This is a genomic window from Streptomyces sp. NPDC051173 (assembly GCF_040689515.1).
Lineage (GTDB): Bacteria > Actinomycetota > Actinomycetes > Streptomycetales > Streptomycetaceae > Streptomyces.
Genome location: NZ_JBFBBD010000046.1, coordinates 1 through 54,722, shown reverse-complemented (window position 1 = coordinate 54,722; position 54,722 = coordinate 1). Strand labels below are relative to the sequence as shown.

Annotated in this window: 47 protein-coding genes and 1 tRNA gene; 34 read left to right on the top strand and 14 right to left on the bottom strand. The window is 72.9% G+C overall.

Annotated elements, in window-relative coordinates:
* Window positions 1-440 precede the first annotated feature (440 nt).
* Window positions 441-1,448, bottom strand: a complete 1,008-nt coding sequence (locus AB0435_RS22760) for a sigma-70 family RNA polymerase sigma factor (RefSeq protein ID WP_366008541.1) — start codon at window positions 1,446-1,448, stop codon at window positions 441-443.
* Window positions 1,449-1,999: 551 nt separating this feature from the next.
* On the opposite strand from AB0435_RS22760, the gene AB0435_RS22755 reads away from it, so the two are divergent.
* On the top strand, window positions 2,000-2,437 hold the full coding sequence (locus AB0435_RS22755) for a hypothetical protein (protein ID WP_366008542.1): 438 nt from the start codon (window positions 2,000-2,002) through the stop codon (window positions 2,435-2,437).
* A 23-nt stretch (window positions 2,438-2,460) separates the two neighbouring features.
* Here AB0435_RS22755 and AB0435_RS22750 read toward each other — a convergent pair whose 3' ends face one another.
* Entirely contained in the window at window positions 2,461-3,243 is a 783-nt protein-coding gene (locus AB0435_RS22750) for a class III extradiol ring-cleavage dioxygenase (RefSeq protein WP_366008544.1), read from the bottom strand.
* Between the two features lie 131 nt (window positions 3,244-3,374).
* Here AB0435_RS22750 and AB0435_RS22745 point away from each other — a divergent pair, with 131 nt between their 5' ends.
* Window positions 3,375-3,884 (top strand): MarR family transcriptional regulator, encoded by a 510-nt coding sequence (locus tag AB0435_RS22745; protein WP_366427824.1) that lies wholly within the window; start codon window positions 3,375-3,377, stop codon window positions 3,882-3,884.
* 429 nt (window positions 3,885-4,313) lie between these two features.
* On the opposite strand, the gene AB0435_RS22740 is transcribed toward AB0435_RS22745, so the two are convergent.
* Window positions 4,314-5,828, bottom strand: a complete 1,515-nt coding sequence (locus AB0435_RS22740) for an MFS transporter (protein ID WP_366005921.1) — start codon at window positions 5,826-5,828, stop codon at window positions 4,314-4,316.
* 83 nt (window positions 5,829-5,911) lie between these two features.
* The gene (locus AB0435_RS22735; RefSeq protein WP_366427823.1) at window positions 5,912-6,550 is read right to left on the bottom strand and encodes a helix-turn-helix domain-containing protein; all 639 of its coding nucleotides are present in this window, start codon (window positions 6,548-6,550) and stop codon (window positions 5,912-5,914) included.
* Window positions 6,551-6,852: 302 nt separating this feature from the next.
* On the opposite strand from AB0435_RS22735, the gene AB0435_RS22730 reads away from it, so the two are divergent.
* Window positions 6,853-8,127, top strand: coding sequence for a M6 family metalloprotease domain-containing protein (locus tag AB0435_RS22730; RefSeq protein ID WP_366005923.1), 1,275 nt, complete (start codon window positions 6,853-6,855; stop codon window positions 8,125-8,127).
* A 19-nt stretch (window positions 8,128-8,146) separates the two neighbouring features.
* Here the strand turns inward: AB0435_RS22730 and AB0435_RS22725 are convergent, their stop codons facing one another.
* Complete coding sequence (locus tag AB0435_RS22725) at window positions 8,147-8,770, bottom strand: TetR family transcriptional regulator (RefSeq protein ID WP_366427822.1); 624 nt, start codon at window positions 8,768-8,770, stop codon at window positions 8,147-8,149.
* 108 nt (window positions 8,771-8,878) lie between these two features.
* On the opposite strand from AB0435_RS22725, the gene AB0435_RS22720 reads away from it, so the two are divergent.
* The 3 genes from AB0435_RS22720 (at window position 8,879) to AB0435_RS22710 (ending at window position 10,730) form a co-directional block, all read left to right on the top strand.
* Window positions 8,879-9,028, top strand: coding sequence for a hypothetical protein (locus AB0435_RS22720; RefSeq protein ID WP_366005925.1), 150 nt, complete (start codon window positions 8,879-8,881; stop codon window positions 9,026-9,028).
* A 2-nt stretch (window positions 9,029-9,030) separates the two neighbouring features.
* Entirely contained in the window at window positions 9,031-9,363 is a 333-nt protein-coding gene (locus tag AB0435_RS22715) for a hypothetical protein (RefSeq protein ID WP_366005926.1), read from the top strand.
* A gap of 128 nt (window positions 9,364-9,491) precedes the next feature.
* Entirely contained in the window at window positions 9,492-10,730 is a 1,239-nt protein-coding gene (locus AB0435_RS22710; RefSeq protein ID WP_366005927.1) for a transposase, read from the top strand.
* A gap of 151 nt (window positions 10,731-10,881) precedes the next feature.
* Here AB0435_RS22710 and AB0435_RS22705 read toward each other — a convergent pair whose 3' ends face one another.
* Window positions 10,882-12,831, bottom strand: coding sequence for a helix-turn-helix domain-containing protein (locus AB0435_RS22705; protein ID WP_366427821.1), 1,950 nt, complete (start codon window positions 12,829-12,831; stop codon window positions 10,882-10,884).
* A 278-nt stretch (window positions 12,832-13,109) separates the two neighbouring features.
* Here AB0435_RS22705 and AB0435_RS22700 point away from each other — a divergent pair, with 278 nt between their 5' ends.
* Together AB0435_RS22700 and pabB are read left to right on the top strand one after the other, a co-directional pair.
* Window positions 13,110-13,853 carry a methyltransferase domain-containing protein gene (locus AB0435_RS22700; protein WP_366005929.1) on the top strand — a complete coding sequence of 248 codons (744 nt, stop codon included), beginning with the start codon at window positions 13,110-13,112 and terminating at the stop codon, window positions 13,851-13,853.
* Window positions 13,841-16,006, top strand: a complete 2,166-nt coding sequence (pabB, locus tag AB0435_RS22695) for an aminodeoxychorismate synthase component I (RefSeq protein WP_366005930.1) — start codon at window positions 13,841-13,843, stop codon at window positions 16,004-16,006. Before AB0435_RS22700 ends, pabB begins: the two co-directional genes overlap by 13 nt.
* Here the strand turns inward: pabB and AB0435_RS22690 are convergent.
* Window positions 15,907-16,851 (bottom strand): transaldolase family protein, encoded by a 945-nt coding sequence (locus AB0435_RS22690; RefSeq protein ID WP_366427820.1) that lies wholly within the window; start codon window positions 16,849-16,851, stop codon window positions 15,907-15,909. The two genes, pabB and AB0435_RS22690, sit on opposite strands and share 100 nt — an antisense overlap.
* A gap of 574 nt (window positions 16,852-17,425) precedes the next feature.
* Here AB0435_RS22690 and AB0435_RS22685 point away from each other — a divergent pair.
* The 5 genes from AB0435_RS22685 to AB0435_RS22665 are packed head-to-tail and all read left to right on the top strand — an operon-like array spanning window position 17,426 to window position 22,337.
* Window positions 17,426-18,598, top strand: a complete 1,173-nt coding sequence (locus tag AB0435_RS22685) for a 3-deoxy-7-phosphoheptulonate synthase (RefSeq protein WP_366427819.1) — start codon at window positions 17,426-17,428, stop codon at window positions 18,596-18,598.
* A 53-nt stretch (window positions 18,599-18,651) separates the two neighbouring features.
* Window positions 18,652-19,422 (top strand): 2,3-dihydro-2,3-dihydroxybenzoate dehydrogenase, encoded by a 771-nt coding sequence (locus AB0435_RS22680; RefSeq protein ID WP_366427818.1) that lies wholly within the window; start codon window positions 18,652-18,654, stop codon window positions 19,420-19,422.
* A 34-nt stretch (window positions 19,423-19,456) separates the two neighbouring features.
* The gene (locus AB0435_RS22675) at window positions 19,457-20,113 is read left to right on the top strand and encodes an isochorismatase family protein (RefSeq protein WP_366005934.1); all 657 of its coding nucleotides are present in this window, start codon (window positions 19,457-19,459) and stop codon (window positions 20,111-20,113) included.
* 17 nt (window positions 20,114-20,130) lie between these two features.
* Entirely contained in the window at window positions 20,131-22,032 is a 1,902-nt protein-coding gene (locus tag AB0435_RS22670; RefSeq protein WP_366427817.1) for an anthranilate synthase family protein, read from the top strand.
* On the top strand, window positions 22,002-22,337 hold the full coding sequence (locus AB0435_RS22665; protein ID WP_366427816.1) for a hypothetical protein: 336 nt from the start codon (window positions 22,002-22,004) through the stop codon (window positions 22,335-22,337). Before AB0435_RS22670 ends, AB0435_RS22665 begins: the two co-directional genes overlap by 31 nt.
* Window positions 22,338-22,404: 67 nt before the next feature.
* Here the strand turns inward: AB0435_RS22665 and AB0435_RS22660 are convergent, their stop codons facing one another.
* Both AB0435_RS22660 and AB0435_RS22655 read right to left on the bottom strand, forming a co-directional pair.
* A complete protein-coding gene (locus AB0435_RS22660; RefSeq protein ID WP_366005937.1) occupies window positions 22,405-22,992 on the bottom strand; it encodes a TetR/AcrR family transcriptional regulator in 588 nt (195 codons plus the stop codon).
* A 77-nt stretch (window positions 22,993-23,069) separates the two neighbouring features.
* Window positions 23,070-24,032 carry an alpha/beta hydrolase gene (locus AB0435_RS22655; protein WP_366427815.1) on the bottom strand — a complete coding sequence of 321 codons (963 nt, stop codon included), beginning with the start codon at window positions 24,030-24,032 and terminating at the stop codon, window positions 23,070-23,072.
* A 145-nt stretch (window positions 24,033-24,177) separates the two neighbouring features.
* On the opposite strand from AB0435_RS22655, the gene AB0435_RS22650 reads away from it, so the two are divergent.
* Both AB0435_RS22650 and AB0435_RS22645 read left to right on the top strand, forming a co-directional pair.
* Window positions 24,178-25,338 (top strand): helix-turn-helix domain-containing protein, encoded by a 1,161-nt coding sequence (locus AB0435_RS22650; RefSeq protein ID WP_366005939.1) that lies wholly within the window; start codon window positions 24,178-24,180, stop codon window positions 25,336-25,338.
* A 160-nt stretch (window positions 25,339-25,498) separates the two neighbouring features.
* The gene (locus AB0435_RS22645) at window positions 25,499-26,707 is read left to right on the top strand and encodes a Cmx/CmrA family chloramphenicol efflux MFS transporter (protein WP_366005940.1); all 1,209 of its coding nucleotides are present in this window, start codon (window positions 25,499-25,501) and stop codon (window positions 26,705-26,707) included.
* Window positions 26,708-26,794: 87 nt separating this feature from the next.
* Here the strand turns inward: AB0435_RS22645 and AB0435_RS22640 are convergent, their stop codons facing one another.
* A complete protein-coding gene (locus AB0435_RS22640; protein WP_366005941.1) occupies window positions 26,795-27,556 on the bottom strand; it encodes a glucose 1-dehydrogenase in 762 nt (253 codons plus the stop codon).
* 192 nt (window positions 27,557-27,748) lie between these two features.
* Here AB0435_RS22640 and AB0435_RS22635 point away from each other — a divergent pair, with 192 nt between their 5' ends.
* The 12 genes from AB0435_RS22635 (at window position 27,749) to AB0435_RS22580 (ending at window position 37,097) form a co-directional block, all read left to right on the top strand.
* A complete protein-coding gene (locus tag AB0435_RS22635; protein ID WP_366005943.1) occupies window positions 27,749-28,231 on the top strand; it encodes a cupin domain-containing protein in 483 nt (160 codons plus the stop codon).
* The gene (locus AB0435_RS22630) at window positions 28,224-29,102 is read left to right on the top strand and encodes an arylamine N-acetyltransferase (protein ID WP_366427814.1); all 879 of its coding nucleotides are present in this window, start codon (window positions 28,224-28,226) and stop codon (window positions 29,100-29,102) included. Before AB0435_RS22635 ends, AB0435_RS22630 begins: the two co-directional genes overlap by 8 nt.
* A 30-nt stretch (window positions 29,103-29,132) precedes the next feature.
* Window positions 29,133-30,083 (top strand): amidohydrolase family protein, encoded by a 951-nt coding sequence (locus tag AB0435_RS22625; RefSeq protein WP_366005945.1) that lies wholly within the window; start codon window positions 29,133-29,135, stop codon window positions 30,081-30,083.
* A gap of 279 nt (window positions 30,084-30,362) precedes the next feature.
* Entirely contained in the window at window positions 30,363-30,599 is a 237-nt protein-coding gene (locus AB0435_RS22620) for a helix-turn-helix transcriptional regulator (protein ID WP_366005946.1), read from the top strand.
* Window positions 30,596-31,042 carry a type II 3-dehydroquinate dehydratase gene (gene aroQ / locus AB0435_RS22615; RefSeq protein ID WP_366005947.1) on the top strand — a complete coding sequence of 149 codons (447 nt, stop codon included), beginning with the start codon at window positions 30,596-30,598 and terminating at the stop codon, window positions 31,040-31,042. Before AB0435_RS22620 ends, aroQ begins: the two co-directional genes overlap by 4 nt.
* A 138-nt stretch (window positions 31,043-31,180) precedes the next feature.
* Window positions 31,181-31,384: a hypothetical protein gene (locus tag AB0435_RS22610; protein ID WP_366005948.1), complete on the top strand. Its 204-nt coding sequence runs from the start codon at window positions 31,181-31,183 to the stop codon at window positions 31,382-31,384.
* Window positions 31,381-32,502, top strand: coding sequence for a transaldolase (tal, locus tag AB0435_RS22605; RefSeq protein ID WP_366427813.1), 1,122 nt, complete (start codon window positions 31,381-31,383; stop codon window positions 32,500-32,502). The genes AB0435_RS22610 and tal overlap by 4 nt, the downstream gene beginning before the upstream one ends.
* A complete protein-coding gene (aroA, locus tag AB0435_RS22600; RefSeq protein ID WP_366005950.1) occupies window positions 32,499-33,800 on the top strand; it encodes a 3-phosphoshikimate 1-carboxyvinyltransferase in 1,302 nt (433 codons plus the stop codon). Before tal ends, aroA begins: the two co-directional genes overlap by 4 nt.
* A 44-nt stretch (window positions 33,801-33,844) precedes the next feature.
* Entirely contained in the window at window positions 33,845-35,026 is a 1,182-nt protein-coding gene (locus AB0435_RS22595; RefSeq protein ID WP_366005951.1) for a 3-hydroxybenzoate 6-monooxygenase, read from the top strand.
* A 108-nt stretch (window positions 35,027-35,134) separates the two neighbouring features.
* Window positions 35,135-35,207 (top strand) — tRNA-Arg (locus AB0435_RS22590).
* 461 nt (window positions 35,208-35,668) lie between these two features.
* Window positions 35,669-36,235, top strand: a complete 567-nt coding sequence (locus AB0435_RS22585) for a Uma2 family endonuclease (RefSeq protein WP_366005952.1) — start codon at window positions 35,669-35,671, stop codon at window positions 36,233-36,235.
* 424 nt (window positions 36,236-36,659) lie between these two features.
* Complete coding sequence (locus AB0435_RS22580) at window positions 36,660-37,097, top strand: hypothetical protein (protein ID WP_366427812.1); 438 nt, start codon at window positions 36,660-36,662, stop codon at window positions 37,095-37,097.
* A gap of 138 nt (window positions 37,098-37,235) precedes the next feature.
* Here the strand turns inward: AB0435_RS22580 and AB0435_RS22575 are convergent, their stop codons facing one another.
* Entirely contained in the window at window positions 37,236-37,703 is a 468-nt protein-coding gene (locus AB0435_RS22575; RefSeq protein WP_366427811.1) for a hypothetical protein, read from the bottom strand.
* Window positions 37,704-37,913: 210 nt separating this feature from the next.
* Between AB0435_RS22575 and AB0435_RS22570 the strand changes: the two genes are divergently transcribed.
* Window positions 37,914-39,968 carry a restriction endonuclease gene (locus tag AB0435_RS22570; protein ID WP_366005955.1) on the top strand — a complete coding sequence of 685 codons (2,055 nt, stop codon included), beginning with the start codon at window positions 37,914-37,916 and terminating at the stop codon, window positions 39,966-39,968.
* A 672-nt stretch (window positions 39,969-40,640) separates the two neighbouring features.
* A complete protein-coding gene (gene recQ, locus AB0435_RS22565; protein ID WP_366427810.1) occupies window positions 40,641-42,509 on the top strand; it encodes a DNA helicase RecQ in 1,869 nt (622 codons plus the stop codon).
* Between the two features lie 406 nt (window positions 42,510-42,915).
* Here recQ and AB0435_RS22560 read toward each other — a convergent pair whose 3' ends face one another.
* A complete protein-coding gene (locus AB0435_RS22560; protein ID WP_366005957.1) occupies window positions 42,916-44,016 on the bottom strand; it encodes a hypothetical protein in 1,101 nt (366 codons plus the stop codon).
* 70 nt (window positions 44,017-44,086) lie between these two features.
* Between AB0435_RS22560 and AB0435_RS22555 the strand changes: the two genes are divergently transcribed.
* Window positions 44,087-44,608, top strand: a complete 522-nt coding sequence (locus AB0435_RS22555; RefSeq protein WP_366005958.1) for a MarR family transcriptional regulator — start codon at window positions 44,087-44,089, stop codon at window positions 44,606-44,608.
* Here AB0435_RS22555 and AB0435_RS22550 read toward each other — a convergent pair.
* Entirely contained in the window at window positions 44,526-45,353 is an 828-nt protein-coding gene (locus tag AB0435_RS22550; RefSeq protein ID WP_366427809.1) for a class F sortase, read from the bottom strand. The genes AB0435_RS22555 and AB0435_RS22550 overlap by 83 nt on opposite strands.
* A 364-nt stretch (window positions 45,354-45,717) precedes the next feature.
* Window positions 45,718-46,284, bottom strand: coding sequence for a hypothetical protein (locus tag AB0435_RS22545; protein ID WP_366427808.1), 567 nt, complete (start codon window positions 46,282-46,284; stop codon window positions 45,718-45,720).
* 417 nt (window positions 46,285-46,701) lie between these two features.
* Here AB0435_RS22545 and AB0435_RS22540 point away from each other — a divergent pair, with 417 nt between their 5' ends.
* From AB0435_RS22540 to AB0435_RS22525, 4 genes are read left to right on the top strand one after another with little or no spacing between them, the layout of a single operon-like run.
* Complete coding sequence (locus AB0435_RS22540; RefSeq protein WP_366005961.1) at window positions 46,702-48,513, top strand: serine protease; 1,812 nt, start codon at window positions 46,702-46,704, stop codon at window positions 48,511-48,513.
* A complete protein-coding gene (locus tag AB0435_RS22535) occupies window positions 48,510-50,801 on the top strand; it encodes a tetratricopeptide repeat protein (RefSeq protein ID WP_366427807.1) in 2,292 nt (763 codons plus the stop codon). The genes AB0435_RS22540 and AB0435_RS22535 overlap by 4 nt, the downstream gene beginning before the upstream one ends.
* 14 nt (window positions 50,802-50,815) lie before the next feature.
* The gene (locus AB0435_RS22530; RefSeq protein WP_366427806.1) at window positions 50,816-52,291 is read left to right on the top strand and encodes a vWA domain-containing protein; all 1,476 of its coding nucleotides are present in this window, start codon (window positions 50,816-50,818) and stop codon (window positions 52,289-52,291) included.
* Window positions 52,195-54,558, top strand: coding sequence for an ABC transporter substrate-binding protein (locus AB0435_RS22525; protein WP_366427805.1), 2,364 nt, complete (start codon window positions 52,195-52,197; stop codon window positions 54,556-54,558). Before AB0435_RS22530 ends, AB0435_RS22525 begins: the two co-directional genes overlap by 97 nt.
* Window positions 54,559-54,722: the final 164 nt, after the last annotated feature.

Below are 54,722 nucleotides of genomic sequence, written 5' to 3'. Positions count from 1 at the left end.
CGCCCCTTCCCGAAACTGGGGCTGCGCCCCAGACCCCGCAACACGCTTCGCGCGTTGTCCTCAAACTCCCCCAGCTACCGCTGGGAGGTGCCCCCGACGGGCTGAAAAGAAAAGAACGGCGCACCCGACTGAAAAGAACCGGCGCACCCACCGGCCTTCATGTTGCCCTCCGGCGGAGGGGGTGGGGCCGGAGGGTGAGGTTCTGGAACGCGGTGCGTCGTCACAGCACCCAACACGTAAGACGGCGCCACGCACCGCGTTCCAGGTCCTCAGCCCGGAGGTCACACCCCCGGTCCAGCCACAAACCAGCCCGGCCGGCGCTTGAGGCCACGCCCGAAGGGCGTCCCGCCGCAGGCGCACACAACCCGCACCCACAAACAAGAAGGACCCCGACGCAGGGGGGGGTGGCGCCGGGGTCCGGTCTATGAGGATATGCCCTTTTAGGCCGCCGCGTCGAAACCTGTGTCGTGAGCCATCTTCTTCAGTTCCAGAAGCGCATGCTTCTCGATCTGCCGAATCCGCTCACGCGTAAGCCCATGCTGCTTGCCCACCTCCGTGAGCGTCCGCTCCCGGCCGTCCTCGATGCCGTAGCGCGCCTTGATGATCGAGGCGGTGCGCTGGTCGAGGCGGCCGATCAGATCCTCGAGCTCCTCGCTGCGGAGCAGGGCGATCACGGACTGCTCGGGCGAGACGGCGGAGGTGTCCTCAAGGAGGTCACCGAACTGGGTCTCGCCCTGGTCGTCCACGGACATGTTGAGGCTGACCGGGTCGCGGGCCCAGTCGAGGACGTCGCTGACGCGGCCGGGCGTGGTGTCCAGCTCGGCGGCGATCTCGGCGGGCTCGGGGTCGCGGCCGTTCTCCCGGTTGAACTCGCGCTGGACGCGGCGGATCCGGCCGAGCTCCTCCACGAGGTGGACGGGCAGCCGGATCGTGCGGGACTGGTCGGCGATGGACCGGGTGATCGCCTGGCGGATCCACCACGTGGCGTACGTGGAGAACTTGAATCCCTTGGTGTAGTCGAACTTCTCGACCGCGCGGACCAAGCCGGCGTTGCCCTCCTGGATGAGGTCGAGGAGGGGCAGGCCACTGCGGGGGTAGCGGCGGGCGACGGCGACGACGAGGCGGAGGTTGGACTTGATGAAGACGTCCTTCGCACGGGCGCCCTCGGCGGCTATCGCCTCGAGCTCCGCGCGGTCCGCGCCCGCGGCTCCGGCGCCCTCGGAGTCGAGGGCTCCGTCGAGGAGCTGCTGGGCGTAGACACCGGCCTCGATGGTCTGGGACAGCTCGACCTCCTTGGCGGCGTCGAGCAGGGGCGTACGCGCGATCTCGTCGAGGTACATGCCGACCAGGTCGCGGTCGGCGATTTCCCCGCCAGCGGCGCGAACACTGCTTGCCCCTTCAGCGCCCTTTGCGGCGGTCTGACGACGGGCGACGGCACGGGTTGCCATGCGTGCTCCCTTGCGATGAGTCGGTCGCGGGACGGATGGGACTCCCCTTGAGGGCGGACCCTGCCACGGGTGTCCCGTCCGAAGGAAAGAACGACTGGAATCCGGACAGAATTCCCATGGAACGTCTTATTTTTTGTGATCATGCAGTACCCTGTCCGGCCGCAACGCGGGAGGACGCTCCAAGGAACCGGGGAAGCGCAGGTCAGAGCCGGTACGGAGGGTGACACCGGGGCGGCCGGGAAGCGTGGTCCGCGACCGTCCGCGCTGACGCCCCGGCACCCCGCTCGCCCTTCAAGACGACCTGGGCGCGCCGACGGTTGCCCACTCAGCCGCCCGGCACGTCCGGAACGTCATATTCCGCGGCGCGGGGCGTAGCGATTCGGCGGCGCGGGCCGTAGCGGTTCCGCGGCGCGGGCCGTGGCGGGAGGGGCCTGAAGTGATCGAGTTGCCGCCGCCCGTACGCGGGTGTGCCCTGGTGGGACAAGGCAGCGGTGCGCGCCACCGCCGGCGGAGCCGACGCGGGGGTGACGCACAGGCGAGAGGAGCCCGCGATGCCGACGCACTCGATCATGCCCGGCCACCACCCCGGCCACGAAGGCCCCGGCCCGGTCCCCCGCGGCACGCATCTCCGCGGCGCGGACCACGCGTCCCGGCTGTCCTGGGCCGTCCCGCTCACCGGAGCCGTCGTGCTCGGTCTGTACGCCGTCTTCCTCTCGGGCCGGAACGGCTTCACGACGCTCGGCTCCTGGCTCATGGGGATCGCCGTCGCCCTGGTCTCCGGGGGCGTCGGGTACGTCCTGATCCGCGAGCGGAAGAAGATGATCACCGAGGTCCGCGCGGTGGCGTACGGCTCGCTCTTCGGCTGCAGCATGGGCTTCCTCTACAGCCTCAGCGGGGACTCGGTGCTGCGCTCCATCGAGATCGGACTGCTGCTGGGCCTGGGGATGGGCCTCGTGTCGTACTACGTCTTCTACTCGCACGAGCACTGAGTCCGCCCCGCGACCGCCCGCCCCTACCCGAACTGCACCGACCTCTTCGCCAGGCCCATCCAGAAGCCTTCGACGGCCGTGCGCTGACGGTTCAGGTCGGCGCCGGCCGCGCCGAGGGTGACGAAGAGCGGGGCGAAGTGCTCGGTGCGCGGGTGGGCCAGCCGGGCCGACGGGGACTTGCGCTCGAAGTCCAGCAGCGCGTCGACGTCCCCGGCGGCGAGCGCCTCGCGCCCCCACGCGTCGAACTCCGCCGACCAGGCGGGCGGCCCCGACCCCGCGTGCCGCAGCGCCGCCAGGTTGTGGGTGAAGAAACCGCTCCCGACGATCAGCACCCCTTCGTCGCGCAGCGGCGCGAGCTTGCGCCCGACCTCCAGCAGCCGCTCCGGGTCGAGGGTGGGCAGCGAGATCTGGAGGACGGGGATGTCCGCGTCGGGGTACATCTCGACGAGCGGGACGTACGCGCCGTGGTCCAGCCCGCGGTCCGGTATGTCCTGTACGGGGGTCCCGGCGCCGCGCAGCGTCCTGCGCACCCGGTCGGCGAGCTCCGGCGCGCCCGGGGCGTCGTACCGCACCGCGTAGTAGCGCTCGGGGAAGCCCCAGAAGTCGTACACGAGCGGCACCCGCGCGGTGGCGCCGAGGGCGAGCGGGGCCTCTTCCCAGTGGGCCGAGACCATCAGGATCGCGGTCGGCCGCGGCAGCCCGGCGGACCAGGCGGCGAGCTCGGCGGTCCACAGCCCGTCATCCGCGAGGGGCGGTGCGCCATGGGAGAGGTAGAGCGCGGGCATGCGTTCGCCGGTGGCCTGCATGGTGCCTCCCGAGGGGTTGATTACTTTGAGGGTTGTTTGAAAGTTCAAGTTATTCGTCAGTTTAGCCCCGCCTTATTTAAACTTCAAGAATCGCGACATCGAGGAAGCCGACGGGTGAAACAGTGGATGCCATGACCAACCGAAAGGTCCCGGACGCCGGGCAGCCGCGCTGGCTCAGCGCCGAGGAGCAGGACACCTGGCAGGCGTACCTCCACGCCACCACGCTCCTGGAGGACCACCTCGACCGGCAGCTCCAGCGCGACGCCGGGATGCCGCACGTCTATTACGGGCTGCTCGTGCACCTCTCCGAGGCTCCTCGCCGGCGGATGCGGATGACCGAGCTGGCCCAGGGGGCCAAGATCACGCGCTCGCGTCTCTCGCATGCCGTCGCCCGGCTGGAGAAGAACGGGTGGGTCCGGCGGGAGGAGTGCCCTTCCGACAAGCGCGGGCAGCTGGCCGTCCTCACGGACGAGGGGTTCGCGATGCTCAGGGATTCCGCGCCGGGGCATGTGGCGGCGGTTCGTGGGGCGATCTTCGATCGGTTGACGGTGGAGCAGGTTCGGCAGCTTGGTGATATCTGCCGCACGATCTCGGCCGGGCTTCAGCCGGCCTCGGGAGCGGATCTTCCCTGGTTGCGGTAGGTCGTCGGCTGCCGTCTGCGTCTGCGGGGACGCCCTTCGGGCGTGGCCTCAAACGCCGGCCGGGCTGGGTGTGTGGCTGGGCCGCCGGGGGTGTGGCCTCAGGTGCCGGCCGGGCTGGGTTGGTGGCTGGACCGGGGGTGTGGCCTCCGGGCTGAGGACCTGGAACGCGGTGCGTGGCGCCGTCTTACGTATTGGGTGCCGTGACTACGCACCGCGCTCCAAAACCTCACCCTCCGGCCCCACCCCCTCCGCCGGAGAGCAAGTTAAAGGCCAGTGGGTGCGCCGGTCTTTTCTTTTTCAGCCCGTTGGGGGCACCTCCCAGCGGTAGCTGGGGGAGTTTGAGGACGCCGCCGCGCAGCGGTGGTGCGTAGACGGCCATGACGAAGGCCCCCCGCCTGAGCGGGGGGCCTTCTCTTCGTGCAGACCGTGTCAGTGCGCCATCACCGGGATGGCGTCCTCGATTGACTCGTCCTCGCCGGACCTCGCGGCCGGGCCGCCCTGGTGGCCGGTGTTGATCGCGAGGAACGCGATCGCCGAGGACAGGGCGAGGATGCCGACCGCCCACCAGATGGCGACGGAGTAGCCGTGCACGCTCGACTGGAGGACGAGCAGCTTCTGGCCCGCGGCGCCCCGGGTGGCCTCGGACAGGTGGGACTTGGCGTACGCGGTGCTGGCGCTGGCCGCGATGGTGTTGAGCAGCGCGGTGCCGATGGCGCCGCCGACCTGCTGCGAGGTGTTCACCATCGCGGAGGCGACGCCCGCGTCGCGCGGCTGGATGCCGTGCGTGGCCAGGCTCATGGCGGGCATGAAGGCCGTGCCCATGCCGAGGCCCATCAGCATCAGGCCGGGCAGGATGCCCGTGGCGTAGGACGTGTCCAGGTCGATCCGGGTCAGCCACAGCAGGCCCAGGGCGGCGAGCAGGAAGCCCGGGCCCATCAGCCAGCGCGGGGCGACCCGGGTCATCAGGCGCGCGCCGATCTGCGTCGAGCCGGTGATCATCATGAAGATCATCGGCAGGAAGGCGAGACCGGTGCTGACCGGGCTGTAGCCGCGGGCGACCTGGAGGTAGTAGGTCAGGAAGAGGAACAGGCCGAACATCGCGATGGCCGCGAGGCCGAGCGAGGCGTAGACGCCGCCGCGGTTGCGGTCGGTGATCACGCGCAGCGGCAGCAGCGGCGACTTCACCTTGGACTCGACGGCCACGAAGGCGAGCAGCAGCACGGCGGCGGCGATGAACAGGCCGACGGTGGCACCGGCCGTCCAGCCGTGGGACTCGGCGCGGGTGAAGCCGTAGACCAGGGAGACCAGGCCGGTGGTGGCCAGGACGACGCCGGGGATGTCCAGCTTCGAGGGGTTGCGGCTGCCGGCGGGCTCGCGGATCACGGCGATGGCACCGGCGGCGGCGACCACGGCGAAGGGGATGTTCACGAAGAACGTCCAGCGCCAGTTCAGGTACTCGGTGAAGACACCGCCGAGGATGAGGCCCACGCCACCGCCGGCACCGGCGATGGCACCGAAGACGCCGAACGCCTTGGCGCGCTCCTTCGCGTCCGTGAACGTGACGGCGAGCAGCGACAGCGCGGCCGGCGCGAGCAGCGCGCCGAAGACGCCCTGGAGGGCGCGGGCGCCCAGCAGCATGCCGGTGTTCATCGCGGCGCCGCCGAAGGCGGAGGCGACCGCGAAGCCGATCAGGCCGATGACGAAGGTGCGCTTGCGGCCCCACAGGTCGGCGATCCGGCCGCCGAAGAGCAGCAGGCCGCCGAAGGCGAGCGCGTAGGCCGTGATGACCCACTGCCGGTTGCCGTCCGAGATCCCCAGGTCGGTCTGGGCGGAGGGCAGCGCGATGTTCACGATGGTCGCGTCGAGGACGACCATCAGCTGGGCCAGGGCGATGAATATCAGCGCTTTCCAGCGCCTGGGGTCGGGGGCGGTCGTGTGGGGCATGGTGCCTACCTCAGTGTTGCGTGGTGCGGGACGGCGAGCGCGTGGCGGCGACCCTGACGGGACGAGCCACGAAGTCTTGGGGGTCAGCCGGAACAGCGGCTGCGGCGCAGTGCCTCCAACGAGGCCGCGGAGCCGGGGAGTTCGGAACGGGCCGGGTTCATCAGGCCGTCGAGGAAGAGCTGGACGTGCCGGTGCACGAAGGCGTCGAAGGTGTCGCAGCCCTTGCCCGGCAGGGGCCTGGTCAGCTGGGCGAGCGCGATCATCAGATCCCCGACGGCGACGTCGGTGCGCAACTGCCCGGAGGCGCGGGCGGCTTCGATCAGCTCCTCGACCGCCCGGTCCAGGCGGCCGCCGGCCGCGACGTGGTCCGGATGCGTCGGATCGATGCTCTCCGCGAAGAGCGTGCACAGTGCCCCGACCCGTTCGTCGGCGGCCGCGTGGGCGAAACGCCTCAGCGCGTGGAAAGCATCGGGCTCCTCGGCTCGTGCCCTCTCCGCCTGGTCCGCGAGGCGGCCGAGGACGAACAGGGTGACATGGCGGATCAGCTCGGAGCGGTCCGCGAAGTGCCGGTACAGCGTGGCATTCCCGACCCCGGCGCGTCGAGCGATTTCATCGAGGGAGGTCTCGTCGCCGTATTCGACGAGCGCCTCCCGCGCGGCGGCGATGATCCGTTCGCGGTTGCGCAGGGCGTCCGCGCGGAGGCGGGGCTGGGGGGTGGCCACGGGTGGCACTCCTTCCTCGGGACTTCTCTCGGGGCTTCTCGTCGGGGCTTCTCTCCGGCTCCGGTCACGCCCTGAGCCGACTCTCCGTACCGGATCACAAGCGGGGAGCGAATCCCCGTTTCGGACGGACGAAGGAGTAAACGGGGATGCGCTCCCCGGATATTTCCCGCCCCGCGCATGACGCGCGTCACACCCGCGGGACCTCCATCTGCCGCAGCCCGGGGAGCGCTCCGGCGCGCGGCGGCACAGGGTGATCACAGAGCGGCCGGACGGCGGGCCGCTCGCCCGGGAGGTGCACCGGCATGAGATCCCTGGCCATCGCGGTCATGGTGCTGCTCACGCTCGCCCTCACCGTGCCGCTGCCCGTCCGGGAGGGCGGGACCGGTGCCGTCGTCGCCGCGGCGCCCGGCGGCCGGTCCGCCACGCCCGCGGGGGCGGGCCGCCCCACGGGCCCCTGCGCGCTCCCCGGCGTCACCGACAACGTCTCCGAGTCCGCGCACACCCCCGACGGCTTCGCCCGCTCCTTCGGCACCGTGCGCGCGGTCACCCTCTTCGTCGACTTCCCCGACGCGCGGGCCACGATCAGCCCGCAGGAGCGCTACGCCGAGTTCTTCCCGGCGGTCGCCGACTTCTACCGGGCCAGTTCGTACGGGCGGCTGGACTACCGCTCGACGCCGGTGCCGCGCTGGATCCGGATGTCACGCCCGTACGCGACGTACGGCATCACGCGCGGCGCGCCCTTCGACGGCGGCAGCGAGAACGGCTACCACGCGATCGCGAAGGAGATCCTGGCCGCCGTCGACGAGAGCGTCGACTTCCGGCAGTTCGACCTCATCAACGTGCTGGTCGCGCCGGGCGCGGGGCCGCCCGCCACCCAGGACGTCCGCTCGGTGACCTTCGCGGGCGCCCCCACCGGGCTCACCACCGACGACGGGACGCCCTTCAAGAACGTCTCGTTCATCTGGAGCCGGCAGACCGGCGACAGCCCGTTCCGCGTCCTCAACCACGAGAACGGCCACAGCTTCGGCCTGCCCGACCTCTACTACACGAGCGCCGAGGACGGCGGCCGGGTGAAGACGCCCGTGGGCCACTGGGACCCGATGGACGAGGACTGGGGGCCGTCCAACGACTTCCTCGCCTGGCACAAGTGGAAGCTGGGCTGGCTGGGCCCCGGTCAGGTGCACTGCCTGACGGGTCCCGGGCGGCGGGTGGTGACCCTGACCCCGACCTCGGTCCCCGGCGGCCCCAAGCTGGCCGTCGTCCCGCTCTCCCGCACCCGCGCGATCACCCTGGAGGTCCGCACTCCGGGGCCGCTGGACCACACGGTCTGCCGGGCCGGCGTGCTCGTCTCCACGGTCTCCACCGACATCGCCTCGGGCGCGGGCCCCGTGCGCACCTCCGACGCCACCCCCGGCAGCATCGGCTGCTACACGAACGACCTGAACGTCAACGCCCCGCTCAGCGACGCGCCTTACGTCGCCGGACAGCGGTGCTCGACGGCGGGGGTGGACATCGAGGTGCTCGACGGGCGCGGCGCGGGGACGTGGCGGGTGGCGGTGACGGTGGGCGGGGGCTGACCCCTCGGGCGCTGCCCCCTCAGGCGTCGTCCCGCCAGTGCCGCCGGCCGACGCTGATCAGCCGCAGCTGCCTCCTCGCCGTGTCCGCGATCGACGGCTCCTCCCCCGGTCCGGCCTCCAGGAAGGCGGACGCCGTCATCACCAGGTGGTCGACGTACATCCCGGCGAGCATGCGCACGTCCTCCGCGCTCCACCCCGCGGAGACCTCCTGCGTGGCGAGCGCCGCCGCGACCTCGTCGCCGAACTTCGCCAGTTCCGCAGCGATGGCCTCACGCACCGCCCGTACGCCGCCGTGCCGTTCGCGCGCGATGAAGCGCACGTGCGCCGGGTGCAGCCGTACGTGCGCGGCGACCGCCGCCACGCTGCGGTCGATGACCTCCTCGGCCTCCGTCTGCTCGGCGAGCACCGCGCGGATCATCACGTGCAGGCTGCCGAGCGACTGCTCGACCAGGGCCACGCCGAGGTCGGCCATGTCGCGGAAGTGCCGGTAGAAGGCGGCGGGCGCGACCCCCACGACCCGGGTGACCTCGCGCAGCCCGAGGCTGCTCAGGCTCTGCTCCTCCAGCAGGCCGAGCCCCGCCTCCAGGAGGGCCTGACGGGTCTTCTGCTTCTGGGCCTGACGGACGCCGAGGGTGTTGCTCATGGATTCAGTAAACAACTGTTTGCCCGATGGCGCCACCAAGGGGTACGCTGCTTTCAGTGAACAGTTGTTACTCCATCTGTTCACCCAACGCTTGAGGAAGGACCGGAAATGATCTTCCTGATAGCGGCCGTCCTCCTGCTGGGAGTCCTGGTGGGCGCCGCGGCACACACCCCGCTCCCCGTGCTGCTCCCGGCGGCGGGCGCCATCGCCGTCTGGCTGCTGGCCTTCGCGGTCCGTGAACGGACGAGGGAGCGGTGACGATGACGACGACCCTGAACGAACGGCGGCGCGCGGCCACTCCGCGGCCGGCCGACCCCGCCCCCACCCCGACCCCGGCGCCCGCGCCCCGCGCCCGCCGCGACGTGCCGGACGCCATGGCCGTCTGGTCCTTCGTCCTGGGCCTGCTGGGGCTGCTGATCTTCAACCTGGTCCTGGGGCCCGTCGCCCTGACCCTTGCCACCCTCGCCCTCACCCGCGGCACGACCCGCAAGGGCCGCGCGGCCCTCGGCCTCGCGCTGGGCGCGGCGGACCTGGCCGTCATCGTCACGCTGATGGCGACGGACCACACGATCTCCTGGGCGGCCGGCGGCTGAACCGCCGCTGTGCTCCCGGAACCTCTCCGGCCCGCGGTTGGGTGACCGCCGCACCTCGTCTTCCCCACGCTCGACGACCACCGTTGAAGGCTCAGTCGCCAGTCGGCCGAACCGCAGGACGGAGTGTCGTGAACCAAGCAGCAGTGCTGAGTCTTAATGACCGTCGGGGGCAGCACCAGGGGCCGGACCGCACCGGAGGGCGCGGAACGGACGGAAGAGGGGGCGCGGAACTGCGCACCTCCCTCTTCTCCACCCTGCGCCGCAGCGACCAGCGCGAAAAGGCGGACCGCTATCTGAGCGGGCTGCTCGCGGCCGAGGGCCGCAAGTCGATCCGCAACATCGCCACGGTGCACGGCGGACCCGCCGCGGAGCAGAGCCTGCACCACTTCATCTGCAGCTCCACCTGGGACTGGGAGCCGATGCGCGCGGAGCTCGCCCGCTTCCTGGGCCGGACCGCGCCCCACCGGGCCTGGGTGGTGCGGTCGCTCGCGATCCCCAAGGCGGGTACGCACTCCGTGGGCGTGGGGCGGCAGTTCGTCCCCGACCTCGGGCAGGTGATGAACGGGCAGTTGGCGTACGGCGCCTGGTTCGCCTCCGAGGGGATCAGCGCGCCCGTCGACTGGCGGCTCTTCCTGCCGCCCACCTGGCTGGACCACGAGGGCCGGCGGTCCCGGGCGGAGATCCCCGACGGCATCGAGGAGGCCACCCCGGCCCAGTGCGCCGTCGACACGGGGCTGGGCGCCGCGCGCTCGTGGGGGCTGCCGAACCGGCCCGTCATCCTGGACACCGAGCTGGGCGAACCCGGCACCGCCGTACGGGCGTTCGCAGCGGCAGGGGTCCCCCTGCTCGCCCGGATCGACGCCAGGACACAGCTGTCCGTCGCCGACCGGGCCCTGCCCGGCGCCGGCAGCGGGGCCCTCCCGGCCCGGCAGATCCTGGAGTCGGTCAGGGGCCTGGCCCGGCCGGTGGACTGGACGCACCCGACCGCGCCCGGCGTACGCCTGACCACGCTCGCCGCGGCGGTCCCGGTGCGGCTCACGCGGCCCGCGACCGGACCGGCGCCGCTCGCCCGGCGCGAACTGCTGCTGCTGGGCGAGTGGCCGGACCGGCGGCGGCAGCCGTCCCGGATCTGGCTCGCCGACCTGCCGGGCGTCCCGCTGAGCTCCCTGCTGCGGCTGAGCAAGCTCGCGGTGAGGGTCGACCACGACGTGGAACGGGTGGGCGACCGGGTGGGCCAGCGCGACTACGAGGGCCGCTCCTTCCCCGGCTGGCACCGCCACATGACCCTCGTCTCGGCGGCGCACACGTTGGCGATACGGACCGCTGCGCCGTCCGCTGCGCGGGGCGAGCAGCGCAGGGCGAGCTAGTAGGGCCTGTCCGGCGGATCTTGTGGTCGGTGCTGCGGGTGGTCGTCGTCCGCACCGCCGCTGCGCGGCGGTGTCCTCAAGCGCCGGACGGGCTGGTCGTGGCTGATCCGGGTGCGCAATTCAGCCCGTTGGGCGTTTGAGGACGCGCCCCCTACGCCCCGCGTTCGGCGAGCATCCGCCGTGTCCGGTTGAGCCTGAGCGCGAGCTGGATCTCCAGCGAGCGCTCCGGCTTCTGCCAGTCCGCGCCCAGGAGTTCGGTGATCCGTTCCAGGCGGCGCGAGACCGTGTTGGGGTGGACGTGCAGGGTTCTGGCCGCGTGCCGCGGGCTGCTGCCGGAGGCGAAGTACGCCTCCAGCGTGCGGGTGAGCTCCGTGAAGCGCTGGGTGTCATAGTCCAGCACGGCGCCGATGACGGAGCCTATGTAGTCGTCGGTGTCGTACGTGTCGCACAGGAGCAGGCCGAGGAAGCCCATCTGCCGGGGTGTGGCGACGCAACCGGTGTTGCCGAGCTCCGTGAGCGCTTCGAGGCAGTGCTGCGCCTCGCGGTGGACCTGCCGGACCGTGTCGAGGCCCGACGTCGGCCCGGAGGCGCCCACCGTGACCGGATGCCCGAGCAGCGGCGAGAGCTGGTCGCTCACGGACCGCGCGACGGCCTCCGCGTCGTCGCCCGGCAGCAGCAGCGTGATGCAGCCGTTGTGCACGCTCTTCAGCCCGCGCTTGCGCTGGGCGTACGAGGAGGCCCAGACGACCGCCCGGCCCTGGGAGCCGCCTTCGGGGCGGGCCACCACGACGACGTGCGGGTCGTCGACGTCGACGGCGAGGGCGCGGGCCCGCTCCTCGACGTGCCGCCACGGGCGGCGCGGTCCCGCCAGCAGTTCGTCGAGGAACTCGTCGCGGACCTGGCTCGCGGCCACGGCCGTGCTGCGCTCCAGGAGCAGGGCCAGCGCGACGGTCCGGGCGGTGAGGAGGAGCGGCGCGGGCGGGTCCGCGCCCGGGTCGGCCGGGACGAACAGCACGGTCCCGAGGTCCTCGCCGCTCGCGGCGACGGGGGCGATCCAGGCCCCGCCGCCCAGCGGCACCGGCTCGCCCCCGGCGTGCGCGTCCAGCACGCCCTCGGTCAGTTCCGCCGCGTCGAACGCGGGCAGTTCACCGGTCGCGGCCAGGATCCGGCCGCCGGGGTCACGGACGGCCAGCGTGCCGCGCATCGCCTCGGCCGAGGCGCCGACGATGCCGCGCAGATCGCCGCCGTCCAGGACCCGGCCGACCAGGTCGCTGTGCACGGTTTCGAGGCGGCGCCGCTCGGCGAGTTCCGCCTCGGCGGCGGCCCTCTCCCTCTCCAGCGCCCGGGTCCCGGCCCGTACTTCCTCCAGCGCCCTGGCCTTCTCGATGGAGACGGCCGCGACGTCGGCCAGCGAGCACATCAGGCTGATCTCGTCCGGCAGGAAGTGGCGCACCTCGCGGCCCGCGCCGTAGAGCGTGCCGACGACGGTGCCGCAGCACGTCAGCGGGACCGCCATGATCGCGCGGATGCCCTCGGCGCGGACCACCTCGTCGATCTCGTCGGCGTGCGCGATGCGGTCGTCGGCGAGGTAGTCCGGGGTCCAGAAGGGGGCGCCCTCGGTCAGGACCGCGGTGCCCAGGCCCGAGCTGCCGCGCACCTTCAGCCCGACGTTGAGCGCGGTGGTGTCGCCCTCCGAGGCGCGGATGGTCATCCCGCCTCCCACGGGGCCCGCGCCGCCGTCGGCGCGGGTGCCCGCGGCCGCCTCGTGGAGGCCGATGTAGGCCAGGTCGAAGCGCAGCAGCAGCCGGGCCCGCCGGGCGACTTCCTTGAGCAGGCTCTCCAGGTCGCGCGCGTGGCTGAGCTCGCGCGCGGTGTCGAGGAGCGCGGTCAGCCCCGCCTCCCGGCGCTGCCCGCGGCCGAACAGCTCGTGGATGTCCGTGCCCAGGCGCACGGCCCGGTCGAGTCTTTCCAGCTTCTTGACGGACGCGCCGTCCCGGCGCGCGCGCTGGAGCAGCTCCTCGAACTGCCGTGGGGCTTGTCGGTGGGCCAGAAGTTCGAGCACGTCCAGCGCGTCGGGGCCGGTTCGGTGCACATCAGCCATCAGATCGTCCCCCCGTAACAACGGCTGCCTCCCAGATCCCTCTAAGAATCCATGTCCCAAGGCTACTAGTTTTGGTCATTTCAGCCCCAGGCCAGGGCGAGGGAGCGACAAGGAGGCGTAAGGAGGACACGGGGCATGGTGGTCCGGTCACCACCCGCGGCGGCCGACTGTGTCACGGCATCACCTTTTGCGATTTCATTACCTAAGCCATGATCAACAACGGGGCCGTGGCAGCGCCCCGCCGAAGACGTTTCCTCTGTAGGGGGCACAGGGACCTGATGTCGGAAGTCCGCAGTTACCTCCACTCCTTGGAGCGCGGCCAGGACTCCCTCACGCGGGAGGACCGGCCGGCCACCTTCACCATGAACGGACGCGAGTGGGACCTGCTCGACCAGGTCTTCGCGCCACCGCACACCTCGTCGACCGGCGCCGCCATGGGGCTGCTGGGGCTGGCCGGGCCGCGGCCCGGCCCGTGGCGGGGCTCCCTGCTGGAGATCGGGTGCGGCACCGGCGTCATCGCCGTCGGCGCGGCCCTGGCCGGCAGCCCCGAGGTCACCGCCTCGGACATCAACCCGCACGCGGTGCGGAACACCGCGCTGAACGCCGCGCGGCACGGCGTCGCCGACCGGGTCCGGGCCGTGCACAGCGACCTCTTCGCCGGCCTGGCGGACGACGAGCGCTTCGACACGGTCTACTGGCACTCCAACTTCGTCCTCGCACCGCCGGACTACCACTACCGCTCGGACCACGAGCGGGCGTACGTCGACCCCGGCTACGCCGCCCACCGGCGGTATCTGGAGGAGGCACCCCTCCGGCTGGCGCCCGGCGGCCGGGCCCTGCTCCACTTCTCCAGCCGGGGGGACACGGAGGCGCTGCGCCGGGCGGCGCGGGAATGCGGCAGGCAGCTGCGGGAGCTGAACAGCACGACCGTCCGGGACGGCGCGGTCCCGGTCGAGCACACGTTGTTGGAGGTGTCCGTCGTCAGGACACCGCGAGGTACGGGGCGATCGTGCGCACACTGATCATCGACAACTACGACTCCTTCACCTACAACCTGGCCCACTACCTGACCGCGGTCAACGGCCGGGAGCCCGTGGTCGTCCGCAACGACGACCCCGCCTGGCGGGCCGGCAGACTCGCGGAGTTCGACAACGTCGTGCTCTCCCCCGGGCCCGGGACCCCGGAGCTCGCGGCCGACTTCGGCATCTGCCGGGAGCTCGTCGACCACTGCGACCTGCCCCTGCTCGGGGTGTGCCTGGGGCACCAGGGCATCGCCCTCCAGCACGGCGCCACGGTGCGGCGCGCCCCGGAGCCCCGGCACGGCCGCACCTCGCCCGTACTGCACGACGGGACGGGGCTGTTCGCGGGGCTGCCCGCGCCGTTCGAGGTCGTGCGCTACCACTCGCTCGCGGTCACCGACCTGCCCGACGAGCTGGAGGCGACGGCCTGGACACCGGACGGCGTCCTCATGGGGCTCCGGCACCGGCACCGGCCGATGTGGGGCGTGCAGTTCCACCCCGAGTCCATCCGCACCGAGTACGGCCACGAACTCCTCGCGAACTTCGGCGCGTTGAGCCGCGAGCACCGGGCGGAGCGGCCCGCGCCCGTGCGGCTCTCCGGCGGTCCGGCCGCGCCCGCGGCCCCTGCCCGGCACCGGCGGTTGCGGGTGCTGGCCGAGCCGCTGCCCGTCCGCTGGGACGAGGAGGCCGCGTTCGAGGCGCTCTTCCACGGCGGCGAGCACGCCTTCTGGCTGGACAGCAGCACCCACGAGCAGCCCCTGGGCAGGTTCTCCGTCATGGGGGACGCCTCGGGCCCGCTCGCCCGCGTGGCCACGGCCGACGTCGGCACCCGCACCGTCTCCGTGCATTCGGCCACCGGCACGCAGGTCGTCACCGGCGAGTTCCTCGAATGGCTGGACGCGGACCTGCGGGAGTGCGCCACCGAAGTCCCCGAGCTGCCCTTCGACTTCGCCCTGGGCTGGGTCGGCTACCTCGGGTACGAGCTGAAGGCGGAGTGCGGCGGCAGCCGCGCGCACCGCGCCGAGGAGCCCGACGCGGCGATGGTCTTCGCCGACCGCGCCCTGGTCCTCGACCACCTGACCGGCACCGCCCACCTCCTCGCGCTGGCGGAGGACGGCGACGAGGGCGCGGCGCGCGCCTGGCTCGCCGCCACCGCCGGGACGCTCGCGGCGCTGACGGGCAAGGGGGCGCCCCCGCTTGAGGCACCCGCGCCGCTCTCCGGGGTGCGGCTGCGCCACGACCGCGAGGCGTATCTGGACCTGATCGCCGAGTGCGGGCGGGAGATCGCGGCGGGCGAGACCTACGAGGTGTGCCTGACGAACATGGCCGAGGCCGAGGGCGAGCTCGACCCCTGGCAGGGCTACCGCCTCCTGCGCCGCGTCAGTCCGGCGCCGTTCGGGGCGCTGCTGCGCTTCGGGCCCCTCGCGGTGCTGAGCACCTCGCCCGAGCGCTTCCTGCGGATCTCCCGGGACGGCGTCGTCGAGTCCAAGCCGATCAAGGGGACCCGGCCGCGCGGTGCCACGCCGGAGGAGGACGCCGCGCTCGTCGCGGACCTGCGCGCGGACGAGAAGGACCGGGCCGAGAACCTGATGATCGTCGACCTGGTGCGCAACGACCTCGGGCGGTGCGCGGAGTGGGGCTCCGTGGAGGTGACCGGGCTCTTCGACGTCGAGACCTATGCCACCGTCCACCAGCTCGTCAGCACCGTCCGCGCGCGCCTGCGGCCCGACGCGAGCGCGGTGGAGTGCGTACGCGCCGCGTTCCCCGGCGGTTCGATGACCGGGGCGCCGAAGGTCCGCACCATGGAGATCATCGACCGGCTCGAAGGGGGCCCGCGCGGCATCTACTCGGGTGCGATCGGCTATCTCTCCCTGTCCGGGGCGGCCGACCTGAGCATCGTCATCCGTACCGCCGTGGTGACACCGGGGCGGGTGCGGTACGGCGTCGGCGGGGCCGTCATCGCCCTCTCCGACCCGGCGGCGGAGTTCGAGGAGACGGCGGTGAAGGCGGCCCCGTTGCTGGCCCTTACCCGTGGCGGCTTCCCCGGCAGGGACGGTCAGGCGACACCGGCCGGCTCCGGACAGCCGGCCCGCTCCACGGAACGCGCGGTCTCGTCGAAGGGGATACCGAGCCTCTCCAGCTCCGCCACCACCTGACCGGCGGCCCGGTGCCCGCAGGTGAGCGTGTCACCGTGCGCGCTCCCGTGCCGGGCCAGGTCCTCCAGGGCGGCGGGCGACAGGGCGCTCACCGTCCCCCAGCCGACGAGCCCGGCCGCCCCGCGCGCGTCGGTGGCCCACAGCGGGCGGGGCGGGCGGGCGCCGTGTGCCACGAGGGCCCTCCAGCGGGCGCTGCCGAGCAGTTCGTCGTGCGTGCGGTAGACGAGCCGGGCCGCGGCCAGGGCCGCCGTGCCGCGCAGCGCTCCGGCCGCGGGGTCGGCCGACCCCGCGAGCAGGGCGTCGACGCGGTCGCCGAGGCGGTCGACGTCGACCTGGACCACGGCGGCGACGGCGGTGAGGTCGCGGCCCTGCCCCGAGGCCCGTTCGAGGCCGTGGAAATAGGCGTCCGCGGCGGCGGCGTACCCCTGCGGGCCGCAGACCGGGCCGACGTGGACCCCGATGCCCCGCGCGAGGCAGTCGGCGGCGGTGGCCAGGCCCTCGTCGCTGGCGTCGGTCCTGATCAGCACGTTGGGCCGGGCCACCGCGTCGGCCAGTGACCGCGCCGCCTCGGGGGCCGGGCCGGGAGCGGCGCTCACCCAGCCGTCCTTGCCGTGCGTGGCCGCGAAGGCCTCGCGCAGGACGTCGCAGGCCCCGCGGATGTCCTCGGCGGGCAGCGGGTCCGCCACGGCGCCGCGCACCGCACCCTCCGCGACCGCGCGGGCCAGGGTGCCGTCGGCCAGGTGGCCGTGGCGCAGGCCGCCGAGCCACAGGGAGACGCCTTCCGCCGCCAGCTGCCCCAGGACGCCGCTGCCGTCGTTCTCGTCAGAGGACGGGCCCGCGCTCAACCAACACACCTCCCGCAAGGCTCGTATCGTCTGCGCCGGGTCCCACCGGCAACTCCGCCCGCCGTGACGCCTGTTGGAGCTCCACGGGCGGACCGCCGGTCACGCGGACGGCGGCGTGGGCCACGGGTCGCGCACCACGTCGGACAGAGTGCGAAAGTTTACCCCGGCGGTAACCCCTCCCCCCTGCGCGGGCCACGCGCACGGGACCCAACTCCGTTGCGGTCGTTTCGGTTTCAAGCGAACCGGCCCGAGTGAAGGTACGGACCATAGCCCCGCGCCGCCGCCACGGCAACCACCGTCCCAGAGCCCCGGCACGGCGACGAGCCGAAGCGGACCACTCCGTCATATCGCCCTCGCCCCGGCGCCGACTTGATGGAGTGGACCGGCCGGCGTTGACAACCACCAGGCGTATGCGAAATGTCTTTCCCGGCCGGGAAAAACTCCCTCCCGCATCACCTGACGAAGTAGGGATTACGCCCTTCACCTCCTCACCGCGGCTGTCACAGACTCCATGGGCGCCGCTCCCGGAAATCCCTTTACGGGGCGCGGTGCCCGATCGCCATGGAGGAATTTAATGGACAGCGATATGTCACTCCTGCGAACTGTTCCGGCACAGCAGCAGCCGGCTTGGGAGAATCACCCGGATCTCGCGCGCACGCTCGCGGAACTGAAAGAGAAACCCGGCCTCGTGAACGGGGCGGACGTACGGATCCTGCGCTCCCAGCTCGCCGAGGCGGCGGCCGGGAAGGTCCAGGTCGTGCAGTCCGGCGACTGCTCCGAGGACTTCGCGGAGTGCACATCGGGCTACGTCGCCCGCAAGGCCGCACTGCTCGACACGCTGGCCGGGGCGATGCGGATGAACGCGCACAAGCCGGTGCTGCGCGTGGGCCGGATGGCCGGCCAGTTCGGCAAGCCGCGCTCCAACCCGACCGAGCTCGTCGACGGCCGTGAGCTGCCGGTCTACCGCGGCCACATGGTCAACGACCCGAGCCCCGACCCCGAGCTGCGGCGGCCCGACCCGCGCCGGCTGCTGGCCGGCTACGACGCGGCGAGCCAGGCCATGCGGCACCTGGGGTGGACGGGCTCCGACCTGCCGCGCTGGATCGGCCCGCCGGTGTGGACCAGCCACGAGACGCTGCTGCTCGACTACGAACTCCCCATGGTCCGCAGGGACGAGGAGGGCCGCCTGCTGCTCACGTCCACGCACTGGCCGTGGATCGGCGAGCGCACCCGCCAGGTGGACGGCGCGCACGTCACCCTGCTCGCCAAGGTCGTCAACCCCGTGGCCTGCAAGGTCGGTCCGAGCATGACCACCGACGAGGTCCTGCGGCTGTGCGAGAAGCTCGACCCGGAGCGGGTGCCCGGCCGGCTGACGCTCATCGCGCGCATGGGGGCGGACAACGTGGCGGAGAAGCTGCCGCCGCTGGTCAGGGCCGTGCACGCGGCCGGACACCCCGTCATCTGGCTCACCGACCCCATGCACGGGAACACGATCAGCGGCCCCGACGGCCTGAAGACCCGCATGCTGGAAACCGTGCTGCGCGAGGTCGAGGAATTCCAGATCGCGGTTTCCGAACACGGCGGCATCCCCGGTGGACTCCATTTGGAGACGACCCCGGACGAGGTCACCGAATGCGTCTGCGATGTCACGACGTTCGACCGGGTCGGCGACAAGTACACCAGCTTTTGCGACCCCCGCCTCAACCCCGTGCAGGCCGTACAGGTCGCCGCGGTCTGGCGGGCATGAACGACGGCCCGCGGGTCGCCCCCCGCGCCGCGCCGCAAACGAAAGGCTCAGCAGTGAACGGAAAAGTCGCGCTCGTCACCGGGGCCGCCGGCGGTATCGGTGAGGCGATCGCCCGCGTCCTCGCGGGAGCGGGCATGTCGGTGGCCGCGGTCGACCGGGACGCCGACGGTCTGAAGGCGTCGGCCGGCCGTGCGGCGGCCGACGGCCTGGACATCACCGCGTTCCCCGCCGACGTGACGGACAGCGCCGCCGTCGAGGCCGTCGTCGACGAGGTCGAACGGCGCCTCGGGCCCGTCGGCCACCTGGTCAACGCCGCCGGTGTGCTCCGGCTCGGCCCGGCCAGGGAACTCTCCGACGCGGACTGGCAGGCCACCTTCGCGGTCAACACCACCGGGGTCTTCCACGTCTCCCGCGCCGTGGTCAACCGCATGGTGCCGCGCGGCCGCGGCGCCGTGGTGACCGTCGCGTCGAACGCCGCCGGCACGCCGCGCACCAACATGGCGGCCTACGCGGCGTCCAAGGCCGCGGCCGCCATGTTCACCAAGTCGCTGGGCCTGGAGGTCGCCCGGCACGGCATCCGCTGCAACGTGGTGGGGCCGGGCTCGACCGACACCCCGATGCTCAACTCGATGTGGCACGACGAGAGCGGGCCCAGGGCCACGATCGAGGGCGACCTCGACGCGTACCGCGTGGGCATCCCGCTGGGCAAGGTCGCCCAGCCCGAGGACATCGCGCGGGCCGTGGCCTTCCTCCTCTCCGACGAGGCGTCCCACATCACCCTGGCCTCCCTCACCGTCGACGGCGGTGCGGCCCTCGGTGTCTGACACCGGCAACGACCACAGAAACGCGAGGCAGCCCATGCCGGGGATTCCGGCCATCGAGCCGTACCCGATGCCCACCGAGGGCGACATACCCGAGAACACCGCGGCCTGGACCGTGGATCCGGACCGCGCCGTCCTGCTGCTGCACGACATGCAGCGCTACTTCCTCGAACCCTTCCCCGCGGACGAGGCGCCCGGCCGGGACCTGGTCCGCAACGCCACCGCGCTGCGCGAGGCCAGTGCCCGCCTGGGCATCCCCGTCGCCTACACCACGCAGCCGGGCAGCATGACCCCGCAGGAGCGCGGCCTGCTCAAGGACTTCTGGGGCCCCGGCATGCGGGTCGACCCCGAGCACCGCGCGGTGGTCGACCCACTGGCCCCTGAGCCCGGCGACTGGGTGTTCACCAAGTGGCGCTACAGCGCCTTCTTCAAGTCCGAACTCCTGGAGCGCATGCGCTTCGACGGGCGCGACCAGCTCGTCATCTGCGGGGTCTACGCGCACATCGGCGTGCTCAGCACCGCTATCGACGCGTTCACCCACGACATCCAGCCGTTCCTCGTCGCCGACGCCGTCGCCGACTTCTGCGCGGCCGACCATCGCCTGGCCCTCGACTACGCGGCCCGGCGCTGCGCCGTGGTCAGCACGACCGCGACCGTGCTCGACGAGCTCCAGCAGACCCGGGCGCGGCTGTGACCGCGGAAGGAGCCTCCATGGACAACGACCTGCTGGCACGGATCCTCATCGAACAGCCGCCCTCCTTCGCCCTGTTGTACCGCCCCGAGGCGTCGGGCGCGGAGGTCCTGGACGTCATCGTCGGCGACGCGGTGGCGGTGGACGAGCTCGCCGACCTGCCCGTCTCCGAGGAGCCGGGCCCCGCAGGCGCGCCCCGCCACGAGGTGCTTGCCGTCGTCCCGTACCGGCAGATCGCCGAGCGCGGCTTCGCCGCCCCCGACGACGGCGAGCCGCTGCTCGCGATGACCGTCACGGAGCAGGACACCGTCCCGGTGGACGAGGCGCTGCGCCGCCTGCCGAACGTGCCGACGGAGCTGTCCGGCGGCCACTTCGACCTGGACGACGAGCAGTACGCGGACACCGCCCGCACGATCATCGCCGAGGAGATCGGCACGGGCGCGGGCGCCAACTTCGTCCTCAAGCGGTCCTACGTCGCCGACATCACCGGCTACACCCCGCACAGCGCGCTCTCCTTCTTCCGCCGCCTGCTGGCGAAGGAGGCGGGCGCCTACTGGATCCACCTCGTCCACACCGGCGGGCGCACGCTGGTGGGCGCCAGCCCCGAGCGGCACGTCAGCCTCTTCGACGGCACGGCGGTGATGAACCCGATCAGCGGGACGTACCGCTACCCGGCGTCCGGCCCGACCCTGCCGGGGGTGATGGACTTCCTCGCGGACCGCAAGGAAGCCGACGAGCTCTACATGGTCGTCGACGAAGAGCTGAAGATGATGGCCCGGATCTGCGAGGACGGCGGCCGGGTCGTGGGCCCGTACCTCAAGGAGATGGCCCGCCTCGCGCACACCGAGTACTTCATCGAGGGGCACACGTCCCGCGATGTGCGGGAGATCCTGCGCGAGACGCTCTTCGCCCCCACCGTCACCGGCAGCCCGCTGGAGAGCGCGTGCCGGGTGATCAACCGCTACGAGCCGGCGGGCCGCGGCTACTACAGCGGCGTGCTGGCCCTCATCGGCCGGGACGAGCGCGGCGGGCGCACCATGGACTCCTCCATCCTCATCCGCACCGCCGACATCGACGGCGGCGGGCGGCTGCGGATCGGGGTGGGCGCGACGCTCGTACGCCACTCCGACCCGGCGTCCGAGGCCGTGGAGACGCGGGCCAAGGCCGCCGGGCTGCTCGCGGCCCTGGGCACGGACCGTACGGACGGCTTCGGCGGGCACGCGAGCGTGCGCGACGCGCTCGCGGCGCGCAACGACCACATCGCGGGCTTCTGGCTCAAGGAGAACGACGCCCGGTCCCGGCCCGTGCCCGCGCTGGCCGGCCGCCGGGTGCTGGTGGTCGACGCCGAGGACACCTTCACGTCGATGATCGCGCACCAACTCCGCTCCACGGGGCTGTCGGTGACCGTGCGCCGCTTCGACGAGCCGTACTCCACCGACGGCTACGACCTGGTCGTCATGGGCCCCGGCCCCGGCGACCCGCGCGACACCGCGCACCCCAAGATCGCCCACCTGCGGGAGACGATCGGCGCGCTGCTGGCCGGGCAGCGGCCGTTCCTCGCCGTCTGCCTCAGCCACCAGGTGCTGTCCACCCTGCTCGGCCTCGGCCTGGTGCGCAGGGAGACCCCCAACCAGGGGGTGCAGCGCGAGATCGACCTGTTCGGCCGGCGCGAACGGGTGGGTTTCTACAACACGTTCGCCGCCCACAGCGACGAGGACAAGGTCCAGGCCCCCGACGGCTCCGTCGTCGAGGTCAGCCGGGACGTCGCGACGGGCGAGGTGCACGCGCTGCGCGGCCCCGGCTTCGCGTCGATGCAGTTCCACGCCGAGTCCGTACTGACCGAGGACGGTGTCCGCATCGTCGGTGAGCTGCTCGAGGAGTTGATCCGGACATGCGCGTCGTGGTCGTCTGGTGGGATCTGAGCGAGTCGCGGGAGACCGTCGCCTCGCTGCGGGAATTCCTCCGCGGCGAGGCCGTGGACCGCTGGGCCCAGGTGCCCGGGCTGCGCCTGAAGCTGTGGATCTCCGACACCGAGGGCCCGGCCGAGCGCTGGGGTGCCGTCTTCGTGTGGGAGTCGGCCGCGGCGGCGGAGCAGCCCCTGCCGACCAAGGCGGGCGAGCTGATCGGCTACCCGCCGGCGCACCGCTCGTCCTTCGACCTGGAGGCGACGACGGAGGGTCTGTACGACCTCGCGCGGCTCGCGGGGCGGGGGCTGGCGTTCGCGTAGCGGAGCAGCGGTGAAACGCGGAGCGGCCGGTGCCCGGGGAGGGGCACCGGCCGCTGTGCGGTCCGGCTCAGAGGGTGGCGAGCGCGCCGTCCACGACGTCCGCGATCATCTGCCGGTCGTCGTGGGCCCTGCTGAGGACGTGCAGGCCGTAATACGTGCTCAGCACCTGGCGTGCCAGGCTCGCCGCGTCGCGGTCGGTGCGGATCTCACCGGCCCGCTGACCGCGCGCGACCGCCTCCCGGAGCGCCTCCTCCACCCTGGCGAAGTGGCGGTGCACCTGCGCCTTGACGTCCGGGTCCGCGCTGGCCATCTCGATGGCCGCGTTGATCGCGAAACAGCCGACGGGGCGCCCGGTGCCGGAGGGGTCGACCTCGATGTCGACGTCGTGGAGCATCAGCTCGCGCAGCCGGTCCTTGACCGGCCCCGGCCGCTCGAGGATCCCGATCTGCGCGTCGGTGGCCGTGTCGTAGTACCGGCGCAGGGCGCGCAGATACAGCTGTCTCTTGTCGCCGAACGTGTTGTAAAGGCTCGACGGGCCCAGCCCGGTGCCCTCGCTCAGGTCACGGGTGGAGGTCGCCTCGTAGCCGCGGCGCCAGAACGCGTCCATCGCCGCGCCGATGACGCGGGTCTCGTCGAACTTCCTCGGCCTCGCCATAATCAGCACACTAGAGGTTTTGAAGCGATCGTCCAAAAACCCCAGGCAGGGGGCTCGCCGGGCGTCGCCGTGCCGCCTCAGGCGCCCAGCGCCTCCTTCACCACGCGGGTCCGCTCCGCGGCCGCGCGCTCGCTCAGCTCGGTGCCGTAGGCGTCGAAGATGTGGAAGGTCCCGGCCCACTGGTGGATCCCGGTGGGGACGCCCGCCTCCAGGAGGCGCAGTCCGTAGCCGATGCCCTCGTCGCGCAGCGGGTCGTACTCGGCGGTGATGATGTGGGCCGGGGGCAGTCCCGAAAGGTCCGTGGCCCGGCCGGGTGCCGCGTAGGGCGAGGTCTCGCGCTGCTCGTGCCCCTCGCCGAGGTAGTGCCGCCACGACGCCCGGGAGTGCGGCGTGGACCAGACCGGGGTGTCCTGGAAGCGCCGGGCGGACGGGGTGTCCATCCGGTCGTCGATCACGGGGAACGTGAGCAGCTGGAACACGAGCCGCGGGCCGCCGCGGTCGCGGGCCATCAGCGTGAGCGCGGCGGCGAGCGCGCCGCCGGCGCTGCATCCCGCGACGCCCATCCGGTCCGGGTCGATGCCGAGTTCGGCGGTGTTCTTCGCCATCCACTCCAGGGCCGCGTAGCAGTCCTCCACGCCGGCCGGGAAGGGGTTCTCGGGCGCGAGGCGGTACTGGACGCTGACCACGACGCAACCGCCGTCGGCCGCGAAGCTCGCACAGTGCTGGTGCTCGGTCTCCAGGTCACCCATGACGAAGCCGCCGCCGTGGATCCACAGCAGACCGCCGTGCGGCCCCGGGGTCTCGGGGGTGTAGATGCGCACGGTGACGTCCGGGGCCCCCTCGGGCCCGGGGACGGCGCGCTCGGTGACGATGATCCCGCTGGTGTCGACCGGGGGCCACTGCGCCTCAAGACCCTTCAGGGTGCGCCGGGCGACGGGCGGGTCGGTGACGTCGAGGTACGGGATCCCCTCGACGAGCGGGGCGAGTTCGGGGTGGTATTCCGGGCGGGGGGTCGAGCCGGCCGGAGAAGTTTCGCTCATACAGCCAGCCTCCCGCCGGGCCAGGGGAGTTGACCACCGCGCACTGTCGGCGAAGCGGGCCATCCACCCGCCACCCGTCGGGCAACCTGACAGAGTCGCCCCTCCACGCGCGGGGCGGGCCGGACCGGCTGCCTAGTCTCCAGGAATGTACGGTCTGCGCCTGTCGCACCTCGACCCGGCCGCCGCGGGTGCCCTGAGCGTCATCTCCTACTTCGACCGGCTGGTGGAGAACCACTCGGACCCCGACGCCCTGACCAGGGCCGCCGCCCTGCTCGCGGAGTGCCCGGCCGGGACGGCGGACCACCGCCGCGCGGCGGACCACCGCTACGACCCCGACGCGTGCGCGCTGCCGCCCGGCGAGGCGGTGCGCACCAGCAGCCGCGCGGTCGTCGTCGACGGGCGGACGGTGGGCGAGGTCTGGCTGGAACGGGCCGGGTGCGCCTGGTCGCTCGACGGGCTGGTGCTCGAACGGCTGGCGCTCGCCGCGGCGTTGGCCTTCGAGCGCTCCGATCCCCTCTCCGACCCGTCGCACTCGCCGCAGTGGGGCGATCCGGCCCTGGTGCAGGTCGCGCTCTCCACGCGGGGCCCCGAGGCGGAGCGGTCGCGGGCCCTGCACCTGCTGGGCCTGCACCCGGACGAGCCGCTGCGGGCCGTCGCCGTCGTGGCGACGGACGCGGCCGTCATGCGGAGGGCGCTGGGTTCCTGCGCGCGGGCACTGAGCGCGGCCCACCCGCGGCTCGGCCGCCCGGCCCCGTTCGGCGCCCTGTGGTCCACCGTCGGGGCGATCCTGCTCCCCGCTCCCGCCGACGCGGGCGCCGGGTGCCCGGCGCTGCCGGAGGGGGCGACGGCCTGCCTGCCGGACGACGTGGCGGTCGGGGCGGGCCCGTCGGGCACGGCGGCCCAACTGCCGGACTCCTGGGCCCAGGCGCGGCGCGCGGCGCGGTTCGCGGGCCTCGGCCCCACCTGGCCGAACGCGGTGGACGCCACCGAACTGGGCACCGTGGCCCTGCTCGCGGACATCCCGAGAGACGCCGCCCTCGCCCACCCCGACACCGCGGCCCTCGCCGGGCTGGGCGGCGAGGACCTCGCCACCCTGGACGCGGTGTGCCGCACCCCTTCGGTCCGGGCCGCGGCCCAACTCCTCTACCTGCACCACAGCTCCGTCGCACAGCGCGTCACCCGCATCGAGGAGACCCTGGGCTTCCGGATCTCCGGCCCGCACGGGCGGCAGCGCGCGCAGACCGCGCTGCTGCTCCGCCAGTTGAACACTTCGGGGTCTTCACCGCTCGGACTTTCGTCGTTTTGAAGCACTCGCTTCAAAATGTGCTAGCGTCCTCAACGTGGAGTCGAGGGCGCCGCACGTCCGGTTTATGGACCCGACTCAGAGACCACCGATCCCCGAAGCACTGGAGGGCCTCCCAATGGCGCTCGACCCGAAAACCACAGATCCAGGACGGGCCGGGAAGATGCCGCTCGCCGTCTACGTCCTCGGACTCGGCATCTTCACCCAGGGCACCTCGGAGTTCATGCTCTCCGGCCTGCTGCCCAACATGGCCGACGACCTCGGCGTCTCCATCCCCGACGCCGGCCTGCTCATCTCGGCCTTCGCCATCGGCATGGTCGTCGGAGCGCCCCTGCTGGCCGTCGCCACGCTGAGCTGGCCGCGCCGCACCGCGCTGGTCGCGCTCCAGGCCGTCTTCATCGCCGCCCACGTGGTCGGCGCCATAGCGCCCGGCTACGGAGTGCTGTTCGCCACCCGCATCGTCAGCGCGCTGGCCTACGCCGGATTCTGGGGCGTCGCCGTGGCCACGGCCGTGAGCATGGTCCCGCTGGCCGCCAAGGGCAAAGCCGTCGCGATCGTCGCCAGCGGACTCACCCTCGCCACCATCGTGGGCGTCCCGGCCGGCACCGTCCTGAGCCAGTTCGCGGGCTGGCGCGCGGCGTTCTGGGCCGTCGCCGTCCTCACCCTCGCGAGCCTCGTCTGCTCGGCGGTCGCCATCCCCGGCGGCAAGGGCACCACGGAGGAGACCCGTACGGTCAAGTCCGAACTGCGCGCCATGGCCCGGCCGCAGCTGTGGCTCTCCTACGCCATCACGGCCTTCGCCTTCGGCGCCGTCATCGTCACCTTCAGCTACCTCGCCTCGGTGCTCACCGACGTCACCGGCCTCTCCGAGGGCTGGGTCCCGGCCATCCTCGCCCTGTTCGGCGTCGGCGGACTCATCGGCATGACGATCGGCGGCCGCGTCGCCGAGTCGCACCCGATCCGCACCCTCGCCCTCGGCCTCGGCGGCCTGATCGTCGCCTCCGTGGTGCTCGCGCTGACGGCGCAGAACGTGGTGATCACGGTCGTGGCGGTCTTCGTCCTGGGCCTGGCCGGCTACGTCACCAACCCGATCCTGCAGTCCCGCGTCTTCACCGTCGCACCCGGCGCCCCGACCCTCGTCGGCGCCACCAACACCTCCGCCTTCAACGTCGGGAACACCCTGGCGCCGCTGCTGGGCGGCCTGGCCATCAGCGCCGACTGGGGCTACGAGTCCGTGGCGTGGGTCGGTGCCGCCCTCGCCGTGCTCGGCCTCCTGGGCACGCTGTGGGCGGGCGCTCTCCAGCGCCGCACGGACGACACGACGGCCGCCGCACCGGAACTGCGGCAGGAGCTCGCAGGGGCCGACGCCTGACACCCCCGAACAGGCCGCCTCTGCGCACTGTGCCCCGGTCCCCCGCTGCGCGGGACCGGGGCACACGTGCGTGTGGAGCGCGCCGCGTCAGGCGGTGATGCCGCCGTCGATGACGAGGTCGTGGCCGAGCGCGAAACCGGACTCCTCGGAGGCCAGCCACAGCACCGCGCCCGCGCCCTCCTCGACGCTGCCGATGCGGCCGAGCGGGAACATCCCCTTGGCGCGCTCGGTGCGTTCGGCCTCCGTCTCGCCCTCCAGCAGGGACATGGGCGTGTCCATCGAGGAGGGGCTGAGCGTGTTGACCCGGATGCCGTCGGCCGCGTACTCCCGGGCCGCGTTGCGGCCCAGCGCCGCGACGGCGGCCTTGCTCGCCCCGTACGCGCCGGCGCCCGGAATGGTCAGGTGCGCGCCCACCACGGAACCCACGTTCACGATCACCCCGCCGCCGGCGGCCCGCATGTGGCGCACCTCGTGCTTCATCGAGAGCCAGGTGCCGACGACGTTGATGCCCAGGGTCCTGACCAGCGTCTCCTCGTCGAGGTCGGCCAGCTCCGCGGGCTCGGGGAGGTAACCCGCGTTGTTGACCGCGATGTCGAGGGCGCCGTGCCGCTCGACGACGGTGTCGACCAGGCGCTCCACGTCCGCGGCGACGGCGATGTCGGCCGTGACGGCGCTGCCGCTGCCGCCCGCCTCCTCGATCAGCCGGACCGTCTCCGCCAGGTTCCCGGCCGTCCGCCCGGCGACCACCACGGTGGCGCCCTCCCGGGCGAAGGCCAGGGCGGTGGCGCGGCCTATGCCCGAGCCGCCACCGGTGACGAGTGCGACCTTGCCTGCGAATCGAGCGGTCATGTTCCCATCCATTCCTCGTGCGTTGTCGCGTCGGCGCAGCGCGCCGTGCCCTCACCACCCTGACCGCCCCGCGCCCCGCTGCCATCCCGTATTCACGGGTGCGATGCACGGAAATCACGGGATCACGTGATGCCAAAAACGGGCGCACGACGTGGAGTAGAAGCCCTGGCAGGAAGGGAGAGGGGAACACACGTGAGCTTCGAGGAGTCCGAGGACATCGTCTACATCCCGCCGAAGGCGGGGCCGAAGCGCTGGGTCTTCGGCGACCACTACACGATCAAGGCGGACGAGGAGAACACGCACGGTTCCCTGGGGCTGATCGAGGCCCTCGTGCCACCGGGCGGCGGCCCGCCGCTGCACATCCACCACGACTCCGACGAGGCGTTCTACCTCATCGAGGGCGAGCTGGAGATCTCCAACGAGAAGCTCTCGCAGACCGTCGGCGCCGGCGCGTTCATCTTCGTCCCGCGCGGCAAGGTGCACGCCTTCAAGAACGTCAGCGACACCACCTGCAAGATGCTGATCATCTTCACTCCCGGCGGCTTCGAGCGCTTCTTCAAGGAGCTGGGTGTCTCCGCCGACGACGGCCGCCCCGCACCGGAGGCGGCGCAGTACGCCGAGGACGTGGAGAAGGCCGCACGCATCGTCGCCCGATACGCCGCCGAATATGTCTGAGAGCACCGGTGACATGCCTGAGAGCACCCTTACGGAACCGGCGGAACCGCGCGGCCTGACCGCCGAGGAAGTGGATTCCTACCTCCGCCGCATCGGCGCCAAGCCCCCCGAGCGCCCCGACTCCGCCGCCCTGCGCGAACTCCACGAGCGCCACGTCCTCTCCGTGCCCTTCGAGAACGTCGACTTCGCCTTCGGCAGGCCCAGCACGCCGATCGGCCTCGGGGCCCCGGCCCTGGAGAAGATCGTCGGACGGGAGCGGGGCGGCTGCTGCTACGAACTCAACGGCGCCTTCTACGAATTGCTGCGCGCCCTGGGATTCGGCGTGGAGCTGCTCCCCGGACGGGTGCTGGAGGACGGCGAACTCGGGCCGCTGCTCGGACACCTGACCCTCCGCGTGACCACCGAGGACACCCCCGAGCCCTGGCTCGTCGACGTCGGTTACGGCCGCGGCTTCCGGCACCCGATCCGCCTGGACGTCCGCGCGGAACAGCCCGACCCGCAAGGGACGTTCCAGCTCGTACAGGCGCCCCACGGGGACCTGGACCTGCTGCGTGACGGCGAGCTCCAGTACCGGCTGGAGACCCGGCCGCGCGAGCTCGCGGACTTCGCGCCCACCGTGTGGTGGTTCCGCAGCGCGCCCACGTCCCCCTTCCTCGCCCGGCAGGTCTGCTCGCTGCCCACCGCCGACGGGCGGGTCACGCTCAGCGGCCGCACCCTCACCCGCACGGAGCGCGGAAACCGCGTCCAGGAGGTCCTGGCGGACGACGCGGCGGTGTTCGCGGCGTACCGGACCTGGTTCGGCGTCACCCTCGACGCCCTGCCGCCCGACGCCGACGCCGACGCCGACGCCGACGCCGACGACCAGCGGTAACAGCTCGTTTTGACGACTACGGAGATCCCCATGAACAACCCGTCCGGTCTGATCGACGTCCACCACCACGCGATCCCGCCGGCCTACCGGGAGGCACTCGGCGACAGCGTCGCCATCCCCGGCGTCGACTACCCCACCTGGACCCCCGAGGCCAGCCTGGAGGTCATGGACCGGCACGGCATCGCCGCGTCCGTCCTGTCCGTCACCGCCCCCGGCGTCAGCTTCCTGCACGGCGAGGACCGCGTCCGCATGGCCCGCCGGGTCAACGAGTACTACGCCTCGCTCATCGCCGAACACCCCACCCGCTTCGGCGCGTTCGCGATCCTGCCGCTCCCCGACGTCGCCGCCGCGAAGGACGAGCTGGCCTACGCGATCGACGAGCTGGGTCTCGACGGCGTCGGCATGCTCACCAGCTACGGCGACCGCTACCTCGGCGACCCCGAGTTCGAGCCGCTGCTCGCGGAGATCGCGGAGCGCGGGCTGCCGCTGCACGTCCACCCGGCCGCCCCGCCGGCCCAGGACCTGGCCACCTTCGACCTGCCGCCGTCGCTCTACGACTTCACCTTCGAGACCACCCGCACCGTGGTCAGCCTGCTCTTCAACGGCGTGCTGGAGCGGCTCCCGCACCTGAAGCTGATCGTCTCGCACGCGGGCGGCACCCTGCCCTTCCTCGCCAAGCGGCTCACCTACGGGCCCACCATCGGCAAGTACCTCACCGAGCGTGCCCCCGCCGACGTGATCGCCTCGTTGCGCGGCATCTACTACGACATCGCCATGTCGGCCAATGAATTCGCGCTGCCGGCACTCACGGAACTCGCCGCGCCGGACAAGATCCTCTTCGGCAGCGACTATCCCTTCATGCCCGCCGAGCACACCACCGAGAACGTCACCGGATTCCAGACCTACGCAGGCTGGAACGACCAGCAGCGCACGGCCATCGGCCGCGACAACGCGCTGGCGCTGTTCCCGCGGCTGGCGTAGGGATTGCGTGGCGGTGTCCTCGAAATCCCCCAACGGGCTGAATGCGCAGCCACATCAGCCATATCAGCCCGTTGGGGGCACCTCCCAGCGGTAGCTGGGGGAGTTCGAGGACACGCCCGAAGGGCGCCCCGCCGCAGGCGGCAAACGACCCGCAGACAACAACACACCACCTGACGAAGTGGCCCCTCCCAGATTGCAAGCGCTATCAGCGCCCCGCACAGTCGGATCCGCAAGCGGCGATCCTTGCCGACGAGCGGAACGACCGAGGAGAACTTCGTCATGCCCGCAGCAGTGTTGAATTCCGGATGGGCGAGCCTCACTCCCGCCGAATTGCGCGTGGCCCGGCTGGTCGCCGACGGTCTGACCAACCGGGCCGCCGCGGGCGTGCTCAGCATCTCCCCGCACACCGTCGACACCCACCTGCGGCACATCTTCGCCAAGCTCCAGATATCCGGCCGCGTCGCGCTGACGCGCCTCGTCCTGCTCCACGAGGGCGGCCTGGCGGTGTCGGCGTGACCCGTGTCCTCGTGCTCAACGGACCCGACCTCGGCCGCCTCGGCCTGCGGGAACCGCACGTCTACGGCTCACGCACGTACGCCGAGCTGGCGGCGGAGTGCGTACGGACCGGCAGCGGCCTCGGCCTGCGCGTCGAGGTCCGCCAGACCGAGTCGGAGGGCGAGCTCGTCGGGTGGCTGCACGAGGCCGCAGACGCGCACACACCGGTCGTCCTCAACCCGGCCGCTTTCACGCACTATTCCTATGCGGTGCGCGACGCCGTGGCCATGCTTTCGGCGCCCGTCATCGAAGTGCACCTTTCCAACCCCCACGCGCGGGAGCCTTTCCGGCACGTCTCCGTGGTTTCTCCCGTCGTCACGGCGACCATCGCGGGCCTGGGATTCGGCTCCTATCGGCTCGCTCTTCAGGCGATGGCCGAGGCCGTCGCCGACACGGCCGCGTGAACGGTTCCTGACGAAGTCGCACCCGCTCGGTTGAAGCCGGGGCCGTCGAGCGGCCAATGTCGCATCAGCACATTCCGGCAGCACCGACCGCCCGCCGTGCGCGACGCATTCCGTGCGCAACGAATCAGGAGAAGCACGATGCCGTTCATCGGGAGCGAACCGGACCGGCGCGCCACCCACGCGGAACGGGGCGCGCACCACCTGGACCGGCGGCCCGTACTCCCCCGGCGGGCCGCCACCGACCGCGGCAGGTTCTCCGCCGACCGAACGGAGAGCCTGCCGCACCTCGGACACGGCCAACTCGCCATGAACACCACCGAGTTCCTCGGGGCCTCCGCGTGACCGGCCACGAGCTGCGCCGCCTGGCCTCGTCCGGCGTCTCCGTCCGGCTCACCGGCCTCGACCGCACCCGGCGGGCCGGCGGCGGCCTGGCCGCGCTCGTCCGCGACCAGCACGTCACCGGCGCCACCTCCGACCCGGCCGCCCTGGCCGCGTCCCTCGCGGACAGCGGCGCCTACGACGACCTGCTGCGCGCCCTGGCAGCGCGCGGAGTCACCGCCGACGCGGCCGTACGCACGCTGACCGCCGAGGACGCCCGCTCGGCGTGCGACGCCCTGGCACCCGTCCACCGGGAGACCGACGGCGCCGACGGACACGTCTCCGTCGCGCTCGACGCCAGGCTCGCCCGGGACGCGGAAGCCACTGTCCAGCAGGCCCGCGCACTCGTCCGGGAGGTCGGCCGGCCCAACGCGACGGTCGAGATCCCCGCCACCGACGAGGGCCTGGGCGCCGTCACCGCCTGCCTGGCCGAAGGCATCGGCGTCAACGTCACCCTGCTCTTCTCACCCGAGCGCTACGACCAGGCGCGGGAAGCCCACCTGGCCGGGCTGGAGCAGGCCCTGGCAGCGGGCCGCGCACTCGGCCCGATCGCCTCCGCCGCGGCCTTCCCCCTCGGCCGTATCGACGCGGCCGTGGACACCCTCCTCGACCGCGCGGGCGTCGGCGCCTCGGAGGCGAAGGCGCTGCGTGGCACCGCCGCGCTCGCCGTCGCACGGCTGGCCCACGAGCGCTTCACCGCGCACCTGACCACACCGCGCTGGCAGCACCTCGCCGCGCACGGCGCACGGCCGCAGCGGCTGCTGTGGGCCTCGGACACCGTGCCGGAGCCCGGCCCGCGCGCCACCCGCCGCATCACCGAACTGGCCGTTCCGGGCACGGCGCACACCATGCCCGAGGCCACAATGCGGGCGGTGGCCGCGCACGGCGCGGTCGTCCCCCGCACCTGGACCCGGCACTCCTACGACGCCTCCCGCAAGAAGCTCGCCTACCTGAAGTCGTTCGGCATCGGCTTCGCGGACGTCGCCTCGGCACTCGAAGAAGAGGGCCTGAAGAAATCCCACGCGTCGTGGCACTCGCTGCTCGACGCGGTGTCACCGGCACTCGACGAAGGACGGTCATGACGAACAGCGTCACGACTCACCTACCGCACTCTCCCCTGACGGCCCGCATCCCCGGCTCGAAGAGCATCACCAACCGCGCCCTGCTGCTCGCGGCGGCCGCCGTCGGCACCACCCGGCTGCGGGCCCCGCTCGTCAGCGAGGACACGCTCGCCTTCCGTACGGCGCTGTCCGCGCTCGGCTTCCGCGTCACGGCCGGCCCGGACGACGAGGTGTGGGAGGTGACCGGCAACGGCAGAGGCCCGGTGGGCAAGGCCCACGTCTGGTGCGCCGACGCCGGGACCGCGGCCCGCTTCCTGCCGCCCTTCGCGGGCACCGGCTCCGGCGAATTCACCTTCGACGGCACCGACCAGCTGCGCGCCCGCCCGCTGTGGCCGCTGACCGACTCCCTGGTGGAGCTGGGCGCCAGGGTGCGCACGGCGCCCGAGGGCGGGCTGCCGCTGGTGGTGGAGTCCGAGGGCCTGTACGGCGGCCGGATCAGCCTCGACTCCTCGCTGAGCAGCCAGTACCTGACCGGCCTGATGATGTCGGCGCCCCTGATGCACACCCCGCTGACCCTCTCGGCCCGCGAGCTCGTCAGCCGCCCGTACATCGACATGACGCTGGCCCTGATGCGCCGCTTCGGCGCGAAGGTGACCGAGAACGCCACCGGCACCATCCGGATCGACCCGGGCGACTACACCGCCGTCGACATGGCCGTCGAGCCGGACGCCTCCACCGCCTCGTACGTCTTCGCCGCGGCCGCGGTGACCGGCACCGCCGTCACCGTGCCCGGCCTCGGCCGCGACAGCCTCCAGGGCGACCTCCGCTTCGTGGACGTCCTGCGCAGGACGGGCGCGCGGGTCGACATCGGCGAGCGGGCGACCACGGTCACCGGCACCGGCAGGCTGCGCGGCGGCTTCTGCGTCGACATGGGCGAGATCTCCGACACCTTCATGACGCTCGCCGCGATCGCACCGCTCGCCGACGCCCCCATCACCATCCGCGGCATCGCCCACGCCCGCCTCAAGGAGTCGGACCGCATCGCCGCCGTCGCCCGCAACCTGGGCGCCCTGGGCGTGCGCACCGAGGTCGGCCAGGACCGGATCACCATCGAGCCCGCCGAGGCCGTGGGCACACGGATCGCCTGCTACCGCGACCACCGGATCGGCATGGCCTTCTCCGTACTCGGCCTGCGCGTCCCCGGCATCACCCTCGACGACCCCGCCTGCGTGGGCAAGACCTTCCCCGGCTTCCACACCGAACTCCACCGCCTCTTCCCCGGCCACACCGTGCCCGCCACGGATGTGTCCGGAGCCTGAGGCCACGAGCGACCCCTCGACCCCTGAGCAACGAAGGAAGAAAGATGGCGGAGATCCTCATCGCCGGCGGTGGCATCGGCGGCCTCGCGGCGGCCCTCGGCATCGCACGGAACAGCGGCGGCCACCACGTCACCGTCCTCGAACGCCGCGACGTCTTCAGCGAATTGGGCGCGGGCATCCAGCTGGGCCCGAACGCCTTCCACGCCCTGGACCGCCTCGGCGTGGGCGACGAGGTGCGCGAACGCGCCGTGCACATCGACGAGTTGCGCCTCATGGACGGCACCACCGACGAGCGCATCGCCGTCATGCCGCTCACCGGCGGCTACCGCGAGCGCTTCGGCAACCCGTACGCCGTCGTCCACCGCGGCGACCTCTACGAGGCCCTCCTCGACGCCTGCCGCGCCACACCGGCCATCACGCTGGCGGCGGGCTTCACCGTCACCTCGTACGAGCAGGACACGGCGGGCGTCACCGCGGTCACCGACACCGGCCGCCGCTTCACCGGCGCGGCCCTGATCGGCGCCGACGGCATCCGCTCGGCGATCCGGCGGCAGCTCGTCGGCGACGGGGAGCCGCGGGTCTCCGGCCACACGATCTACCGCTCCGTGATCCCGATGGAGCTGGTACCGGAGGAGCTGCGCTGGAACACGGTCACGCTGTGGGCCGGTCCCAAGTGGCACTTCGTGCACTACCCCATCGCGGGCGGTACGCACCTGAACCTCGCGGCCACCCGCGACGACGGCGCGCGCGACGCGGTCGTGGGCCGCCCGGCCGAACGCGACCACGTGATCGGCCGGTTCCCGGAGCTGGGCGAGACGGCCCGCCGCCTCCTGGAGCTGGGCGCGGACTGGAAGGAATGGGTGCTGTGCGACCGGGACCCGGTCGACACCTGGACGGACGGCCGCGTGGCCCTGCTCGGCGACGCCGCCCACCCGATGCTCCAGTACGCGGCCCAGGGCGCGTGCATGGCCCTGGAGGACGCCGTGGTGATCGGCTCCCTCCTCGACGGCCCGGCGGAGGACACCGCCCAGCGCCTGGAGAAGTACAACGCCGAGCGCCGCGACCGCACGTCCAGGACCCAGCTGGTCGCCCGGGAGATGGGCACCCAGCTCTACCACCCGTCGGGCCCGGAGGCCCAGGCCCGCAACGCGATGATGTCCGCCCTCTCCGAGGACGACCTCTACGACAAGGTGGCGTGGCTGCACGGGGAGCGCGTCACAGCCTGACACCCGAACACCCGATCGAATACGGTGCGCCGGCATCCGCCCCACCACCCACCCACCGGCGCACCCCCATCCGCTACCCTGTTCTGGGCCACCCCCAGCGGTGGCCACGCCTCCGTAGCTCAGGGGATAGAGCACCGCTCTCCTAAAGCGGGTGTCGGCAGTTCGAATCTGCCCGGGGGCACTTCGTAGTAACGCGCTGACCTGGGGCTTCTCCCCAGGGAGGCGTTCTATTCGGCCTCGGACTCCTCGTCCGGGGCCGTTTGCGTGAGCGGAGCAGATGGGAAGTTGTCCTCCCGGCGTTTCGCCAGCCGGATCAGCATCGTCCGGAAGAGAATTTCAGGCGGCGCTTCTCCACTCCGCAGGGCGCTCGGGCTCCGCCCCGGGAGCGGTGTTCCCGAGGGCAGCGGCAGGCAGACGTTGTCGGCGTGATACGGCCCTGGGCGAAACGCCGTCGGTGGTCATGGACCCCGCCATCGGCGGAGCTGTTCCCGGAGCGGCGCGACACCGGAACAGGGATGGAGGAGGCCCCGATGACCTGGATGTACACCAGTAATGATGGTCCGGCGTCCCCGGGTCCCGCAGGGACAGTACGCTGATTCCAGCGGGATCAGGCCCGCCTGACGGGTGTCCGGGAGGAGCGTCATGACTGCCGAGACAGTGGCCCCTGCATGGATGCACGAGCAGATCACGGCGGAGCAGTACGACTCCTGGTCCGAGGAGCAGTGCGCGGGGATCGAGATCGTGGACGGGATGGTCGTCGTGAGTCCGAGTGCGTCCAAGCGGCACAACCGCCTCGCCCGGATCCTGGCGAACGCACTGGATGCGGCGGCCGGGCCGGACTGGAACGCCGACACGGACTTCGATGTCCGCCTCCAGGACGTGCCGCTCACCAACCGCCGGCCAGACGTCGTGATCTATCGGGCGGACACTATCGACGTCACACCCACTCGGCCCGAGCATGTGCTGTTGGTGGCCGAGGTCGTCTCGCCAGGGTCGGAGACCACTGACCGGATCGTGAAAGTGGACCAGTACGCCAAGGCTGGTATCGCGTTCTACTGGCGGATCGAGCAGGCCGCCACCGGCGTTCCGCTGATCTACACCTATGTCCTCGACCCGGCGACCAGCAGTTACCGGACCGGCGACATGTTCACCGGTGTCGTCAAAGTCTCCGCTCCCTTCATCGTGGAGATCGACCTCGGCCAGGTCTGACGTCGGACTCAGGCGTCAGCGGGGCAAGCCTCGGCGCGTGGGCGATGTGTGAGCGGACGGCGAAGCGCCGGCCGTCACGAACGAGATGAAGCATCATGCCGGGCCCTGCCGACCTGCACGGACAGCAGCACCCGGCACAACCGAGCACCACCCGGCAAGGATTCGATCCCACTCCTGAAGCGGGTGCCGGCAGTTCGAATCCGCCCGGGGCACCACGGTGGACATGGTCCACACGCCGTAAGGGCCGGTTCAGAGAGGTGATCCTCTGTACCGGCCCTTCGCTGTCGCCTCCCCCGAAGACCGAGCCGTCACGGGCCTCTCCACCTCATCGAGCTCGTCAACCCCCGGCCCCGCCGGGGGAGGTGACCGGTCCACGGCGTGATCGACTCTTGCGAGCAGGGCGTCTGGCCATGACCATGACCACATGGCGGATGAACGGTGCGTGCACGATCTTGTGGTGGGCCAGTGCACCGAGTGCGCTCCCGTACCCCGAGGGCTGACCGGCCGGGTGTTCATCACCCAGGGCGGATCGGTCTTCCACCGCACCACGGATTGCGAAGCGCTGCACGACGGACAACGGAAGGCCCGGCGTTTCGGCCGGGACACTCACGACCCGCGCGATGTGGCTCTTCCCGTGGCGATGGCGGATGGGCACGGGGCCTGCATCCCGTGTTTCCCCGCGTTTCACCCCTCGGCCGACACGAAGCCGTGCCAGGTGCTCGTCGGAGGCGATTGGGTGCCGGGGCTGCTCACCCAGTGGCGGCGGGGTGCCGACCGCCGGTGGTCCGGCGTGGTGACGTACGTCGTCGACGGCGAGCAGGTGACCGGCGTCAAGGACCAGGCGGAGCTCCGGCCGGCGTAGTGCGGTGCCCCGCCCTCCCCAGGAGGTGCGAGCCGGCCAAGCTCGCCCGCGTGGAGCCGTCATGGCGGGCACGAACACACAAATCCCCCTCACCAAAGGGGCTTTCACGATGGCATCACCGGGTGACGGCCGGTCGTGTCAGGACGGTGGTGCCTTGAGGTCGTTGATGGTCAGGTCCGAGAGGCGGACCGAATACCAGACGTCCTGGGACCTGCCGCCGGACCAGTGCTCGGTGAGGACGACCGTGGAGTGGCCCGCGCCGCTGCCCTCGTAGCGGGTGGTCCAGGAGGCGGGGACGTTCTGGGCCTGGAAGACGGGGTCGGCGTCGTGCTTGAGGGCCCAGGCGTCGAGGCGCTTGTCCAGGTCGGGCGTGAGGTAGCGGGCGCGGACCTGGGCGGGGGTCGAGCCACCCTTGTGGAGGACGGCCTGCCGGTAGTCGCGGAAGAAGGAGTTGACGCGGACCTCGGCCCGCGACTGCTGGGCAGCTGTGACGGAAGAGGCGGAGGGGGTGTCCGCGGCCTGTGCGGAGAGGGAGAGCGGACCGGTCAGCAGGACGGCGGCGACGGCCGCGGCGGCGCAAAGCCTCGTACGGTTCGGCATATTCATGAAGTAAGCACGTACCCATAAATCCACACATCACTCACTTGGGTGGGCGGCGCAGGCCTCGACGAAGATCACTCCCTCCGATCGGATCGTCTGAAGTCGACTAAAGTCGGATTCCTTACTGCTGGTTGTGGGGCCAGTACGCGGTCCGGGGCGCCGGGGCGTCCCGAGGGGAGGGCATGTTTCCGCATGAGTCGTCGCTCCAATGGACTGATGGGCATCTGGGCCGAGGCACAGCGCCAGCAGCAGCGCGAACGTGAGGCCGCGCACCGGGAACGGATACAGGCCCAGCGGGAGCAGGAGCGGCAGCAGCGGGCGTACGAGCGCGAGACCGCGCGGCTCGACCGGGAACAGCGCGCGGCGTACCGCCAGCGGCGCGAGGCCGAGGCCACGCGCCGTACGGAGGAGCTGGAGGGCCGGGTCGCGGAGCTGACCGGGCTGCTGGCGGCCGGTTGCGCCGCGCCGGCGTTCACCCCGGCGGCGCTCCGCAGGCCCGAGGAGGTCGACCCCTTCCAGCCGGGGCACCTGGTGCACCCGGTGGCCATGCCCGACCCCGGTCAGTACCGCTTCGCGCGCCAGCAGTTCGAGCGTGACTGGCAGGCCGCCCAGGCCGCCGAGGCGCAGCGGCAGCGGCAACTTGCCGCGTACCGGCAGCAGTACGACCAGTGGGCCGCCGGACAGCTGGCCGAGATACGCCGGTACAACGCGGGCGTCGCGGAGATGACCGAGGCACTGCGCGAACGCGACCCCGACGCGGTCGTCGACTACTTCTCCGCCGCTCTCTACGCCTCTTCCGCCTGGCCGCAGGAGTTCCCGCACCAGATCTCCGCCGCGTACGACCCGGGCGCGCGGCAGTTGGTGCTGACGTCGGAGCTGCCGGGGTACGACATCGTGCCGGAGGCGAAGTCCGTGCGGTACATGCCGACCGCCGACCAGGACAAGGAGACGGCTCGCCCGGCCGCCCAACGCCGGGCCCTCCACCGGGACGTACTGGCGCAGTGCCTGCTGCTGACGGTGCGTGAGCTGTTCGCGGCCGACGGGTTCGGGGCGCTGGAATCCGTGGCGCTCAACGGCTTCGTCGACGACCACGACCCGGTCACCGGGCGGCGGGCACAGATCGTCCTGGCCACGGTCTCCGTGTCGCGGCAGCTCTTCGAGGGGCTGCACCTGGCGCAGGTCAGCGCCGTCGACTGCCTCGTGGACGGGCTGGGCGGCCAGCTGTCCACCCGCCCGGACCAGCTCGCGGCCGTGCGGCCGGGGCGGATGCCAGACGAGGTGGGCCGGGGCGTGGTGTCGCACGGCGGCGGTGACGACCCGGACCTCTTCGAGATGGACCCGATCGAGTTCGAGGGTCTGGTCGCCCAGCTGTTCCGGGCCCGGGGGATGCGGGCCGTGATGACGACCCGCTCCAACGACGGCGGCGTGGACGTCGAGGCACTGGACCCGGACCCGATCAGCGGCGGCCGGATCATCGTGCAGGTGAAGCGGTACCGCAAGACGGTGCCGCCGACGGCGGTGCGCGATCTGTACGGGACGGTGCAGGGCGCGGGCGCCAACAAGGGGGTGCTGGTGACGACCTCGGGGTTCGGCCCCGGTTCGTACACCTTCGCCAACGGGAAGCCGCTGACCCTGGTCTCCGGGGAGGAGCTGGTCGGCCTGCTCGGCAGGCACGGGCTGCGCGGGCGGCTGGGCGGCGGTCCGGGCACGTCGGCGACGGCCGCCGCAGCGCGCCGGGCCCCGGACCCCGAGCCCGCGCCCGAGCCGGAGCCGGAGCCGGCGGCCGGTGATCACAACGTCCTGGGGATGTCGTGGTCCGGCCGGGTCGCCCTCGACGTGTGCGCGCTCGTCTGCCAGGGCACGCGGGTGCTCAGCGACGACCACTTCGTCTTCTTCAACAACCCGGCCACCCCCGACGGCTCCGTACGCGCCGTGGCCCCCTCCGCCGGGGACAAGGCGGCGGTCCGGGTCGCCTTCGAGTCCCTGCCGCGGGACGCGGACCGGCTGGTCCTGGTCGCCGCGATCGACCCGGCCGTCAACCCGGACGCCGACCTCTCGCAGTTCACGGACGCGCGGATCCGGCTGTCCGATGCCGTTGGAGCGGAGCTGGGCCAGCTGGAGGTCTCGGACGGGCGGCCGGGCGAGACGGCGCTGGTCCTGGGCTCTTTCCGGCGCCGGGCGAACGGTGACTGGGATTTCGTGCTGGGGGGTCAGGGGTACCGGGGTGGCCTGGAAGAGCTTGTGCAGGGGTTCGGGATCGAGGTGGCTTAGCGTTTCGGTTTGGGCGGGGCGTGGCGCCTGCGGCGGGCTTGTTCCCCAGCCCCGCCCCTTCCCGGCTGCATCTGATCTGCGGCTCCGCCGCGTGGGGGCGCGTGCCCCAGGCCCCCGGCTGCGGGTCGGTGGGCGCCTGCGGCGAGCTTGTTCCCCTACCCCGCCCCTTCCCGAAACTGGGGCGCTGCCCCAGACCCCGAGTTGCGGGTCCGTTGCCGCCTGCGGCGGGAGCGGCCTGCGGCCGCGTCCTCAAACGCCGGACGGGCTGAAAAGAAAAGATGGCGCACCCGGCGGGAAGGAACGGCGTGCCCAGCTGGAATGAAGGCGCACCCGGCGGAAGGAACCGGCGCGCCCGGCCGAAGAGACAAGGCGCGCCCCGACGGTCTACGCACCCACCGGCCGTGAACGTACCCACCGGCGGAGGGGGTGGGGCCGGAGGGTGAGGTTCTGGAACGCGGTGCGTAGTCACAGCACCCAACACGTAAGACAGCGCCACGCACCGCGTTCCAGGTCCTCAGCCCGGAGGCCACACCCCCGGTCCAGCCACAAACCAGCCCGGCCGGCGCTTGAGGCCACGCCCGAAGGGCGCAACGCACCCCAGCCACGACCACAGCGAAGCGCACTTATCCACAGTCACCCATTCGGGTAAGCGAACCCTCGTAGACTGCAAAAATGGCCGACCCCACCCAGACCTCCCGCCCCGCCGACCCCAGCGAAGCGCTCGGCTGTCTTCAGCGCGTCTTCGGCTACGACGCGTTCCGAGGCGACCAGGAAGAGATCATCGAGCACGTCGTCGCAGGTGGGGACGGTCTCGTGCTCATGCCCACCGGTGGCGGCAAGTCACTCTGCTATCAGATCCCGGCGCTCGTGCGGCCCGGCGTGGGTGTGGTGATCTCGCCACTGATCGCGCTCATGCAGGACCAGGTCGACGCGCTGCGCGCGCTCGGAGTCAGGGCGGGGTTCCTGAACTCCACGCAGGACCTCGACGAGCGGCGGATGGTCGAGGCGGAGTTCCTGGCGGGCGAGATCGACCTGCTCTATCTGGCGCCGGAGCGGCTGCGCGTGGAGGCCACGCTGCGGCTGCTGGACCGCGGCAAGATCTCCCTCTTCGCGATCGACGAGGCGCACTGTGTGGCGCAGTGGGGCCACGACTTCCGGCCGGACTATCTGGCACTGTCCCAGCTCCACGAGCACTGGCCGGACGTGCCGCGCATCGCGCTGACGGCGACCGCCACGGAGGCCACGCACGCGGAGATCGCGGGACGGCTGAAGCTCCAGGACGCCCGGCACTTCGTGGCGAGCTTCGACCGGCCGAACATCCAGTACCGCATCGTCGCGAAGGACGACCCCAAGCGTCAGCTGCTGGAGCTGCTGCGCACGGAGCACCAGGGCGACGCGGGCGTGGTCTACTGCCTGTCCCGCCGGGGCGTCGAGGACACGGCGGCCTTCCTCGTGCAGAACGGCATCGACGCCCTGCCGTACCACGCGGGTCTCGACGCGCGGACCCGCGCCGCGAACCAGGCGCGCTTCCTCCGCGAGGACGGCGTGGTCGTGGTGGCCACGATCGCGTTCGGCATGGGCATCGACAAGCCGGACGTACGGTTCGTCGCCCACCTCGACCTGCCGAAGTCCGTCGAGGGGTATTACCAGGAGACCGGCCGTGCCGGGCGCGACGGCCTGCCGTCCACGGCCTGGCTGGCGTACGGGCTCCAGGACGTCGTCCAGCAGCGCAAGATGATCGACGGTTCCGAGGGCGACGACGCCCACCGCCGCCGGCTCGGCGCGCACCTCGACGCGATGCTGGCCCTGTGCGAGACGGTGGAGTGCCGCCGGGTGCAACTGCTGGCGTATTTCGGCCAGCAGAGCACCGCCTGCGGCAACTGCGACACGTGCCTGACGCCCGCCGAGACGTGGGACGGCACCATCGCCGCCCAGAAGTTCCTGTCCGCGGTGCTGCGGCTGGCCCGGGAGCGGCGGCAGAAGTTCGGCGCGGGGCAGATCATCGACATCCTGCTGGGCAAGAAGACCGCGAAGGTCATCCAGCACGACCACGACGGCCTGACGGTCTTCGGCATCGGCACCGAGCTGAGCGTCGCGGAGTGGCGGGGCGTGGTCCGCCAGCTGCTGGCGCAGGGGCTGCTGGCCGTCGAGGGCGACTTCGGCACGCTGGTGCTCACCGACGCGAGCGCGGAGGTGCTGGGCAGGCAGCGCGAGGTGCGGCTGCGGCGCGAGCCGGCCCGCGCCGCGAAGAGCGCCTCGCGCTCGTCGTCCGGTACGGGTAAGAAGAGCGCGCCCGTCGACCTCCCGGCGGAGCTGGTCCCGGTCTTCGAGGAGCTGCGCGCCTGGCGCGCGGCCACCGCCCGCGAGCAGGGCGTTCCCGCGTACGTGATCTTCCACGACGCGACGCTGCGGCAGATCGCGACGGCCTCCCCCACGTCGCTGGAAGAGCTGTCGGGAATCAGCGGAGTGGGCGAGGGCAAACTGGCGAAGTACGGCCAGCCGATCCTGGACCTGCTGACGTCCCTCCGGTCAGCGGAGTAGCCCGGGGCGACTCCGCCGTTGCTTCCGGGTGCGCGGGGCTTCCCCCGGCTGCGTCCGATGTGCGGCTCCGCGGCGTGGGGGCTCCGCCCCAGCCCCCTTGTCTGCGGGCCGGTTGGCGCCTGCGGCGGGCTTGTTCCCCACCCCGCCCCTTCCCGAAACTGGGGCTGCGCCCCAGACCCCGCAACACGCTTCGCGCGTTGTCCTCAAACTCCCCCAGCTACCGCTGGGAGGCACCCCCGGACGGAGTCTGGGGGAGGTAGCTGGGGGAGTTTGAGGACGCGGCCGCAGGCCGCCGCCGCAGGCCGCCGCCGCAGGCGGCAACGGCGGGACAGCCGGGGGCCTGGGGCACGAGCCCCAGTTCGGGAAAGGGCGGGGGGCTGGGGAAAGCCCGCCGCCAGGCGACCCCCTACCCCGCCACCGGCCGTGGCGAAATGCGGTGCTGCGCCGCAAGCGTCGCGGCGCCGAAGCGCGCGTCAGGCCGCAGGGCGTGCTCCCTCGCGCACGCCTCCGTGAATTTGAGGACGTGTTCGTCGCCGTGAGCCACCGCCCGGGCGACGAGTTCGCCGAAGGGCGGGACGTCCGTCTCCGTCGCGTCCCGGGCCACGGTCGCCTCGCCGCCGCGGTCGCCCGTGAAGGCGAGCAGCAGCGCGGTGTGCACGTGCCAGAGGGCGGCGAGTGAGGGCTCGTGGAGCTCGTCGGGCAGGTGGGGCAGTACGAGGCGTACGGCGGCGGGCGCGGTGACGCCGTGCACGAGGGGCACCGCGGGGAGCTCCGGGTGGGCGAGGTAGACGCCGGCGAACTCGGTGGTCATCTCGCTGAGCAGCCACTGCGTGCGCGCCGGGGCGAGGGCGTCGAGGGCCTCGGCGTAGCCGGGGAGCGTGTCCACGGCGGCCAGCCGCCGCGCGGCGACGCCCGGGACGAAGTCGCCGGTGTGCGGGGTGCGGGGCAGGGCGGCCACCGCCCCCGCGAGGTCCCGCGTACCGCGCATCCGGATCTCGCCGGGCAGGTGGGCGAACCGGGCGGCCCAGTAGGCCAGGCCCCTGGCCAGCTCGGTGAGCTGGCCAGGGGTGGGCCGCGGGGCGGCGGCGAGGGAGCGCACGGCGTGGGCGGTGCGGATCACGCCGTGGGTGAGGCCCGCGAGCAGTCCGGGCAGCAGCCGGGGCCACCAGCGGGCGAGCACCTCGCGCCAGGGGGCGTCGGCGAGTTCGCGGGCGAAGAGACCTTCCCAGTCGCCGGCGCGGGAGAAGTCCCCGAGGGCCGGGCGCCAGGAGGCGGGGTCGGCCGGGTCGAGCGCGAAGCGCGGGGCGGGCACCTCGTGGTGGGGCATGACGGTGCGGTAGCCCTCGACCCACGCGGCGACCTCGTCGCCGTGGCCGAGCACGGCGAGTGCCTCCGCGCCCATGGGGCCGTGATTGGCGAGGTCGCCCTGGGCCCCGCGTTCGTAACCGAGGTCGTGCATGCGTTCCAGCGCGTCGTTGACCGCGTCCTGGTAACCGATGGACGGCATGGTGGAGCCCCCTGTCCAGAAGTTCGGATTCCCGAATGGTTTGGATTTACGAAGCATCTACAATCACAGTATGCCGCACGCCGCCGAACCCGGGAAACACCGGCTCCCCACCCCCGAGGAGACCGAGGCCATCGGCCTGGTCCCCCTGCTGGCGCCCTACATCCGCCAGGCCACCGCCGAGATGCCCGACGAGCTGCGCGCGGTCTTCGACACCCACAACCTCACCGCGCGGCACGGCGCCGTGCTGCCGCAGCTGATCGCCGAACAGCCGCTGGCCGTGAGCGAGCTGGCGCAGCGGCTGCGGTTGTCGCTGTCGACCACGAGCGAGCTGGTGGGCGCGCTCGACCGGGCCGGCCTGGTCGAGCGCCGCGAGGACCCCGCGAACCGGCGCCGCACGCTGGTCGCCGTCGCGGAGCACCGCCTGCCGGTGGTCGAGGCGTTCATCGCCACCCGCTCCCTCCCGCTGCTGCGCGCGCTCGACAGCCTGTCGCCGCGCGACCGCGCGGGCTTCATCGCAGGACTGACCGCATGGGCGCGAGAGGTGCGGGACCGGCCGGCCGGGCGCGCGGGAAGGGCTCCCGCACCGAAGTGAGGTGCGCGTAGACGACGACGTTGCCCAGATACGCGTGGGCGTCCGTGTCGAAGCCGCCGCCACAGGTGATCAGCCTCAACTCGGCCCGCGCGGAAGGTCCGTAGACCTTCTCGGACGGGAAGTCGTCGTTGCCGTACACCTCGATCGCGTCGATCGTGAAGACCGCGGTGCGGCCGTCGGCGCGGGCGATCTCCACGGCCTGCCCCTTCTTCAGGGCGCCCAGGCTGTAGAAGGCGGCGGGGCCGGCGGCCGTGTCGACGTGCCCGGCGACGATCGCGGTGCCGGGCGCGCCGGGCGTGGTGCCGCCCGCGTACCAGCCGGCGAGGTCGCGGTCGTCGTCCGGCGGGCCGGCGAGGCTGCCGTCCGCCAGCAGGGGCAGGGGCCACGTCGGGGCGTCGACCTGGATGTCCGGGATACGGACCCGCGTCGGCGGCGAGGGCGGCAGCGGCGGCACGCTCGGGCCCATGCGGGGTACGGGCGCGCCGGGGCGGTACGGCGCGAACGCCTGGGCGGCGGACGGCTGCGGGGGCGGGCCCTGGACTCCCGCGCCGTGCCGGATCAGCCAGCTGCCGAGGCACAGGGCGACGGCGAGGACGGTGGCGACGATCGCCTTGCGGCGGGCGTCCACGGACGGGGGGCGCGGCTCATGGGGCGCTCGGGCCGCGCGGGCCTCCCGGGCTTCCTGGGCTCGCTCGGCGCGGGCGGTGCGTGCTCGGGCGTGGCGGGTCTTCCGCGTCTCGCCCATCGGAGCCTCCGCGAGTTTTCGCCCCCTGGGTGCGGGTTGTCTGCGCCTGCGGCGGGCTTGTTCCCCAGCCCCGCCCTTTCCCGAAACCGGGGAGACCCCGGACCCCAGCGCCCTGCGGGCGCGTCCTCAAACGCCGGACGGGCTGAATTCGCTGGTTACGGTCCGCACCATCCAGCCCGTTGGGGGCACCTCCCAGCGGTAGCTGGGGGAGTTTGAGGACAACGCGGCGAAGCCGTGTTGCGGGGTCTGGGGCGGAGCCCCCACGCGGCGGAGCCGCACATCAGATGCAGCCGGGAAAGGGCGGGGCTGGGGAAAAGCCCGCCGCAGGCGCCAGCAACCCGCACCCCCAGCCGCAAGCCAGACGTCAGATCCGCCCGCCACCCCCACACCGCCGCAAGAACCACGTACCGCCCACCGCCGCCGTCGCCAGGACGGCCGCCCCGGCCATGATCTCCGTCAGGCCCGAGTTCTCGCTCGTGGAGCCGACGCCGGTCTTCACGCCGCCCTTGGGGGGCTTCGTGGTCATCATGCCCGCGCTCGCGCCCATACTCGGGCTGCTGCTGCTCGCGCCGCCGCTCCCGCTGCCGACCATCAAGTCACCCGTGGCCTCCTTGCCGTTGCGGCATTTGACGCCGATGCCGTACGTGCCGGACTTCGCCTTGGCGGGGACCGTGAACTGGCCGATGACGGACTCCTTGCGGATCGTCGGTTTCAGCGCGAAGGAGGCCGGGCCGCCGACCGCGCTGGCGTCACCCGTGCCCGAGCCGTCGGGGCCGCAGGCGGTGGTGTTCACCGTGACCATGGCGCCTGGCTGGGCGGGGCTGGGGCTGACCTCGAGTTTCCCGAAGTCCCCGGCGAGCGCGGGGGCGCCCGCCAGCCCGAGGGCCGTCATGGTCAGAGCGGCCCCGGTGAGCATTCGTGCAGTACGCATGCCTGTCCTCCGAGAACGCGGACGCGGCACACCGATGTGCCACCGAAGGCGTGAGGATTTCCGCGCTCCTATGAGCCGAGGGAAACCGTGTTCCCGGCCCGCCGCACCTTGACGTCACATCAGATCGACCACCCCCGGCGAGCCGCCCGGAAGGCGTAACGGCAGGTCACCAGGGGTGACCGTACGACTACCGGAGCAACCTCCCCGGGGCGCGGCAAACGGGTGACCCTCCGCCGTGCGGCGGCCGCGCGGACCGCACGCCCCCGCAGCGCCCACCCACCGCGCCCACCCACCGCACGCGCCCGCCACCGCGCCCCGGAGCGCGCGAGCGCAGGTCCGGACCGCGACCACACAGAACGGTGACCCCTGGGTCACAAGGGGTCACTTCGCGCCGGGTCGCGCGTATGCTCTGCGCCCATGGGGGAGGAGACCGAGGTCCCCGTCAACGGCCATACGTTCGAGGAGACTTGGCGGGTTCGTATTTCCACGCCCGGCGGCGAGATGCTGGGCGCGGGCATCCTGGTCAGTGCCGACACCGTACTGACCTGTGCCCATGTCATTCCCTGGGACGGCGGGCCGGAGCCCACCGCCGAGGTGGTCGCGGAGCTCGTCGGCGTGGCCGGGACACCGGCCGTGCGGGCGCGGGTCGCCGAGCGGTGCTGGGTGCCCGAGCTGGCGGACTCCCGGGGTGACGTGGCACTGCTCAGGCTCGCCGAGCCGCAGGACGCCCGGCACGCGGCGCCGCTGCACCGCGTGGCGCCGTCGCCCGGCCGGGCCGTGCGGATGTGCGGCTTCCCGCGGACGAGGGGGCTGGCCGACGGGGTGTGGTTCCGGGCCACGATCGCGGGTCCGAGCGGACCGCGCGGGGAGTGGGTGCAGCTCTTCCCGGCCACGCCGGAGGAGACGGTGCGGCCCGGGTTCAGCGGGGCGGCCGTCACCGACGCGGAGACGCACCGGGTGCTGGGCATGGTCGTCAGCCGCTACGACGACCGGAGTTCGGCCGCGCCGGACGGCAAGCTGCACCTGTCGTACATGATCCCCATCGAGACCGTCGTGCGGTATCTCCCGCTCATCGGCGACCACGTGACCGGCCGCCGCGGCAACTCGCTGCCGCCGGTGCCCTCGGGGGCGCCCCGCGACCGGGAGTTCGCGCGCTGGCTGGCCCGCTGGTTCCGGGCCGCGGAGGGCATGCGCGACGTCGAGGCGATCGTCATCAAGAAGGGCGAGGCGGCCCGTGCCGCGACGCTGAGCCGGGCGGTCGCGCTGGCCGACCGCGAGGTGGTGGCCGACCCGCCCCGCGACCCGCCCCCGCCGGTCCCCGCGCGCACCGGGAGGGACCCGCGCGTCCCCGCGCCCCGCTCCCCCGCGCGGCCGGGCGGCGGCACCAACGGCCACGTCGTCACCCGGGCGCTCGACGACACCGTGCCCCCCGTCGGCAGCGTCGACCTCGCGCTGGACGTGTCCGGGGAGACCGTCGCGCAGTTCGCCGAGCGGGTCGCCGACCGGCTCGGGCTGCGGACCGGGAACGGCGACTCCGTGGTGGGGCGGTTCGGTGACATCCGTGCCGTGCCGCTGACGATCGTCGCGGAAGGGGTGGACTACGCGGCCGACCCCGTCGCACTCGTCGAGTTCACCGACCTGCTGGCCGCCCGCGGCGCCCGCCTGTTGCTCGTTTTCCGCGACCCCGACTCGCAGAGCCTGGAGCTGGCGCTGAGGATGGCCGACCCGAGCAAGGACGAGATCGCCGCGCGGCTCGACCGGGTGCGCGACCGCATCGAGCACATCGCCCGCCGGGAACGCACCGCGTACGACAGGGCCGCCCTGATCGCACCCGTGCGTCCGGCGCCGCGGGAGGCGGCCGGGCTGCGGCTGGACCTGACCGGGCTGCGCCACGACCCGGAGCTGGGCAGCAGACGCTTCCTGCCGAAGCTCGCGGCGTTCGAGAGCGCGGTGGAGTCGGGGCTGCTGCGGGTCGAGGAGGCGATCGGCCGGGCCGAGGCGGCGATCGCGCGCCGCGACGAACTGCGCGGGCGGCTGGAGGCGTTCTTCGCGCTGCTCGCCGTCCGCAGCCTGGAGGAGGAGCAGGCGGCGGCGCCGCTCTACCGCGCGGCCCACAACCTCCTCTACCAGGCGCCCTGCGAGCTCACCGAGGCCGAGGAGGCGGTGGAGGGCTTCGCGGAGGCCGTACGGCGGCACACCCACCGCCCGCGAGGGGGCGAGCGGCCGTGACCCTGACAGGAGCATCCGACTGCGACCGCCCAGGCTGCGAGGGCTGCTCCGCCGACGGCACGGGCTTCTGCCGGGTGACCGGGCGGCGGATACTCCCTCCGGCGCGGCGCCCGCCCGTGGAGAGCCCGCCCACCGCGGGCACCCGGCGGCGGATCGCCGCCGACCGGCTCTTCAGCGTGGAGCCCGCGGGCGACGGCCTGCTCGACCTGCCCTTCGTGCGCACGCCCACCCCCGAGGCGCTCGTCGTGCCCGACCCCCAGGTGCCGCTCGGCGGCAAGACGTGCGGCTACGAAGGCTGCACGGCGGTCGTCGGCCGCCCGCACGCCGGCCAGCCCGCCCTCGCCACCGGCTACTGCTCCCACTGCGGGCACCCCTTCGACTTCACCCCCCGCCTCGCCGCGGGCGACCTCGTGGGCGAGCAGTACCGCGTCGTCGGCTGCCTCGCCAACGGCGGCCTGGGCTGGGTCTACCTCGCCCACGACACCCGGCTGGAGAACCACCCCGTCGCCCTCAAGGGCCTCATCCACACCGGGGACCCCGTCGCACTCCACCTCGCGGGCGAGGAGCGCCGCTCGCTCACCCGCCTCGACCACCCCGGCATCGTCCGCATCATCAACTACGTGACCCACCCGGCCCGGGACACCGCCGAGGACGACGGGCGCACCGGCTACATCGTCATGGAGTTCGTCGGCGGCATGCAGCTGTCGCAGGTCAAGGAGCGGATCGGGCGCGGGGACGGCCCGTTCGGCGGGCCGCGCGTCTTCGAGCACGTCCTCGCGTACGGCTGCCGCATCCTCGACGCGCTCGGCCACCTCCACCGCGAGGGCCTGCTCTACTGCGACCTCAAGCCCAACAACGTCATGCACCACGAGGACCGGGTCAAGCTCATCGACCTGGGCGCGGTCCGCCGGACCGGGGACCAGGACGGCACGATCCTGGGCGCGCGCGGCTTCATCGCGCCCGAGGTCGCGCACCACCGGGCGGCGGGGCTGTCGCCGCGCTCGGACCTCTTCAGCGTGGGGATGACGCTGCGGGCGCTGTCCGACGAGGCGTCCCCCGCCGACCGGCCGCCGGGCCTGGGCGGCGAGTCCTACGAACGCGCCATCGCCCGCGCCACCGCCGAGGACCCGCGCGGCCGCTACGCCTCCGCCCGCGACATGGCGGAGCAGCTGCGCGGGGTGCTGCGGGAGATCCGCGCGCTGCGTACGGGGCGCGAACACCCCGAGCCGTCCACGCTGTTCGCGCCGACGGCAGCCCTGATGGACGCGTCGCTGGGGCGCGTGCCGCCGCTGGAGCGCTGGCTGAGCGGTCCGCGGCGGCCGGTACTCGGCCACGGGCTGCCCGCGCCGGACCGGGTGCCGCTGGTCCTGCCGGTGCCCTATCCGGACCCGGCGGACCCGGGCGCCCCGCTGCTCGGGCAGCCGACGGCCAGCGGGCCGAGGCGGCTGATCCAGCAGCTCTACGCGTCGGACCGCAGCTCGGTGGAGATCCCGCTGCGGCAGTGCCGGGCCCATCTGGAGCTGGGCGAGCCGGCGGAGGCGGCTGAGCGGCTGGCGGCGGCCCGCTCGGCGGTGGGCACCCCGGCGCCGTACGACTGGCGACTGAGCTGGCACCAGGGCCTGTTGCACCTGGCCCTGGGCGAACCTGCCGAGGCGGAGGGCGAGTTCGACCGCGTCTACGCCGACCTGCCGGGTGAGTACGCGCCGAAGCTGGCGCTGGGCTACTGCGCGGAGCACCGCGGTGACGCGCCCGCCGCCGAGCGCTACTACCAGGCGGTGTGGCAGCGGAACCGGTCGCAGGGCAGCGCCGCGTTCGGCCTCGCGCGGCTGCGGCTCGCGGACGGCGACCGCAGGGGCGCCGTCGAGGTGCTGGGCGGGGTGCCGGCGGTCTCCCGGCACCACGACGCGGCGCGTACGGCGTGCGTCCGGATCCTCGGCGGGCGGCTGTGCCCGGACGGCGCGCGGCGCCTGCCAGAGGTGGCCGACCTGACGGAGGCGCTGGTGCGGCTGCCGCGCCTCTATCTCGACGAGGGCCACGCCGCGGGCCCGGCCCGCGACCGGCTGGAGGCCGAGCTGCTCGACGTGGCCCTGGACTGGATCCGGGCGGACTCGACACCCGCTGCCGAGCGGCGCTGCGGCACGCTCTTCGGCACGGACGACGAGGAGTTCACCATCCGCACCCGGCTGGAGGCGAAGCTGCGCGGCCTCGCCCAGCAGGCCCGCACCCCGGACGGCCTTGGCGCCCTGGTCGACCTGGCCAACCGCGTCCGCCCGACGACCCGCGTCTGACCATGGGGAGACCGATGAACCGAGCGAACGGCTCCGCCGGGCCGGGCAGGCCCGCGCTGACCGCGCTGATCGGCCAGAACTGGTATCTGCCGGCAGGCTCCGGCACCGTGCCGGCGCACGCCATCCTCACCGTCGAGGCCGGGGGCATGCATCCGCTCGCCCGGCGTGCCGAGTCCGCCGAGGTCATCGTCATCGACTGCTCGGGGTCGATGAACTCGCCGAGCACGAAGATCGCGGCGGCCCGGCGGGCGGCGGCCGCGGCCGTCGACGTGCTGCGCGACGGCACCCGGTTCGCGCTCGTCGAGGGCACCGCGCAGGCCCGTGTCGTCTATCCGGGCGCCGGGCGGATGGCGGTCGCCGGACCCGACTCACGGGCCGACGCCGCACATGTGGCGGCCGGCCTGGTGGCCGCCGGGGGCACCGCGATCGCCACCTGGCTGGACTGCGCGCACGGCCTGCTCGCCGCCGAGGACACCCCGATCCGGCACGCCCTGCTGCTGACCGACGGCCGCAACGAACACGACCGGCCGGGCGAGCTGGAGCGCGTCCTGTCCGCGTGCGCGGGCCGGTTCCGGTGCGACGCGCGGGGCATCGGCGAGGCGTGGGCGGCCACCGAGCTCCGCGAGATCGCCGCCAGGCTGCACGGAGTGGCCGACGCGGTCGAGAACGACTCCGACCTGGAGGCGGAGTTCCGCACGATGATGACCAGCGCCATGGCCAAGGCGCTGCCGGACGTACGGATCCGGGTCAGCCTGCGCGACGGCAGCGAACTCCGCTTCGTCAAGCAGGTCTTCCCCACCGAGCTCGACCTCACCGCCGAGGGCGTGCGGACGGACCGGCGCACGTGGGAATTCCCGACCGGGGCGTGGGGCGACGAGTCCCGCGACTTCCACCTGTGCGTCACCGCCGACCCGGACGGCGACCCGCCGGGCGAGGAACTCCAGCTCGCCCTGGTCACGTTGGTGACGGCCGGCACCGACGCGGCCCCCGCGCCCGTAGCGCTGCCGGACCCCTGTCAGCTGAAGGTCGTGTGGACCGACGACCGCGCCCTGTCGACGCGCGTCCACCCACGCGTCGCCCACTACGACGGGCACGCGGAGCTGGGCCGGTCCGTGGTCGCCGGGTGCGAGGCGTACGAACACGGCGAGCCGGACGCGGCGGAGGCCGCGTGGGGGCGGGCGGTGCTCCTGGCGCACGAGCTGGGCGACGAGAAGACACTGCGCAGACTGCGGCGCCTGGTGACCGTCACCGACGCCGTCCGCGGCGAGGTGCGGGTACGTCCCGGCCTGTCGACCGGCGACCTCAACGCGGCCTGGGTGACGGCCGGTCACAGCACCCAGTGGACCGAGGAGGCCCAGCCGCCACCACCGCCGGAGGAGGCCCCGGACCTGGTGTGCCCGGTCTGCTCCCGCCGCTCGGCAGCCGGGGCCAACGTCTGCGCCGAGTGCGGGCACCGCTTCGCCCCGCCGCCCGCCGGCCCGACGGCATGACCGGCGCCTCCGGCACCCGCCCGTACCTCATACGGCGCCTGGCCACCCTCCTCGTCGGCACCCTCCTCGCCTGCGCGGCCCTGCTGACCGCGTACTACGGCGTCAGCCGCAACTCCCCCGCGGTGAACGGCCGGACGACACCGGCCATCGTGGAGATCGCGGCCGCCGAGACCTCGCTGAAGGCGTCGTTCACCGCCGCGAGGAGCAGCCTGACCGGTCCGGCCGGGCCCGTCGAAGGGGCCGGCGAGGAGTACCGGGCCCAGCTCAACGCCGCCAACCAGGCGCTGGAGAAGGCCACCATCAACACCGTCGCGGGCGACGACGGCCGGCAGACCCTGCGCACGGCCTCCGGCCTCGTCTCCTCCTACGGCTATCTCATCGAACAGGCCGTCCGCAGCGGCACCGACGCGGTGCTGCGCGACGCCTACGTGGCGAGCGCCCACTCCACGCTGACGCGCCCCGGGAGCGGCATCGTCGACCGCCTCGAAGAGGTCCAGCACGACCAGCGCGGGGTGCTGGACGAGCAGGTGTCGTTCGGCTGGCTGCTGACCCTGGCCTGGATCACGGCCTTCGCCCTGTGCGCGGGGCTGATCCGGCTGCTGGCCGACACCCAGCGCACGCTGCGCCGCCGGTTCCGCCGCCGCGCCAACCCGGCCCTGGCCGCGGGCACGGCGCTGCTGGCCGCGCTCGCGCTGACGCTGGCCGTCCTCGCCGTCCAGATCCAGGGCCGGCTGCACGCGGCGGCCGCGCACATCGAGCACGACCGGACGCACGGCGGGATCCGCGCGGAGACCCTCCACTGGGTCAACGGCACCTTGCGGAGCACGCAGTGGCGTGCGGCGCTCACGGGCTACGTGGTGCTCGCCGGCGTGCTGATCGCCGCGCTGGTCCTGATCGGGCTCCAGCCGCGCATCGACGAGTACCGCTTCCGGCACCCCGTCCCGGCCGGGCACGCCGAGAGCCCGATGAGCGTGCTGCTGGGCACGCGGGACCGCGGGCAGCCGGTCACCGCCGCGCTGCTCGCCTTCTGGCTGGTGGTGACCGGGGCCGTGGCCTACGGCGACCGGCAGGGCGAGCACCCGGGCCGGGTGACGGTGCTCGCCTCTTGGTCCGGCCTGGAGCAGCAGCGCTTCGAGAAGGTCCTCAGGGCCTTCACCAAGCGCACGCACCGCGCCATCAGCGTCAGCTATCAGGGCACCACCGCCCAGCGCGAGCTGCTGCTCTCCCGCGAGCGCACGGGCGACCCGCCCGACATCGCCATCCTGCCCAGCCGCGGCGAGGCCGCCGACTACGCCGCGCGCGACGCGCTCACGCCCCTCGACGGCGTCCTGCCGAAGAGCACCCTGGACGCGTACGGCCCGCAGTGGACGTCCCGGGCGGCCGGCCGGGTCTACGCCGTGCCGGTCAAGGCCGAACTGAAGAGCATCGCGTGGTACGACGCCGCCGCCCCGCCCCCGGACCTGCCCGCCCTCGCCGCCGACGGCACCCACTGGTGCGCGGGCATGGGCGGCGACGACACCTCCGGCTGGCCGGGCACCGACTGGATCGAGGACATCCTCCTCCAGCAGAGCGGCACGCGGGTCTACGAGCAGCTGGCGAACGGCGGGCTCGCGTGGGACTCCGACGTGATGGCCAGGGCCTGGCGGACCTTCGGCTCGATCTTCACGGCGGGCCCGGCCCGGACGGCGCTCGCCGAGGACTACACCCAGGGGCTCTTCCACGCTTCCGGGCCCGGCGCGTGCGTCCTGGAGCACCAGGGCACCTTCATCCGCAACGGCTACCCGAAGGACCGGCACCCCGACTTCGTCCCCAGCCCGCGGCTGCTGCCCGGCGCGGACCGGAACTCCACCGCGCGCGAGGTCTCGGCGGACTACGCGGCCCTCTTCCACGACAGCCCGGAGGCACGGGAGCTGCTGCGCTTCCTGACCACGGAGGAGGCACAGCGGGTGTGGTCCGAACCGGACAAGGACCGGCCGGGGAACCCCTTCCGCCCCTTCTTCCCCTTCTCCAAGAACCGCCCTTCACCGCCCGTCCCGCCCGACGAGCCACTGAACGCCCACATCGACCGCGAACTCCGGAGCGCGGGCGCGCTGTGCCTGGACGCGTCCGACTCGATGCCGCCGCGAATGCGGTTCGCTTTCCAGCACGGGGTTCTGGACTACTTGAGCGCGCCGGCCCCGTCGAAGCTGGGGCAGGTCCTGCGGGACCTGGAGACGGTGCGGCGGGGAATCCCACCGCGCGAGGATCATGCTTGCGGCAGCGGGTAGCCCTGCGGGCGCTTTGTTCCCCAGCCCCGCCCCTTCCCGAAACTGGGGGCAAGCCCCCAGACCCCCACAATCCAGCCCGTCCGGCGTTTGAGGACGCGCCCGCAGGGCGCTGGGGTCCGGGGGGCACAGGGTGATTCCGGACCGCATAGCGGTGGAACCGCACA

Bases quoted from the DNA above. Each gene is read 5' to 3' on its own strand.
- AB0435_RS22660 (WP_366005937.1), bottom strand. From the start codon at position 22,992: ATGGCGAGGCCGAGGAAGTTCGACGAGACCCGCGTCATCGGCGCGGCG.
- AB0435_RS22530 (WP_366427806.1), top strand. From the start codon at position 50,816: ATGAACCGAGCGAACGGCTCCGCCGGGCCGGGCAGGCCCGCGCTGACC.
- AB0435_RS22555 (WP_366005958.1), top strand. From the start codon at position 44,087: ATGCCGCACGCCGCCGAACCCGGGAAACACCGGCTCCCCACCCCCGAG.
- AB0435_RS22760 (WP_366008541.1), bottom strand. From the start codon at position 1,448: ATGGCAACCCGTGCCGTCGCCCGTCGTCAGACCGCCGCAAAGGGCGCT.
- AB0435_RS22740 (WP_366005921.1), bottom strand. From the start codon at position 5,828: ATGCCCCACACGACCGCCCCCGACCCCAGGCGCTGGAAAGCGCTGATA.
- AB0435_RS22750 (WP_366008544.1), bottom strand. From the start codon at position 3,243: ATGCAGGCCACCGGCGAACGCATGCCCGCGCTCTACCTCTCCCATGGC.
- AB0435_RS22730 (WP_366005923.1), top strand. From the start codon at position 6,853: ATGAGATCCCTGGCCATCGCGGTCATGGTGCTGCTCACGCTCGCCCTC.
- AB0435_RS22630 (WP_366427814.1), top strand. From the start codon at position 28,224: ATGTCTGAGAGCACCGGTGACATGCCTGAGAGCACCCTTACGGAACCG.
- AB0435_RS22550 (WP_366427809.1), bottom strand. From the start codon at position 45,353: ATGGGCGAGACGCGGAAGACCCGCCACGCCCGAGCACGCACCGCCCGC.
- AB0435_RS22645 (WP_366005940.1), top strand. From the start codon at position 25,499: ATGCCGCTCGCCGTCTACGTCCTCGGACTCGGCATCTTCACCCAGGGC.
- AB0435_RS22595 (WP_366005951.1), top strand. From the start codon at position 33,845: ATGGCGGAGATCCTCATCGCCGGCGGTGGCATCGGCGGCCTCGCGGCG.
- AB0435_RS22675 (WP_366005934.1), top strand. From the start codon at position 19,457: ATGCCGGGGATTCCGGCCATCGAGCCGTACCCGATGCCCACCGAGGGC.
- AB0435_RS22620 (WP_366005946.1), top strand. From the start codon at position 30,363: ATGCCCGCAGCAGTGTTGAATTCCGGATGGGCGAGCCTCACTCCCGCC.
- AB0435_RS22625 (WP_366005945.1), top strand. From the start codon at position 29,133: ATGAACAACCCGTCCGGTCTGATCGACGTCCACCACCACGCGATCCCG.
- AB0435_RS22720 (WP_366005925.1), top strand. From the start codon at position 8,879: ATGATCTTCCTGATAGCGGCCGTCCTCCTGCTGGGAGTCCTGGTGGGC.
- AB0435_RS22665 (WP_366427816.1), top strand. From the start codon at position 22,002: ATGCGCGTCGTGGTCGTCTGGTGGGATCTGAGCGAGTCGCGGGAGACC.
- aroA (WP_366005950.1), top strand. From the start codon at position 32,499: ATGACGAACAGCGTCACGACTCACCTACCGCACTCTCCCCTGACGGCC.
- AB0435_RS22640 (WP_366005941.1), bottom strand. From the start codon at position 27,556: ATGACCGCTCGATTCGCAGGCAAGGTCGCACTCGTCACCGGTGGCGGC.
- AB0435_RS22755 (WP_366008542.1), top strand. From the start codon at position 2,000: ATGCCGACGCACTCGATCATGCCCGGCCACCACCCCGGCCACGAAGGC.
- AB0435_RS22745 (WP_366427824.1), top strand. From the start codon at position 3,375: ATGACCAACCGAAAGGTCCCGGACGCCGGGCAGCCGCGCTGGCTCAGC.
- AB0435_RS22540 (WP_366005961.1), top strand. From the start codon at position 46,702: ATGGGGGAGGAGACCGAGGTCCCCGTCAACGGCCATACGTTCGAGGAG.
- AB0435_RS22715 (WP_366005926.1), top strand. From the start codon at position 9,031: ATGACGACGACCCTGAACGAACGGCGGCGCGCGGCCACTCCGCGGCCG.
- recQ (WP_366427810.1), top strand. From the start codon at position 40,641: ATGGCCGACCCCACCCAGACCTCCCGCCCCGCCGACCCCAGCGAAGCG.
- AB0435_RS22670 (WP_366427817.1), top strand. From the start codon at position 20,131: ATGGACAACGACCTGCTGGCACGGATCCTCATCGAACAGCCGCCCTCC.
- AB0435_RS22700 (WP_366005929.1), top strand. From the start codon at position 13,110: ATGTCGGAAGTCCGCAGTTACCTCCACTCCTTGGAGCGCGGCCAGGAC.
- AB0435_RS22570 (WP_366005955.1), top strand. From the start codon at position 37,914: ATGGGCATCTGGGCCGAGGCACAGCGCCAGCAGCAGCGCGAACGTGAG.
- AB0435_RS22575 (WP_366427811.1), bottom strand. From the start codon at position 37,703: ATGAATATGCCGAACCGTACGAGGCTTTGCGCCGCCGCGGCCGTCGCC.
- AB0435_RS22545 (WP_366427808.1), bottom strand. From the start codon at position 46,284: ATGCGTACTGCACGAATGCTCACCGGGGCCGCTCTGACCATGACGGCC.
- AB0435_RS22705 (WP_366427821.1), bottom strand. From the start codon at position 12,831: ATGGCTGATGTGCACCGAACCGGCCCCGACGCGCTGGACGTGCTCGAA.
- AB0435_RS22685 (WP_366427819.1), top strand. From the start codon at position 17,426: ATGGACAGCGATATGTCACTCCTGCGAACTGTTCCGGCACAGCAGCAG.
- AB0435_RS22580 (WP_366427812.1), top strand. From the start codon at position 36,660: ATGGCGGATGAACGGTGCGTGCACGATCTTGTGGTGGGCCAGTGCACC.
- AB0435_RS22560 (WP_366005957.1), bottom strand. From the start codon at position 44,016: ATGCCGTCCATCGGTTACCAGGACGCGGTCAACGACGCGCTGGAACGC.
- AB0435_RS22585 (WP_366005952.1), top strand. From the start codon at position 35,669: ATGACTGCCGAGACAGTGGCCCCTGCATGGATGCACGAGCAGATCACG.
- AB0435_RS22650 (WP_366005939.1), top strand. From the start codon at position 24,178: ATGTACGGTCTGCGCCTGTCGCACCTCGACCCGGCCGCCGCGGGTGCC.
- AB0435_RS22655 (WP_366427815.1), bottom strand. From the start codon at position 24,032: ATGAGCGAAACTTCTCCGGCCGGCTCGACCCCCCGCCCGGAATACCAC.
- AB0435_RS22610 (WP_366005948.1), top strand. From the start codon at position 31,181: ATGCCGTTCATCGGGAGCGAACCGGACCGGCGCGCCACCCACGCGGAA.
- AB0435_RS22725 (WP_366427822.1), bottom strand. From the start codon at position 8,770: ATGAGCAACACCCTCGGCGTCCGTCAGGCCCAGAAGCAGAAGACCCGT.